Source organism: Cupriavidus sp. 01T418, assembly GCF_056398885.1.
The window spans coordinates 1-57,541 of record NZ_JBFTQG010000023.1 but is presented as its reverse complement, the minus strand read 5'-3'; the positions used below and the strand labels follow the sequence as shown (position 1 = coordinate 57,541).

The 57,541-nt window shown below is 64.4% G+C and carries 53 protein-coding genes and 1 pseudogene (1 of these 54 cut by a window edge); 43 read left to right on the top strand and 11 right to left on the bottom strand.

Annotated features, from left to right (window positions below; translation table 11 throughout):
• Together AC1DQ3_RS21515 and AC1DQ3_RS21510 are read right to left on the bottom strand one after the other, a co-directional pair.
• Positions 1–89, bottom strand: the 5' portion of a protein-coding gene (locus AC1DQ3_RS21515; RefSeq protein ID WP_477122179.1) for an NAD(P)H-dependent flavin oxidoreductase. The gene continues 913 nt to the left of window position 1, outside the view; the window shows 89 of its 1,002 coding nt (coding positions 1–89); the start codon lies at positions 87–89; the stop codon falls past the left edge of the window.
• Between the two features lie 51 nt (positions 90–140).
• On the bottom strand, positions 141–521 hold the full coding sequence (locus AC1DQ3_RS21510) for a nuclear transport factor 2 family protein (protein WP_477122220.1): 381 nt from the start codon (positions 519–521) through the stop codon (positions 141–143).
• A 293-nt stretch (positions 522–814) separates the two neighbouring features.
• On the opposite strand from AC1DQ3_RS21510, the gene AC1DQ3_RS21505 reads away from it, so the two are divergent.
• Together AC1DQ3_RS21505 and galE are read left to right on the top strand one after the other, a co-directional pair.
• On the top strand, positions 815–1,798 hold the full coding sequence (locus tag AC1DQ3_RS21505; protein ID WP_477122219.1) for a tyrosine-type recombinase/integrase: 984 nt from the start codon (positions 815–817) through the stop codon (positions 1,796–1,798).
• Between the two features lie 200 nt (positions 1,799–1,998).
• Positions 1,999–3,018 carry a UDP-glucose 4-epimerase GalE gene (gene galE, locus AC1DQ3_RS21500; protein ID WP_477122178.1) on the top strand — a complete coding sequence of 340 codons (1,020 nt, stop codon included), beginning with the start codon at positions 1,999–2,001 and terminating at the stop codon, positions 3,016–3,018.
• Positions 3,019–3,189: 171 nt separating this feature from the next.
• Here the strand turns inward: galE and AC1DQ3_RS21495 are convergent, their stop codons facing one another.
• Positions 3,190–3,495, bottom strand: coding sequence for an H-NS histone family protein (locus tag AC1DQ3_RS21495; protein ID WP_477122177.1), 306 nt, complete (start codon positions 3,493–3,495; stop codon positions 3,190–3,192).
• A gap of 126 nt (positions 3,496–3,621) precedes the next feature.
• Between AC1DQ3_RS21495 and AC1DQ3_RS21490 the strand changes: the two genes are divergently transcribed.
• The 25 genes from AC1DQ3_RS21490 to AC1DQ3_RS21370 all read left to right on the top strand — a co-directional run bounded on the left by AC1DQ3_RS21490 (position 3,622) and on the right by AC1DQ3_RS21370 (position 31,717).
• Positions 3,622–3,786, top strand: coding sequence for a hypothetical protein (locus AC1DQ3_RS21490; protein WP_477122176.1), 165 nt, complete (start codon positions 3,622–3,624; stop codon positions 3,784–3,786).
• A 238-nt stretch (positions 3,787–4,024) separates the two neighbouring features.
• Entirely contained in the window at positions 4,025–5,782 is a 1,758-nt protein-coding gene (locus tag AC1DQ3_RS21485) for a methyl-accepting chemotaxis protein (RefSeq protein ID WP_477122175.1), read from the top strand.
• Between the two features lie 123 nt (positions 5,783–5,905).
• Positions 5,906–7,855, top strand: a complete 1,950-nt coding sequence (locus AC1DQ3_RS21480) for a putative bifunctional diguanylate cyclase/phosphodiesterase (RefSeq protein ID WP_477122174.1) — start codon at positions 5,906–5,908, stop codon at positions 7,853–7,855.
• A 265-nt stretch (positions 7,856–8,120) separates the two neighbouring features.
• Positions 8,121–8,504 carry a response regulator gene (locus AC1DQ3_RS21475; protein ID WP_477122173.1) on the top strand — a complete coding sequence of 128 codons (384 nt, stop codon included), beginning with the start codon at positions 8,121–8,123 and terminating at the stop codon, positions 8,502–8,504.
• Between the two features lie 169 nt (positions 8,505–8,673).
• Positions 8,674–9,150 (top strand): chemotaxis protein CheW, encoded by a 477-nt coding sequence (locus tag AC1DQ3_RS21470; RefSeq protein WP_477122172.1) that lies wholly within the window; start codon positions 8,674–8,676, stop codon positions 9,148–9,150.
• A gap of 45 nt (positions 9,151–9,195) precedes the next feature.
• The gene (locus AC1DQ3_RS21465) at positions 9,196–10,842 is read left to right on the top strand and encodes a methyl-accepting chemotaxis protein (protein WP_477122171.1); all 1,647 of its coding nucleotides are present in this window, start codon (positions 9,196–9,198) and stop codon (positions 10,840–10,842) included.
• A 111-nt stretch (positions 10,843–10,953) separates the two neighbouring features.
• Positions 10,954–12,783 (top strand): methyl-accepting chemotaxis protein, encoded by a 1,830-nt coding sequence (locus AC1DQ3_RS21460; protein ID WP_477122170.1) that lies wholly within the window; start codon positions 10,954–10,956, stop codon positions 12,781–12,783.
• Between the two features lie 85 nt (positions 12,784–12,868).
• Entirely contained in the window at positions 12,869–13,603 is a 735-nt protein-coding gene (locus AC1DQ3_RS21455) for a DUF4088 family protein (RefSeq protein ID WP_477122169.1), read from the top strand.
• A gap of 412 nt (positions 13,604–14,015) precedes the next feature.
• Complete coding sequence (gene flhD / locus AC1DQ3_RS21450; protein WP_477122168.1) at positions 14,016–14,333, top strand: flagellar transcriptional regulator FlhD; 318 nt, start codon at positions 14,016–14,018, stop codon at positions 14,331–14,333.
• Positions 14,330–14,935 (top strand): flagellar transcriptional regulator FlhC, encoded by a 606-nt coding sequence (flhC, locus tag AC1DQ3_RS21445; RefSeq protein ID WP_477122167.1) that lies wholly within the window; start codon positions 14,330–14,332, stop codon positions 14,933–14,935. The genes flhD and flhC overlap by 4 nt, the downstream gene beginning before the upstream one ends.
• Before the next feature lie 468 nt (positions 14,936–15,403).
• Positions 15,404–16,267 carry a flagellar motor stator protein MotA gene (gene motA / locus AC1DQ3_RS21440; RefSeq protein ID WP_477122166.1) on the top strand — a complete coding sequence of 288 codons (864 nt, stop codon included), beginning with the start codon at positions 15,404–15,406 and terminating at the stop codon, positions 16,265–16,267.
• 18 nt (positions 16,268–16,285) lie between these two features.
• Entirely contained in the window at positions 16,286–17,293 is a 1,008-nt protein-coding gene (gene motB / locus AC1DQ3_RS21435; protein ID WP_477122165.1) for a flagellar motor protein MotB, read from the top strand.
• A gap of 59 nt (positions 17,294–17,352) precedes the next feature.
• Positions 17,353–19,374 (top strand): chemotaxis protein CheA, encoded by a 2,022-nt coding sequence (gene cheA / locus AC1DQ3_RS21430; RefSeq protein WP_477122164.1) that lies wholly within the window; start codon positions 17,353–17,355, stop codon positions 19,372–19,374.
• Between the two features lie 21 nt (positions 19,375–19,395).
• Positions 19,396–19,890, top strand: coding sequence for a chemotaxis protein CheW (locus AC1DQ3_RS21425; protein ID WP_477122163.1), 495 nt, complete (start codon positions 19,396–19,398; stop codon positions 19,888–19,890).
• 70 nt (positions 19,891–19,960) lie between these two features.
• A complete protein-coding gene (locus AC1DQ3_RS21420) occupies positions 19,961–20,863 on the top strand; it encodes a CheR family methyltransferase (RefSeq protein ID WP_477122162.1) in 903 nt (300 codons plus the stop codon).
• A complete protein-coding gene (cheD, locus tag AC1DQ3_RS21415; RefSeq protein WP_477122161.1) occupies positions 20,863–21,519 on the top strand; it encodes a chemoreceptor glutamine deamidase CheD in 657 nt (218 codons plus the stop codon). Before AC1DQ3_RS21420 ends, cheD begins: the two co-directional genes overlap by 1 nt.
• Positions 21,520–21,542: 23 nt before the next feature.
• Entirely contained in the window at positions 21,543–22,619 is a 1,077-nt protein-coding gene (locus AC1DQ3_RS21410) for a protein-glutamate methylesterase/protein-glutamine glutaminase (protein WP_477122160.1), read from the top strand.
• A 124-nt stretch (positions 22,620–22,743) separates the two neighbouring features.
• On the top strand, positions 22,744–23,139 hold the full coding sequence (gene cheY / locus AC1DQ3_RS21405; RefSeq protein ID WP_477122159.1) for a chemotaxis response regulator CheY: 396 nt from the start codon (positions 22,744–22,746) through the stop codon (positions 23,137–23,139).
• 10 nt (positions 23,140–23,149) lie between these two features.
• A complete protein-coding gene (cheZ, locus tag AC1DQ3_RS21400; RefSeq protein ID WP_477122158.1) occupies positions 23,150–23,785 on the top strand; it encodes a protein phosphatase CheZ in 636 nt (211 codons plus the stop codon).
• Between the two features lie 244 nt (positions 23,786–24,029).
• Positions 24,030–25,172 (top strand): flagellar biosynthesis protein FlhB, encoded by a 1,143-nt coding sequence (gene flhB / locus AC1DQ3_RS21395; RefSeq protein ID WP_477122157.1) that lies wholly within the window; start codon positions 24,030–24,032, stop codon positions 25,170–25,172.
• Positions 25,169–27,256 carry a flagellar biosynthesis protein FlhA gene (gene flhA / locus AC1DQ3_RS21390; protein ID WP_477122156.1) on the top strand — a complete coding sequence of 696 codons (2,088 nt, stop codon included), beginning with the start codon at positions 25,169–25,171 and terminating at the stop codon, positions 27,254–27,256. The genes flhB and flhA overlap by 4 nt, the downstream gene beginning before the upstream one ends.
• Positions 27,257–27,269: 13 nt before the next feature.
• Positions 27,270–29,711, top strand: a complete 2,442-nt coding sequence (flhF, locus tag AC1DQ3_RS21385) for a flagellar biosynthesis protein FlhF (protein WP_477122155.1) — start codon at positions 27,270–27,272, stop codon at positions 29,709–29,711.
• Positions 29,712–29,714: 3 nt separating this feature from the next.
• Complete coding sequence (locus AC1DQ3_RS21380; protein ID WP_477122154.1) at positions 29,715–30,533, top strand: MinD/ParA family ATP-binding protein; 819 nt, start codon at positions 29,715–29,717, stop codon at positions 30,531–30,533.
• A gap of 39 nt (positions 30,534–30,572) precedes the next feature.
• Positions 30,573–31,289: an RNA polymerase sigma factor FliA gene (locus tag AC1DQ3_RS21375; RefSeq protein ID WP_477122153.1), complete on the top strand. Its 717-nt coding sequence runs from the start codon at positions 30,573–30,575 to the stop codon at positions 31,287–31,289.
• Positions 31,290–31,318: 29 nt separating this feature from the next.
• Complete coding sequence (locus AC1DQ3_RS21370; RefSeq protein ID WP_477122152.1) at positions 31,319–31,717, top strand: flagellar protein FlhE; 399 nt, start codon at positions 31,319–31,321, stop codon at positions 31,715–31,717.
• Between the two features lie 91 nt (positions 31,718–31,808).
• Here AC1DQ3_RS21370 and AC1DQ3_RS21365 read toward each other — a convergent pair whose 3' ends face one another.
• The 3 genes from AC1DQ3_RS21365 to flgA all read right to left on the bottom strand — a co-directional run bounded on the left by AC1DQ3_RS21365 (position 31,809) and on the right by flgA (position 33,573).
• Positions 31,809–32,267: a flagella synthesis protein FlgN gene (locus AC1DQ3_RS21365; RefSeq protein WP_477122151.1), complete on the bottom strand. Its 459-nt coding sequence runs from the start codon at positions 32,265–32,267 to the stop codon at positions 31,809–31,811.
• An 88-nt stretch (positions 32,268–32,355) separates the two neighbouring features.
• Positions 32,356–32,658 carry a flagellar biosynthesis anti-sigma factor FlgM gene (gene flgM, locus AC1DQ3_RS21360; protein WP_477122150.1) on the bottom strand — a complete coding sequence of 101 codons (303 nt, stop codon included), beginning with the start codon at positions 32,656–32,658 and terminating at the stop codon, positions 32,356–32,358.
• 195 nt (positions 32,659–32,853) lie between these two features.
• Positions 32,854–33,573: a flagellar basal body P-ring formation chaperone FlgA gene (gene flgA, locus AC1DQ3_RS21355; protein WP_477122149.1), complete on the bottom strand. Its 720-nt coding sequence runs from the start codon at positions 33,571–33,573 to the stop codon at positions 32,854–32,856.
• A gap of 221 nt (positions 33,574–33,794) precedes the next feature.
• Here flgA and flgB point away from each other — a divergent pair, with 221 nt between their 5' ends.
• The 11 genes from flgB (at position 33,795) to flgL (ending at position 44,545) form a co-directional block, all read left to right on the top strand.
• Positions 33,795–34,202: a flagellar basal body rod protein FlgB gene (gene flgB, locus AC1DQ3_RS21350; protein WP_477122148.1), complete on the top strand. Its 408-nt coding sequence runs from the start codon at positions 33,795–33,797 to the stop codon at positions 34,200–34,202.
• Between the two features lie 7 nt (positions 34,203–34,209).
• The gene (flgC, locus tag AC1DQ3_RS21345) at positions 34,210–34,617 is read left to right on the top strand and encodes a flagellar basal body rod protein FlgC (protein ID WP_477122147.1); all 408 of its coding nucleotides are present in this window, start codon (positions 34,210–34,212) and stop codon (positions 34,615–34,617) included.
• 14 nt (positions 34,618–34,631) lie between these two features.
• The gene (locus AC1DQ3_RS21340; RefSeq protein WP_477122146.1) at positions 34,632–35,303 is read left to right on the top strand and encodes a flagellar hook assembly protein FlgD; all 672 of its coding nucleotides are present in this window, start codon (positions 34,632–34,634) and stop codon (positions 35,301–35,303) included.
• A 61-nt stretch (positions 35,304–35,364) separates the two neighbouring features.
• Positions 35,365–36,612 (top strand): flagellar hook protein FlgE, encoded by a 1,248-nt coding sequence (gene flgE / locus AC1DQ3_RS21335; protein WP_477122145.1) that lies wholly within the window; start codon positions 35,365–35,367, stop codon positions 36,610–36,612.
• A 53-nt stretch (positions 36,613–36,665) separates the two neighbouring features.
• Positions 36,666–37,409: a flagellar basal-body rod protein FlgF gene (gene flgF, locus AC1DQ3_RS21330; protein ID WP_477122144.1), complete on the top strand. Its 744-nt coding sequence runs from the start codon at positions 36,666–36,668 to the stop codon at positions 37,407–37,409.
• A gap of 50 nt (positions 37,410–37,459) precedes the next feature.
• Positions 37,460–38,248, top strand: coding sequence for a flagellar basal-body rod protein FlgG (gene flgG, locus AC1DQ3_RS21325; protein WP_477122143.1), 789 nt, complete (start codon positions 37,460–37,462; stop codon positions 38,246–38,248).
• On the top strand, positions 38,245–38,928 hold the full coding sequence (gene flgH, locus AC1DQ3_RS21320) for a flagellar basal body L-ring protein FlgH (protein WP_477122142.1): 684 nt from the start codon (positions 38,245–38,247) through the stop codon (positions 38,926–38,928). The genes flgG and flgH overlap by 4 nt, the downstream gene beginning before the upstream one ends.
• A gap of 7 nt (positions 38,929–38,935) precedes the next feature.
• Positions 38,936–40,069, top strand: coding sequence for a flagellar basal body P-ring protein FlgI (locus tag AC1DQ3_RS21315; RefSeq protein WP_477122141.1), 1,134 nt, complete (start codon positions 38,936–38,938; stop codon positions 40,067–40,069).
• A gap of 2 nt (positions 40,070–40,071) precedes the next feature.
• Positions 40,072–41,109 carry a flagellar assembly peptidoglycan hydrolase FlgJ gene (flgJ, locus tag AC1DQ3_RS21310; RefSeq protein ID WP_477122140.1) on the top strand — a complete coding sequence of 346 codons (1,038 nt, stop codon included), beginning with the start codon at positions 40,072–40,074 and terminating at the stop codon, positions 41,107–41,109.
• Positions 41,110–41,358: 249 nt separating this feature from the next.
• Positions 41,359–43,272 (top strand): flagellar hook-associated protein FlgK, encoded by a 1,914-nt coding sequence (gene flgK, locus AC1DQ3_RS21305; RefSeq protein WP_477122139.1) that lies wholly within the window; start codon positions 41,359–41,361, stop codon positions 43,270–43,272.
• Between the two features lie 43 nt (positions 43,273–43,315).
• A complete protein-coding gene (gene flgL / locus AC1DQ3_RS21300) occupies positions 43,316–44,545 on the top strand; it encodes a flagellar hook-associated protein FlgL (protein WP_477122138.1) in 1,230 nt (409 codons plus the stop codon).
• Between the two features lie 256 nt (positions 44,546–44,801).
• Here the strand turns inward: flgL and AC1DQ3_RS21295 are convergent.
• The 3 genes and pseudogenes from AC1DQ3_RS21295 to AC1DQ3_RS21285 form a co-directional block, all read right to left on the bottom strand.
• Positions 44,802–45,908 (bottom strand): annotated as a pseudogene (locus tag AC1DQ3_RS21295) (IS5 family transposase).
• A gap of 88 nt (positions 45,909–45,996) precedes the next feature.
• Positions 45,997–46,317, bottom strand: coding sequence for a hypothetical protein (locus tag AC1DQ3_RS21290; protein ID WP_477122137.1), 321 nt, complete (start codon positions 46,315–46,317; stop codon positions 45,997–45,999).
• 13 nt (positions 46,318–46,330) lie between these two features.
• Positions 46,331–46,795 carry an AAA family ATPase gene (locus AC1DQ3_RS21285; protein WP_477122136.1) on the bottom strand — a complete coding sequence of 155 codons (465 nt, stop codon included), beginning with the start codon at positions 46,793–46,795 and terminating at the stop codon, positions 46,331–46,333.
• 679 nt (positions 46,796–47,474) lie between these two features.
• Here AC1DQ3_RS21285 and AC1DQ3_RS21280 point away from each other — a divergent pair.
• The 5 genes from AC1DQ3_RS21280 to AC1DQ3_RS21260 all read left to right on the top strand — a co-directional run bounded on the left by AC1DQ3_RS21280 (position 47,475) and on the right by AC1DQ3_RS21260 (position 53,040).
• The gene (locus tag AC1DQ3_RS21280) at positions 47,475–47,654 is read left to right on the top strand and encodes a hypothetical protein (RefSeq protein ID WP_477122135.1); all 180 of its coding nucleotides are present in this window, start codon (positions 47,475–47,477) and stop codon (positions 47,652–47,654) included.
• Positions 47,655–47,913: 259 nt separating this feature from the next.
• On the top strand, positions 47,914–48,921 hold the full coding sequence (locus AC1DQ3_RS21275) for a LacI family DNA-binding transcriptional regulator (RefSeq protein ID WP_477122134.1): 1,008 nt from the start codon (positions 47,914–47,916) through the stop codon (positions 48,919–48,921).
• A gap of 105 nt (positions 48,922–49,026) precedes the next feature.
• Complete coding sequence (locus tag AC1DQ3_RS21270; protein ID WP_477122133.1) at positions 49,027–50,361, top strand: FAD-dependent oxidoreductase; 1,335 nt, start codon at positions 49,027–49,029, stop codon at positions 50,359–50,361.
• Positions 50,358–52,043: a dihydroxy-acid dehydratase gene (ilvD, locus tag AC1DQ3_RS21265; protein WP_477122132.1), complete on the top strand. Its 1,686-nt coding sequence runs from the start codon at positions 50,358–50,360 to the stop codon at positions 52,041–52,043. The genes AC1DQ3_RS21270 and ilvD overlap by 4 nt, the downstream gene beginning before the upstream one ends.
• 22 nt (positions 52,044–52,065) lie before the next feature.
• Positions 52,066–53,040 carry a Bug family tripartite tricarboxylate transporter substrate binding protein gene (locus AC1DQ3_RS21260; RefSeq protein ID WP_477122131.1) on the top strand — a complete coding sequence of 325 codons (975 nt, stop codon included), beginning with the start codon at positions 52,066–52,068 and terminating at the stop codon, positions 53,038–53,040.
• Between the two features lie 684 nt (positions 53,041–53,724).
• On the opposite strand, the gene AC1DQ3_RS21255 is transcribed toward AC1DQ3_RS21260, so the two are convergent.
• Complete coding sequence (locus tag AC1DQ3_RS21255; protein ID WP_477122130.1) at positions 53,725–56,427, bottom strand: excinuclease ABC subunit UvrA; 2,703 nt, start codon at positions 56,425–56,427, stop codon at positions 53,725–53,727.
• 767 nt (positions 56,428–57,194) lie between these two features.
• Positions 57,195–57,541 (bottom strand): transposase (locus tag AC1DQ3_RS21250; protein WP_477122129.1); only part of this gene is annotated, 347 nt, incomplete at its 5' end.

The window sequence follows — 57,541 nt, the reverse complement described above, 5'->3', positions numbered from 1 at the left end:
ACCACCAGGTCGGGGTTGGAGATGATGAACAGCGGCGAGCAGACAACCGGCAGCGAAAGGCGATTCTGGAGAATGGCGGGAAGCGACATGGTGTTTTAGCGAAAGGGGAAGCGTTAACAGGAATACGTGGATATCGGATATCAGGCGCCGGCGCCCTGCAATACGGCTTTCTGGCTGGCAAGCCGGGCGCCCATGGCGGCGGCCAGCGCATCCAGGCCGCTCTTCGGACGAACCATGACCTCGAAGTCATCGATCTTGCCGGCATCGTTGAAGCGGATCATGTCGATGGCCTTGACGGCCTTGCCTTCGACAGTCGCACTGAACTCCAGTACCACGCTGCGCGCGTCGTCGCCGACGAAGGTGCGGTGATAGCGGAACTCCTGGAATACCTGGTTGACGGATTCCAGCACCATGCGCAAGGCGACACGCCCTGGGTATGGTGTGTGGGCGACGGGCGAATGAAGCACCACCTCATCGGCCACGATGCTGTCCAGGTCGGCCATGGAATGCGTGGCGATCATGCGGTGCCAGATTGCCAGCGAGGCCTGCGCCGCCGCCGACAAGGTTGCTTGAGTCACGGTGTTTCCTCCGGGATGGATATGCAACCAGTTGCATAGTGATATGGAAAGGTAGCAGCGCGGGATGGCAATTGCAATGGATTTAGTGTTAACGTGGCATTTGCGGCGCATTCATGGATGGGAAGCGCATGATTCGCCTGCGATCCCTCCAGCCGCGGGGCTCGGCCTTTTGTGGCGATTTGTCTACAATACCGGCATTGCCGCCAACCAGCGAAGGAGCGCGAGTGAGTACTGACATGAGCGCCAACGGGCCATCCGCGGCCCTCTTCGATGCGGACCTCGAGTCCTGGCGGGCGCATCCCGAGCGGGCTTTCGACGGCTGGCTGGCCAGCCACGGCTTTCGCCGCGGCACCGCCGTGGTCTATCGCGCGATGTGGGGCAAGTTCTTGCGCTGGTCCGGCGAGCGCGGCGTGGCGCCGCTGGCGTGGTCGGCGGAGCAGATCGGGGCGTTCCTGGACGAGCAGGATCTGCACAAGTCCCATCGCTACCGTTATGCGCGCCTGATCGAGCGAGTCTTCCACCATCTCTCGCTGCTCCAGCAGGGCTTGCACAATCCCGCCAGCCAGGCCGTTCGCGCCCACCTGGCCGAAGGCGAGAACGATCCCACTGCCTTCCTGTTGCCTGCCGAGCGCGATGCCTTGATTGCGCGGGTGCTGGCGCCGGCGGTCCAGGCGCCCGGCCAGGATGGCGCCGCGCTGTCGCCTACCCAATGGAAGCGCGCGCGCGACACCGCGCTGGTGGCGGTGTTGCTGGGGGCCGGCCTGAAGGTGGGCGAAGTTCGTAGCCTGGGCACGGACAGCATCGCGCAGGACGCTGCCAGGCTACGCCTGGTCCGGCCCGACAACGGTCGCGCCTACGAGGCGCCCGTCTTTGCCTTCGCGCGGCCAGCGCTGCTGGCGTGGCTGGAAATCCGCGGCGCCAGCGGCACGCTGGGCAACCTGGTCTTCCCCGCCATGCCCAGTGGCCGGCACTTGCACGCGGCTTCGCTGTACCGACGCGTGGAAATCCTGCTTGATGAAGCCGGCGTGCTGGCGGGCCGCAGCGAGCGGGCGTCTCCGCAGACGCTGCGCAATACCTGCGGCGCGCTGCACTTCGAGGCCGGCGCCGGCCCGGCCGAGGTGGCGCAATGCCTCGGCATGCGCGACCTGGAATCCGGCTGGCGCCTGCGTGCCGCATTCGAGGCCTGGCAGGCTCGCGCCGGGCTGGCGCACGCACCGTAGAATATGGCCGCTGACACCGGCACGGCAGAGGCGCCCTGCTGTCCTCAGTTGACGTTGCCGCCTGATGCCGCAGGCGGTCCCTGATGGCGCTGATGGCGCCCCCGCGTCAGGGCATGCTGAAACCAGCGCTTCACTTGTTCGACCCGGCGTGCTGTCCCGGTGCCGTTCCATTTCTTTTCACAACCGATTGATGAATCGCCATGTCTGAAACTCTGCTGCTCACGGGCGCCACCGGTTATATCGCATCGCACACCTGGGTCGCCTTGCTGGAGGCCGGCTACAACGTGATTGGCCTGGATAATCTCTGCAACAGCAATCGCAGCGTGGTCGAGCGCCTGGCGCGGATTACCGGCCAGCACCCGCATTTTGTCGAGGGCGATGTCCGGGACCGTGCTTTGCTGGACCGTTTGTTTGCCGAACACCGGATCTCCGGGGCGATTCATTTCGCGGCGCTGAAGGCGGTGGGCGAATCGGTCAGCAAACCGCTCGATTATTACGACAATAATCTCAATGGCGTGCTCACCCTGTGCTCGGCGATGAACGCCGCCGGCGTCAGGCAACTGGTGTTCAGTTCCTCCGCCACGGTTTATGGCAATCCGCATCTGGTGCCGATCCTTGAGGACTTTCCCCTGTCGGCCACCAATCCCTACGGCCAGACCAAACTGATGGGCGAGCAGATCCTGCGCGACCTGGAACGGTCCGAACCCGCCTGGCGGATCGCTTACCTGCGCTATTTCAATCCGGTGGGCGCGCATGAAAGCGGCCTGATCGGCGAAGATCCCGCCGGCGTGCCGAACAACCTGATGCCTTACGTTGCGCAGGTCGCCGGCGGGCGCCGCGAGAAGCTGATGGTGCACGGCGGCGACTACCCAACGGTCGACGGCACGGGCGTGCGCGATTACATCCATGTCTGCGATCTTGCGGCTGGTCACCTTGCCGCCCTGGTCTACCTGCGTGACAAGCAACAGTGCCTGACCGTCAATCTCGGCACAGGCCGGGGCTACAGCGTGCTGGAGGTCGTTGCGGCTTACCGGCGTGCCAGCGGCCGCCCGATACCCTACGAGATCGGGGATCGCCGCCCCGGCGATATTGCCTCGTGCTATGCCGACCCGGCACTGGCGCAAGCGCTGATCGGCTGGCGCGCGCAGCACGATCTCGATCGCATGTGCGAGGATTCATGGCGCTGGCAGTCAATGAACCCGCTGGGTTTTGCCGGCTGATTGGACTGGCCGGGCAGGCGCGGCGTACCCGTTTCTGCGTGCCCAGGCAAGCGGCATGGCGAGGACCAAGGCGGCAAAAACGAAAACGGCCGGGCATGTGCCCGGCCGTTTTCATGGGCGCAGCGGGTTCGCGGCAGACTCGGCCGCGACGCCCGTTGCCTGCGCCCGGATTCAGCTGATCAGGAAGTCTTCGATATTCTTGYCGGCGGCCAGGGCCTGGGTCAGCCAGCCCGGACGCTTGCCGCGGCCGGTCCAGGTATTGCCCGCGCTGTCGCGATAGCGCACCGGCACCTTGCGCGTTGCCTTCTTGCCGGCGACAGGCTTGGTGCCGAAACCCAGGTCGTCCGCGGTCAGGCCATATTGGTCGATTTTCTGGCGAATATCGGCGATGACGGAAGCCTGCTCACGAGACTTGATTTCCTCGGCCTGCTTTTGCAGTTCACTGATTTTCTGAACAATTTCCTGATAAGTCGCCATTACGAGCCTCGATTTACTGGGTGAGCATGATGAGTCGGATGAATTATAACGGCACCAAGCGATCCTGCAAACGCTTTTAAACTGCGATGGAGAGAATTCTGATAAATCCTAAGCACGATCCAGTTAATGAACTTTCGTACCGGCCGCCGGTCGGCGGTGGCTTCGTATTTGCCGGCGGTACGGCGGCTTTGGACGGTGCAAAAAAAACACTACGCCGATGTGATCCGGCCGTTTTGCATTCCGAGCCGGGAAATAACCCTGATCTCCGTATTGGCGCATGGCGGAAAGTGATTTTTCTGCAACAAAATCTGTCTTATCGCATGCCAACCGATTGGGGGACGGGCGCTTGGGCATGGCTGGTGAAGCAGGGCAGAAACGCCCATGGGGGCGGGCATGGCTGATACGGCACCCCGCTCAAGGAATCGCGCGACACCGCCGTTATCTGCCCTGAGCGGGTCGCTGGGAGTGTCGATCCGCCGGGCCGGGACCCGAGCAGGTCTCGCGCATTCCTTACCGTATCGGATGCTTCATGCTTTTTCATCACAATATCCAGATCAAGACCTTGCTGCGCGGCGCAATGGCAATATTGTCGCTGCTGCTGATCCTGGTTGGCGCTGCGGGCCTCTATGGCATGTCGCACAGCAACGACGCGCTCCAGCAAACCTATGGCAACCAGCTTGCCTCGTCGCAGGCGCTCAGTGAAACCATGCTTGGCACGACCCGCATGCGCCTGGCACTGGACCGCGGCGTGATGCCGGGCGACGGCGACGATGGCAAAACAGTGGTAGACCGTTCGATGACGTTCGTCGACAGCAGCGAGGCAGCCTGGAAGCGATACTCGGCGCTGCCGCAGAACGCCGAAGAAAAGGCGCTTGCGACGGAATTTGCCCGCAAGCGCCAGGAATTCATGGAAAAGGGCATCCAGCCCTTGCAGAAAGCCCTGCTGGAGAACAACGCGGACGGCGCGCTTGCGCTTGCCAAGAAGGCAATGCCCGACCTGCAGCGCAGCATGGTTTCCGCATACGATGCCTTGCAAGCTTTCCAGTTCCATAGCGGTGAATCCAACTACAACGGCTCGCAAGCCCGCTTCGAGCAGATGCGCATATTGTGCTTTGCACTGATCGCCTTTGGCTTGCTGGTAGCCGCGCTGTGCGCCGCGACCCTGCAAAAGGCAATCGTGCGGCCGGTGGAAGAGGCCCTGGCGGTGTTCGGGCGCATCGCCGCGGGCGACCTGACCTCGCGCATCACCAATGTGTCGCGCAACGAGGTGGGACGCATGATGCAAGCGCTGGTGGTCACGCAGGAAAGCTTGTCGAATATCGTCGCCCAGGTGCGCGGCGGTACGGATTCGATCGCCTCGGCCACGCAGCAGATTGCCACCGGCAACCTCGATCTGTCGCAGCGCACCGAAGAGCAGGCCTCCTCGCTGGAAGAGACCGCGGCCAGCATGGAAGAGCTGACCTCGGCAGTGCGCCAGAACTCCGACAACGCGCGCCAGGCCGGCGTGCTGGCCAGCGAGGCCTCGCAGATCGCACTCAAGGGCGGCGACGTGGTGGGCCGCGTGGTCGATACCATGAACGAGATCAACGGCTCGTCGCGCAAGGTGGTGGAAATCATCAGCGTGATCGAGGGCATTGCCTTCCAGACCAATATCCTGGCGCTGAACGCCGCGGTGGAGGCAGCCCGGGCGGGCGAGCAGGGCCGCGGCTTCGCGGTGGTCGCAGGCGAGGTGCGCACCCTGGCGCAGCGCTCCGCCGCCGCCGCCAAGGAAATCGAGGCGCTCATCAGCGAATCCGGCCAGCGCGTCGAAAGCGGCACCAGGCTGGTCGCCGAGGCCGGCCAGACCATGGGCGAGATCGTCAATGCGGTCAAGCGTGTCACCGATATCATGAACGAGATCAGCGCGGCCACGCAGGAGCAGACCAGCGGCATCGAGCAGGTCAACCAGGCGGTCACGCAGATGGACCAGGTCACCCAGCAGAATGCCGCGCTGGTGGAAGAAGCGGCCGCCGCCGCGGGTGCGCTCGAAGAGCAGGCGCAGAAGCTCAACGGCGTGGTGTCCGTGTTCCGGCTGTCCGGCAGCCACATCGTGGCCAAGCCGGCGCCGGCACCGCGCGTCGCCGCGACGGTCAGGCACCAGCCGGCCAGGCTCCAGCCGGCCAGGCACCAGCCGGCCATGCCGGCACGCGCACGCACGCCGGTCCAGCGCCTGGCACGCCCCGCACGTCCGGTGGCGCCGGCACTGGCGACAACCGCGGCCGGCGGCGACGACTGGAGCGCGTTCTGAATCATGGCGAAGCGCTTGCCGCCGTTTTCATTACCAGGGGAGCGCGCGTGATGCGATGATGCGGGTCTTGTGCCCGCATCATCCGCATCGTCGCCTCCATTTTTGCGCAGGTTCCTAACTGACATGAGTGCTAGTCTTCTGCTGCTCGCTGCCCTCCTCGGCCTCGCGGTCGGGTTGGGGATACGCGCAGCCAAGCCGGACCGGCTGCCGGCGGGCGGACCCGGCCGGACGCTGCAATGGGCCGTCTTGCTGTTGTCGCCAGCGTCCGTCGGCCTGCCGATGTGGGTCGCGCTGGCTTCCGGCAGCCTGCGCGGCACGCGCGAGGTCTCGCAGACCGTGGCCGTGCTTGCCTTGACTGCTGCGCTCACGCTTGCCATCCCCTGGTTGCGCCGGCAGTTCCCCCTGCTGCGCGGCACCGGGTTGGCGGCGGCGCTGGCCGGCGCCGGGGTGCTGGTGGTCGCAGGCGCGCGCCTGAGCACGCTGTGCGGAGACGCCCTGCGCCCGTCCGCGCTATGCGTGGAACCCGGCAATTTCATGCAGCCGGCCTGGCTCGCCGTGGCCGTGCTGCTCCTGGTGTCGCTGGGGTTCTTCCTGTTGCGCCGTGCCAACCTGCGCGCCTGGCAACTGGCCGACACACCCGGCTTCGCCAGCCCGCATGCTAAAGCGCAGGAGGAGATGTTCGACGACCATCGCCACGTCAAGGGCGGCACCACCGCCTTGCCGATACGGCGGCGCGGCCGCATCCCGGGCCGCCTGACCGTGCGCGCGGCCGCGCGCGGACAAGGCACGGTCGGGGAGTACAGCGTCAGTACCGATCTGCCCGACCGCACCGCCTTCGGGCGCTGGCTCGATCAGTCGATCGCGCAGGCACGGCTGGCGGAAACCGGCTGCGCCGTGCTGCTGGTGCATATTGCCGATTTTCGCGAGGTCGACGAAGTCTTCGAGGTGCGCGCGGACGATATCCTGGCCCAGGATGCCGGGGCGCTGGCGCAGGCAGCGCTGGAGCCGCACGATTTCCTGGCGCGCCTGGCGCGCGACGAGTTCGCGGTCGGCGTGCCCGAGATGATCCAGCACAACCGCGCCAGTGAACTGGGCGCGCGCTTGCTGGGCTCGCTCGCGGATTTCGTGTCCGCGCGCGGCCTGCAGATGCAGATCGGGGTGAATATCGGCATCGCCATCTACCCGCGCGACGCGCAAACTTCCGCGGCCCTGATGCAGGCGGCACGAGTGAGCCTGAGCGAAGCGCGCGCGAGCGGTTCCAACCAGGTGCGCGTGTTCAATTCCGCGGCCGGCGAGCGCGCGCGCCGCATGCGGGTCATCCGCCGCGACCTCTGGCTGGCCATCCAGGACGACGGCCTCGCGCTGCAGTACCAGCCGAAGTTCGATGTGCGGCTGCGCACCGTGATCGGCGCCGAGGCGCTATGCCGCTGGCGCCATCCGACGCTGGGGCAGGTCAATCCCGCCGAGTTCATCTCGGTGGCCGAGCAGTCCGGCCAGATCGACAAGCTGGACGACTGGGTGATCGCCACGGTGTGCCGGCAGATCCGGCAATGGCAGGACGAGGGCCTCCCGACCGTGCCGATGGCTATCAATGTCTCTGGTCTGCGCTTTGCCAGCCGCGATTTCCCGCAATACCTGCTCGGGCAGATCCACCTGTACGACATCCCGCCGTCGGCCGTCACGCTGGAGATCACCGAGACCGCGGCGATGAAGGACATCGCGAAATCGCTTGAGACGCTGGCCGAGCTGCAGGCGCTTGGCATTCATGTCGCGCTGGACGATTTTGGCAGCGGATACTCCAGCCTGGGGTATCTCAAGCGTCTGCGCGTCGGCACGCTGAAGATCGACCGGACCCTGATTGGCGGGCTCGATGCCGACCCGCAAGGCCGGGCCATTGTCGGGTCGATGGTGGCGCTGGCGCATGAGCTGCGGATGCGGGTGGTGGCGGAAGGGGTGGAGTCGAATTCGCAGCTGGATATTCTGGCAGCGATGGAGTGCGACGAGGTGCAGGGGTATCTGTTGTCGCATCCGTTGGATCCGGGGGCATTCGCCAGGCTGGTTGCGGGGGATTGAGCCGGGGAGTAGCAAATCCGCCTGATCATCGCAACCGTCCTACGGTTTTTTCCCCCGCTGCCGATATCTCCCGCAGCGGCGCGGTTCGCAACGGCTGCGCGAGTGACGCGCGGCAGCGCGCATCCGCCTCGTCCCCGGCATGGGACCGCACAGGGTAATCGCTCTGGTTTGCCCGCTGCCGCCGTCCCAGGCGAAAACGAATATCGGTCCACCGGGCCAGGACCTGGGCGTGTGGACTCACCATCGTGCTGTCAATGGAGCCGTTATGTTTTTGCCTCATATTCTTGTCGTCGACGATTCTCCCTCCTTGCGCCGCATGATCGGCGCCTGCCTGCGCGCCGGGGGCTACACCGTATCCGAGGCCGCCGATGGCGACGGGGCGCTGGCCCTGGCCATGGATACGGCGTTCGGCATGCTGGTGACCGACCAGGTCATGTCCGGCACGGATGGCCTGACCCTGATCCGCACGCTGCGCAAGACCGCCGCCTATGCGGCCATCCCGATGCTGATGCTGACCACCGAGGCCGACTGCCAGGTGCGCGAGCAAGCCCGCGACGCCGGCGCCTCCGGCTTCCTGGCCAAGCCATTCGACCCGGATCAGCTGATGGAAGCGGTGAGCACGCTGCTGGACCCCCCCAAGGTAGGGTAATGCCTTGTCACTGTTACCCTTCAGGCACGCGACGAACTGCCGTTAAGAGGTAGACGATATTCGTGCCTCGGCGCTCGCCGGGTCACGGCAAGGCTGCCCATTCCCGGGCCGGCCTGCTGTGCCTTTGGTTGCGTGCGATGGCCGGTCATGGCAGCGAGGAGCCAGGAATATGAAAACCGGAAACAAGACAGACGGCGCGGGAGAAGAATTCCTCGCGTTCAGGCTGGGCGGCGAGGAATACGGCGTCGACATCCTCAAGGTGCAGGAGATCCGTGGCTATGAAAACGTCACGCAGATCGCCAATGCGCCCGCCTATCTCAAGGGCGTGGTCAACCTGCGCGGCATCATCGTGCCGATCCTGGACCTGCGCATCAAGTTCCGCCAGGACAAGGTCAACTATGACCAGTACACCGTCGTGATCATCGTCGACCTGCACGAGCGCATCACCGGCATCGTGGTCGACGGCGTGTCCGACGTGCTCACGCTGGCCCCAGGCCAGATCCGGCAGGCCCCCCAATTGTCCGGCGACACCGACTACATCCGTGGCATCGGCTCGGTCGAAGACCGCATGCTGATCCTGGTCGACATCGAGAAACTGCTGGACACCGAAGAACTCGCAGCGCTTGAGGCAGCCGCGGCCTCCTGAGGCGGCAGCAACCAGACAGAGCCCGATCCACGCAGTCCTCCATCCATGCGAAATAATCAACCCGTCACCGCCCGAGAGTACAAGCTCCGCGCAGACGATTACCTGATCTCCAGGACCGACCTGAAGGGTCGCATCACGTTTGCCAATCGCACATTTATCGAGGCAAGCGGCTTCGAGGCCGAGGAACTGCTGGGTGCCCCGCACAACCTGGTGCGCCATCCGGACATGCCGCCGGAGGCGTTCGCCGACCTGTGGAAGACGATCCAGGCCGGCCGCTCCTGGGTCGGCATCGTCAAGAACCGCCGCAAGGATGGCGATTTCTACTGGGTCAGCGCCACGGTGACGCCGACCATCGTCGACGGCCAATTGGTGGGCTACACCTCCGTGCGGGCGATGCCGCAGCGCGCGCAGATCGATGCGGCCGACAAGGCCTACGCACGCCTGCGCGAGGGGGGCCACGGGCTGGCGGTGCGCGACGGCGCGGTCGTGCGGCGTGGCCTGGCGGGTTTGCCGGGGCGCCTGGCCAAGACCACGCTGAAGCAGCGCATCCTGATATCGCAAGTGGCAGGTCTGGCGTGGTTCCTGGCTGCATTGGCCGCCTTCGAGGTGCTGGCGGACGGCGCGGCCACGGGCGCGCTGCGGCCCTGGTTGTGGAGTGGATTCGCACTGGCGGTGGCGTCTTCCTTCGTCACCGGCACCCTGCTGCTGGCACGCGTGAACCGGCCGGTGCAGGCCATGCTCGACTTCGCGCTGCGCATGGGTGCCGGCGACCTCACCACGCGCCTGGACTACCGCGCGAGCGACGAGATCGGCGCGCTGGCGCGTGCCATGCGCACCATGCAGCGCAGCTTGCTGTCGGTGGTCAGCGAGATCCAGGACGGCATGTCCAGCATCTCCACGGCCACGCGCCAGGTCGCCGCGGGCAACAGCGACCTGTCGCAACGCACCGAGCAGCAGGCAGCGTCGCTGGAAGAAACCGCGTCGAGCATGGAACAGCTGACCAGCACGGTACGCCAGAACGCGGACAACGCGCGGCAGGCCAGCGGCCTGGCGGCGAATGCGTCGGAGACCGCCGTCAAGGGTGGCGAAGCGGTTGGCCGCGTGGTGCAGACGATGGACGATATCAACGGGGCTTCGAAGAAGATTGTCGATATCATCGGCGTGATCGAAGGCATTGCCTTCCAGACCAATATCCTGGCGCTGAACGCAGCGGTGGAAGCCGCGCGCGCCGGCGAACAAGGCCGGGGCTTTGCCGTCGTGGCGGGCGAGGTGCGCAGCCTGGCGCAGCGCAGCGCGAACGCGGCCAAGGAAATCAAGGGCCTGATCGGCGATACGGTGGCGCGGGTGGAAAACGGCTCGGCGCTGGTGGGCCAGGCCGGGCAGACCATGGGCGAGATCGTGCAGGCAGTCAAGCGCGTGACGGACATCATGGGCGAGATCAGCGCGGCGTCCGCCGAGCAAAGCTCGGGCATCGAGCAGGTGAACCAGGCCGTAAGCCAGATGGACGAGGCGACGCAGCAGAACGCGGCACTGGTGGAGCAGGCCGCGGCCGCGGCCGGTTCGCTGGAAGACCAGGCCGGGCGCCTGCGCGATGCGGTGGCCACCTTCCGCGTCACCATGCGGCCGGAAGCGCGGCCGGCACGGGTAGGCAAGGCATCAAGTCAAGGCAATACGTTGAAGCAGTCAGCCTGAAGCGCTGCTCTGGCAAAAAGAGGCAGCACCTGTCATCCGCATTCCCGGCAATCCGCCGGCACGGACAAATGGGGCGCCCGGTCAAGTCAATCAGAAAAAGAGGGAGTCTGCATGCAATGGTTCAATCGGCTGCGCGTCACGACCAAGCTGGTCGTTGGCTTTCTGGTCGTGTCGCTTATCGGCGCGGTAATGGGTCTGCTGGGCGTCGTCAATATGGGACGCATGGCTGACTGGACCGGCAAGATCTATAACGATGACTTGCAGGCGCTCAAGGCGGTGCAGTCCGCCAATATCAGCCTGCTCTATGGCAGCCGCGCCCAGATCGCCCTGCTGTCGGCATCGACCATGGGGGAGCGTGCCACCGAGAAGGACCAGATCGAGAAATCGCTGGGCATGGTGGACGAGAGCATGCAGCGCGCACGCCGGGCGTTCACGCAGTCCGAGGGCGTAGTCCTGATCAAGCAATACGATACGTTGCTGCCGGCCTACCGGGACCGCTTGGCCAAGTATGTGGCGCTGGTGGGTAAACAGCCGCTCGATACCTCCCAGTTCGAGAGCCAGGTATTTGCCGAGAGCGCCGAGCTGATCAAGGACAGCCGCGCGCTGGAGGACGTGATGGCCAAGATGGTCAAGCGCCGCGACGATCGCGCGCTGGCCAACATGGAGGAGGCACGCGGCGTCTATACGGCTTCGCGCCTGTGGATGCTGAGCCTGGTGCTGGGCGGCCTGGCCGTCTCGGTGCTGCTCGGCGCCTTCCTCGCTCGTACGCTGGCGCGGCAGTTGGGCGGCGAGCCGGGCTACGCCGCGGCCATCGCTGCGCGCATTGCCGGGGGCGATTTCTCAGGCGAAGTGAATCTGCGCAATGGGGATAAGGGCAGCCTGCTGCACGCCATGAAACAGATGCAGCAGCAACTGTCCACCATGCTGCGCAATTTCAAGGAATCGGCGGAGTCGATCGCCTCCGCTTCGCGGGAGATCGCCGCGGGCAACAGCGACCTGTCGCAACGCACCGAGCAGCAGGCAGCGTCGCTGGAAGAAACCGCGTCGAGCATGGAACAGCTGACCAGCACGGTACGCCAGAACGCGGACAACGCGCGGCAGGCCAGCGGGCTGGCGGCGAACGCGTCGGAGACTGCCGTCAAGGGTGGCGAAGTGGTTGGCCGCGTGGTGCAGACGATGGATGATATCAACGGGGCTTCGAAGAAGATTGTCGACATCATCGGCGTGATCGAAGGCATTGCCTTCCAGACCAATATCCTGGCGCTGAACGCAGCGGTGGAAGCCGCGCGCGCCGGCGAACAGGGCCGGGGCTTTGCCGTCGTGGCGGGCGAGGTGCGCAGCCTGGCGCAGCGCAGCGCGAACGCGGCCAAGGAAATCAAGGGCCTGATCGGCGATACGGTGGCGCGGGTGGACAACGGCTCGGCGCTGGTGGGCCAGGCCGGGCAGACCATGGGGGAGATCGTGCAGGCAGTCAAGCGCGTGACGGACATCATGGGCGAAATCAGCGCGGCGTCCGCCGAGCAAAGCTCGGGCATCGAGCAGGTGAACAAGGCCGTGAGCCAGATGGACGAGGTGACACAGCAGAATGCGGCGCTGGTGGAGCAGGCCGCGGCCGCGGCCGGTTCGCTGGAGGACCAGGCCACGCACCTGCAGAACGCGGTGGCCGGCTTCCGGCTGGCCGAGACCGATGCCTTCGCCGGTTCGCGCGCCGAAGCCGCGCGTCCCAAAGCGATTGCCGCGGCCAGGCCGGCACGGAGCGAACCGTCCACGCGTGCCGCCCGCCCGGAAGCGGCCCAGGCCGCCGAGCCGGCGCTGGTGGACAAGGGTGGGCGCGAGCAGAGCCGCGAGGGGACCCATGAAGCGCGCACGCCCGTCCCCGCCCGCGCTGCCCGTCCCGCTGCGCTTGCCACGTCCGACAGTGGCGACTGGAGCGCCTTCTGACAACAGGGCAGGGTCCACGCCGCCGGCCCCGGCCGGCAGTGGCCCACCCTCGGCATCGCCCAGGCGTTGCTCAGCACCGCACATCATGACTACCGATATCACCCTGGCGCTTCCCGCGGATACCGCGGCCAAGCTGCAAACGGAGTTCGAGCAATTCGTCAAGCTCTCCACCGGGCTGGACAGCGAATTCACGCCGCCCAGCTTTGACGATTTCCTGCGCGCGCGCCTGCTTCAGCATGATGGCCCGCTCACCGAGCGCGCCGTCACGCGGCTGTTGTCGGGCGGGGAATACGCATGGGCCAAGCGTGTGTTCAACAAGCAGTTGCCCAACGCCATGGCGACCCTGATGCGCGACGCGCAGCGCTTTGGCTACGGCCTGGCGACACGTTACGAATGGACGCCCCAGGAACGGCTTGCGCACGCCCGCGAATGGTCCCGGCAGATCCTGGCGGAGGCCGGGGCGGACCCGTCCTTCACGGACAGCCTGGCGTCCCAGTTGGCGACCTCGGCGGTGGACATCCGTGCACTCGAGGAGCAGATGCAGACGCCGGCCTGGCGTGTGGCGGAAAGCCTGCGGCGCCGGGTCTACGACCTGATGTACATGGTGCAGACGGAACGCATCGCGGGCACGGCGCGCTCGCGGCTGGGCGAGCTGCGCGCGACGATGGGGCTGGCCATGGACTACGGCTCCGTGAGTGCCGAAGAGGCTGCACGCGTCCTGGAGCAGGTGGAGCAAACCTCCCCGCATCTGTTTCGAGAGGACCCCGATGACCTCTTCGCAAGGGTCGCCGCATGGCTGCGTCGTGTGCTAGTGCAGTAACGCCACGTCCGTCAATAGTGGAATGCGACTAGTGCGTTGCCCGGGCGGGCGATCCGGGAGGCAGGTTTGGAGCTTTTCCTCTGTTACAGACTAGTAACAGTTTTGATGCGAATCAGATGACAGCAACGTGACTTGCTACAAACTTTGTGTCCCATGTATGTTTCATGCGACATTACTGTACCCCAACGTAAGAGGGGATTGGCAGTGCGGTCCAATTGCCGATATAACTCTCACAGTTGCACTTACACTCTGTAACACCTGTAACGTTTCGGATAAGTCTGACCAAGCGTAGTTCTCTTGTTGTATGCAGTACCCCGTCGCACACGCACTCAAACGATCTGGTCGCCTTCAGCCTTCGGCTACGGGTAAGCGCCGGACAAGCGGTCGAAGGGTTTTTGGTAGCGGGGAAAAATTGGAAAGCAGTGAAGTTCTCCAGGAGATCAGGGAGGTCAATCTCGCCTATCTGCTGCTCGCGCAACGCCTGGTGCGCGAAAACCATCTGGAAGCCATGTTCAGGCTTGGTGTCAGCAAGGAAATTGCCGATATTCTCGCCAAGTTGACACCGGCCCAGCTGGTCAAGCTGGCAGCTTCAAACATGGTCCTGTGCCGTTTTCGGTTCGATGACCATACTTTGCTGTCGACACTCACCCATACGGCCAAGAGCCATGATATGCAGCAGATCCATGCTGCGATCCTGCTCGCACGGCAGCCCGTGGAGTCGCTCAATTGACCGCGCTCCTGCAGGCCCCGTCACCCCGGAGTACCACGGCCGCTCCGGTTCCCAATCGCAAGAGCGTCCTGCAGGATGCCAACCAGACCCAGCTCGCCATCGAGCTGATCGGCCTGGGTGCGCGCCTGCAGGTGCTTGAAGCCGAGACCACGCTCTCGCGCGATCGGTTGATCCGCCTCTACAAGGAGCTGCGCGGCGCCTCGCCGCCCAAGGGCATGCTCCCTTTCTCGACCGACTGGTTCACCACCTGGTTGCCAAACATCCATTCCTCGCTGTTCTTCTCGGCCTATCAGTTCATGGTCCAGCAGGGCGAGACGGCTGGCATCCGCGCCGTGGTGGCGGCCTATCGGCTCTATCTTGAGCACGTATCGCTGCTCGAAAGCGAAATTGTCTTAAGTTTCACCCGCGCCTGGACGTTAGTAAGGTTTTTCGAGAGCAACATGCTGCAGCTTTCCAGCTGTACGTGCTGCGGCGGGCAGTTCGTTGCGCACGCGTACGAGCCGCATGCGAATTTCGTATGCAGCCTGTGCCGACCTCCCTCACGTGCCGGCAAGGCGAAGAAGCTCTCGAAGGACGTCGCTCCCGCGCAAGTGGTTGCCTGACTGAAGCGATTCGGCCAAGACGTTGCCAAGCGGATAGCCCGGGCCCATGCCCGGGCTGCCGGTGGGAATCCTGCCGCCGTGCGCCCGTGGCAATCCGCCAAGCGTACCCGCGTTCAGGCCTGGCCATCGTGGGAATTCGGGAGGAAACCCAAGCTTGTTCGCCGGATTGCCGATCCCCGCACTGGAAGATCATCCATGCTGGGTCAATAAGTCTTCAAGTCTTGCCGTCTGGCGTCGTTAAGTCATAAGTCACAGGACTGCATGGCTCCGGGGCTCCGGGTCCCGGAGTCGCAAGGTCTCAAGGTCTTATGGCCTCCAGGTCTCCGTGTCCCTGAATTTCCAGGTCTCGGGTCCGAGGGCAGATTGCGTGGTTGGTGAGTCTTGCCGGGGCAGGCGGTGAAGCCGCCTTTCCCGCCAAGGCGACCCTTGTGCGTGCCTGACGCGTGTTTTTCTGACGGGGAATCAATCGTGCTAGTTGTAATTGGCTTTGTTGTCGTATTGGCGTCGGTGCTTGGTGGATATGCCATGACCGGCGGCCATATGGGCGCGCTTTATCAACCGGCAGAGCTTGTCATCATCGGTGGTGCGGCAGTTGGCGCTTTTCTCAGCGCCAACAATGGCAAGGCGATCAAGGCCACCCTGCGGGTGCTGCCGACGCTGTTCCGCAGCAGCAAGTACAGCAAGGCGCTGTACATGGAAGTGATGGCGCTGCTCTATGTCCTGCTGTCCAAGGCGCGCCGCGAAGGCATCCTGTTCCTGGAAAAGGAAATCGCGGATCCCGCTGCCAGCAGCGTGTTCAGCCAGTATCCGCGCATCCTCGCCGACCCGGGGATGATGGAGTTCCTGACCGACTACCTGCGCATGATGGTCAACGGCAATATGAACGCCTTCGAGATCGAGACCCTGATGGATCACGAGATCGAGACCTTCCGCCACGAGGCCGAGGTGCCGGCGCACGCGCTGAACCGCGTCGGCGACGGCCTGCCCGCCTTCGGCATCGTCGCCGCGGTGATGGGCGTGGTGCATGCGCTGGCTTCGGCGGACCTGCCACCGGCCGAGCTGGGCGCGCTGATCGCGCACGCCATGGTCGGTACCTTCCTCGGCATCTTGCTGGCCTATGGCTTCGTCTCGCCGCTGGCGTCGCGCGTCGAGCATCAGGTGAACGAGACCGTGAAGATGTACGAGTGCATCAAGGTCACGCTGCTCGCCTCGCTCAATGGGTATGCGCCGCTGGTTGCCGTTGAATTCGGCCGCAAGGTGCTGTACTCGACGGAGCGGCCTTCCTTCCTCGAGCTGGACGACCACGTCCGCGAAGTCAAGAGCATTACCTGACGAAGAGGAGCGACAGCGATGAGCAGTGAGCACGGTTCGCATCCCATAGTCGTCAGGCGCATCAAGCGAAGCGTCGGCGCGCATCATGGCGGTTCGTGGAAGATCGCGTACGCGGACTTCATGACCGCGATGATGGCGCTGTTCCTGGTGCTCTGGCTGATCAAGGCCCAGCCCCCCAAGGATCTGCAACAGCTGGCGGAGTACTTTCGCACGCCGCTGAAGGTGGCGATTGCGGGCGGCAACAAGAGCAGCCTGTCCTCCAGCGTGATCCCGGGGGGCGGTCTCGATATCACCCGCCAGGACGCGGAAGTCAGGAAGACGCCTGACGACGCCGTGCAGAAGGCCAAGGAACGCCAGGAAGCCGAGCGCCTGCGCGCGCTCAAGAAGCGGCTCGAGCAGATCATCGAAAACAACCCGGTGCTGCGCCAGTTCCGCCCGCAATTGCTGCTCGATATCACCAGCGAAGGCTTGCGCATCCAGATCCTGGATACGCAGAACCGCCCGATGTTCCGCACCGGCAGCGCTGCGGTCGAGCCATATATGCGCACCATCCTGCGCGAGATCGGCCCGGTGCTCAACGAGTTGCCCAACAAGGTCAGCCTGTCGGGGCATACCGATGCCGCCAACTATTCCAATGGCGAGCGCACGTACAGCAACTGGGAACTGTCCTCGGACCGTTCCAATGCTTCGCGGCGCGAGCTGATTGCCGGCGGCATGAATGAAGGCAAGGTGCTGCGGGTGATCGGCCTGGCCGCGACCATGCCGCTGGACAAGAACGATGAGCTGGCCCCGGTCAACCGCCGCATCAGCATCGTGGTGCTGAACCAGCGCGCGCAGGCCAGGATCGAGGCCGAGAATGCCAGTGCCGCCGAGGTGACGGTGGCGGCAAAGGCCGGCGAAGCCGGCAAGGAAATGCAGGCAGGCCTGGCGGCCGCCTCCGCCCCCGCAACCGCACCGTCGGCTTCGGCCGCGGCTGCGCAGGGCAACGCCGTCGCCGCCCCGGCCAGGCCGGGCAGCGTTCAATGAAGACCGCCTGCCATGCCGGCAGCGGGCTTCGCAGCAAATCTCAGTGAGCCAGGACGGTTATGTCTGTCGATATCGATATCACACAGTTCTACCAGACCTTCTTTGAAGAAGCTGAAGAGCTCCTCGTGGAAATGGAGCAGCTGCTGCTCGGGCTGGATCTCGAATCCCCCGATGCGGAAGAGCTGAATGCGATTTTTCGCGCAGCCCACTCTATCAAGGGCGGCGCCGCCACCTTCGGCTTCGCCGCCCTGACCGAAACCACGCACCTGCTGGAGAACCTGCTCGACCGTACGCGGCGGCGGGAACTGGCATTGTCCCGGACCATCATCGACACTTTTCTGGAAACCAAGGACGTGTTGCAAGATCAGCTCAACGCCTACCGTAACGGTACTGAACCCGATCCGGAAACGCTGGCGCGTATCTGCGCCGTTCTTCAGCAACTGGCGCTGGAGGCTGCGGACGGTGCGCCAGCGGCGGCGCCTGCGCCGGCTCCGGCGGCAGCCGCCGTGCCGGCCCCCACGCCTGCCGCGGGCGGTGCGTTGAAGGTGACGCTGCTCAAGGTGTCGCCGTCGGACCAGGCGCTGTTGCGCGAGGAACTCGCCAACCTGGGCGAGATCACCGGCCAGCAGGAAGAGGGCGGCGATCTCACCGTGTGGCTGCAGAGCCAGTGCAGTGCCGACGACATCATCGCCGTGTGCTGCTTCGTCGTCGACGGCGACCAGATCGTGGTGGAAGCGGCGGACGCGCCGGCTGCGGCGGCTGCCCCGGCACCCGCCCCGGCAGCGGTTGCAGCACCGGCTCCGGCTCCCGTAGCCGCCGCGGCGGCAGCGCCCGCGGCGCCGGCCCCCGCCAAGGAAAAAGCCAAGGCGCAGCCCGCTGCCGCCGTGCACGCGCAGGAGTCCGGCTCCATCCGCGTGCCGACCGAGAAGGTCGACCAGATCATCAACCTGGTGGGCGAACTGGTCATTACGCAATCGATGCTGGCGCAGACGGCCTCGGCGCTCGATCCGGTGCTGTTCGACCGCCTGTTCTCCGGCATGGGCCAGCTCGAGCGCAATGCGCGCGACCTGCAGGAAGCCGTGATGTCGATCCGCATGATGCCGATGGACTATGTGTTCTCGCGCTTCCCGCGCCTGGTGCGCGACCTGGCGGCCAAGCTGGGCAAGCAGATCGATCTGGTCACCTTCGGCAAGGCCACCGAGCTGGACAAAAGCCTGATCGAGCGCATCATCGACCCGCTGACCCACCTGGTGCGCAACAGCCTGGACCACGGCATCGAAACGCCGGACAAGCGCGTTGCCGCGGGCAAGGAGCCCACCGGGCAGCTGATCCTGTCGGCACAGCATCATGGCGGCAACATCGTCATTGAAGTCAGCGACGATGGCGGCGGCTTGCGTCGCGACAAGATCCTCGCCAAGGCGCTGCAGAATGGCCTGCCGGTGTCGGAGAACATCAGTGACGAGGAAGTCTGGCAACTGATCTTCGCGCCGGGCTTCTCCACCGCCGAAGCGGTGACCGACCTGTCCGGCCGCGGCGTGGGCATGGACGTGGTCAAGCGGAATATCCAGGAGATGGGCGGCCACGTCGAGGTTACCTCGCGTCCGGGCCAGGGCACCACCACCCGCATCGTGCTGCCGCTGACGCTGGCGATCCTGGACGGCATGTCCGTCAAGGTGGGCGCCGAAACCTTCATCCTGCCGCTGAACTGCGTGATGGAATCGCTGCAGCCCAAGCCGGAAGACGTGCACACGGCGGCCAACAACGACCGCGTCATGCATGTGCGCGGCGAGTACCTGCCTTTGCTGGAGCTGCACCGCGTGTTCAACGTGGCCGATGCCGTGCATGAACCGACCCAAGGCATCGCCGTGATCCTGCAGGCCGAAGGCAAGCGCTTCGCCATGCTGGTGGACCAGCTGATCGGCCAGCACCAGGTCGTGCTGAAGAATCTCGAAACCAACTACCGCAAGGTGCCCTGCATTTCCGCCGCCACCATCCTCGGCGACGGCAGCGTGGCACTGATCGTGGACGTCGGTGCGCTGCAGCGCACCGGAGTGCGCCGCCAAGACCCGGCGCTTGCTTAACGCTCAGGAGAACAAGACATCATGGCCGGCATCGGACACATCGATACCCCCGGGAGCGAAGCCTCGGGGCAGGAATTCCTGGTTTTTACGCTGGGGAGCGAAGAATACGGCATCGACATTCTCAAGGTGCAGGAGATCCGCGGCTACGACGCGGTGACCCGCCTGGCGAATGCGCCCGACTTCATCAAGGGCGTGACCAATCTGCGCGGTGTGATCGTACCGATCGTCGACCTGCGCTTGAAGTTCCGGCTCGGCAACGTGCGCTATGACCACCAGACCGTGGTCATCATCCTCAATATCGCCGGACGCGTCGTCGGCATCGTGGTGGATGGCGTTTCGGATGTGCTGACCCTGACCGGTGAAGCCATCAAGCCGGCGCCCGAGTTCGGCGTCTCGGTCTCGAACGATCACCTGACCGGCCTCGGCACCGTCGACGGGCGCATGCTGATCCTGATCGACATCGAGAAGCTGATGACCAGCCCCGGGATGGAACTGGTCGAAGCAGAGCTCGCCTGATCCCGCTCCACAGCACGCCATAGCACGCCAGCAAGCAATAGCATCACCACGGCCACCGCCCTTGCAACACATGACGCAGCCTCGCCCAACCGCCTTCGCCGCCGGCCCGCAATCAGCGCGGCCTGCTTCCATGCGGCGCGACGAGCCGCGTGACTTCCTGCTGACCGAGCGCGACTTCGAGAAGATCCGCGCCATGATCCATCGCCGCGCGGGCATCTCGCTCGGCAGCCACAAGCGGGAGATGGTGTACAGCCGGCTGACGCGGCGCCTGCGCATGCTGCAACTCGTCGATTTCGGCAGCTACCTGGCCATGCTCGATGCCGATGAGTGCTCCGACGAGTGGGAGTTCTTTACCAATGCGCTCACCACCAACCTGACATCGTTCTTCCGCGAGGCGCATCATTTCCCCTTGCTGGCGGAGCATGCCAGGAAGACCGGGCGGCCGTACTCCGTGTGGTGCTCGGCCGCGTCGACCGGCGAGGAGCCTTACTCCATCGCCATCACGCTGGCCGAAGCGCTGGGCGAGCACGCCGCCACCGTGCTGGCCACCGATATCGACACGCAGGTGCTGGCCAAGGCCCGCACCGGTGTCTATACGGCCGAGCAGGTGGGCAAACTCTCGCCCGAGCGGCTCAAGCGCTTCTTCCTCAAGGGTACCGGCCAGCGCGCCGGCGCGGTCAAGGTCAAGCCGGACCTGGCAAGTACCATCAGTTTCGAGCCACTCAACCTGCTGGCGCCGGACTGGGGTATCCGCGAGAAGTTCGACGCGATCTTCTGCCGCAACGTGATGATCTATTTCGACAAGCCCACCCAGGGCCGCATCCTGGAGCGCTTCGTGCCGCTGCTCAAGCCGCACGGGCTGCTGTTCGCGGGCCACTCGGAGAATTTCTCCTACGTGACGCGCGCATTCCAGTTGCGCGGGCAGACGGTCTATGAGCTGGCGCCGCAGTCGGCCAGGCTGGGGGGCTCCTGATGCGCACCCCCCATCTGCCCGAAGCGATCGCCACGCGCAGCTACTTCGACCGCGAGTTTGGCAAGCAGGCCATCAAGCTGTTGCCCAACGAGTATTACGTGACGCGCGAGGACGTGGTGCTCACGACCGTGCTGGGCTCGTGCGTGGCGGCCTGCATTCGCGACGAGACGGCCGGGGTCGGGGGCATGAACCACTTCATGCTGCCGGACGACGATGGCGTGGGCGCGGACCGGCTGCTGTCCGCATCGATGCGCTACGGCTGCTACGCGCTGGAAGTCCTCATCAACGAATTGCTGAAGATGGGTGCGCGCCGCGAGCGGCTCGAAGCCAAGGTGTTCGGCGGCGGCGCGGTGCTGGCCAACATGACCACGCTCAATATCGGCGATCGCAACGCCGAGTTCGTGCTCAGGTACCTGAAGACCGAGGAAATCCACCTGGCGGCCCAGGACCTGCGCGGCCCGCATGCGCGCCGCGTCAGCTATTTCCCTCTTACCGGGCTGGCGCTGGTGCGCCGGCTCACGCGCCAGGATGATCAGGTGGTGGTCGAGCGCAACGAACGCGCCCTGGCGCGCGCCATCGCCAGCTCCGGGACCGCGCCTGAGAAGGGCAGCGCTGAACTGTTTCCACGGCGCACGCCATCGGCTGCCGCCTCCTGAACCGACAAGGATCTACTCAATACATGACAGCGGCCAAGATCAAGGTATTGTGCGTGGACGATTCCGCGCTGATACGCAGCCTGATGACGGAGATCATCAATAGCCAGAGCGATATGGAGGTGGTGGGTACCGCCCCCGATCCGCTGGTGGCGCGCGACCTGATCAAGCGCCTGAACCCCGATGTGCTCACGCTCGACGTGGAAATGCCGCGCATGGACGGGCTGGATTTCCTTGAGCGGCTGATGCGGCTGCGGCCGATGYCGGTGCTGATGGTGTCATCGCTGACCGAGCGCGGCTCGGAAATCACGATGCGCGCGCTGGAGCTTGGTGCGGTGGATTTCGTCACCAAGCCCAAGCTCGGCATCCGCGACGGCCTGATGGATTACACGGATACCATCGCCGACAAGATTCGCGCCGCTTCGCGCGCGCGCATCCGCAGCGCCGCGCCGGCCGGCAGCGAAGCCGCGGCACCGGCGGCGCCGATGCTGCGCAGCCCGCTGCTGTCCACGGAGAAACTGATCATTGTCGGCGCCTCCACAGGCGGCACCGAGGCCATCAAGGAATTCCTGATGCCGATGCCACCGGATTGTCCGGCGGTGCTGGTCGTCCAGCATATGCCCGCTGGCTTCACGCGTTCGTTCGCGCAGCGCCTGGACGGCCTGTGCCGGATCACCGTCAAGGAGGCGGAGCACGGCGAGCGCGTGCTGCCTGGCTACGCCTACATCGCGCCGGGAGACTCGCATCTGCTGCTCGCGCGCAGCGGGGCCAACTATGTGGCCCACCTGTCGCAGGAGCCGGCGGTGAACCGCCACCGGCCGTCGGTAGAAGTGCTGTTCGACTCCGCGGCCAAGCATGGCGGCAAGAACGCCATCGGCGTGATGCTGACCGGCATGGGCAAGGACGGGGCGCAAGGCATGCTGCGCATGCGCGAGGCCGGCGCCTACAACCTGGCCCAGGACGAAAGCAGTTGCATCGTGTTCGGCATGCCCAAGGAAGCGATTGCCGCCGGCGGGGTGCATGAGGTAGTGCCGCTGCACGCAATGAGCCAGCGCGTGATGGCGCGCCTGGCCACCTTCGGGGCGCGGGCGCAGCGGGTTTGACGGGGCACAAGCGCTTGCCCGGCTGCAGGGCGCAGGGGCGGGCGCACGTTTCGCTTGCATCGTTTGTATCGCTTGTATTGCAAGTGTTGAAGCAACTTTCCACAACTGTATTGGAGCCGTTAGAGTGGACAAGAACATGAAGATCCTGGTGGTCGATGACTTCCCCACCATGCGTCGAATCATCCGCAACCTGCTTAAGGAACTGGGCTTTGCCAACGTCGAGGAAGCCGAGGACGGCGCCGCCGGCCTGGAGAAGGCCAAGGGCGGTGGCTTCCAGTTCATCATTTCCGACTGGAACATGCCGAACATGGATGGCCTGAGCATGCTGCAGGCGATCCGCGCCGAAGGCGCGCTGGCCAAGTTGCCGGTATTGATGGTGACGGCCGAGGCCAAGAAGGAAAACATCATCGCCGCGGCACAAGCCGGCGCGAACGGCTATGTGGTCAAGCCGTTCACGGCAGCGACGCTCGACGAGAAGATCACCAAGATCTTCGAGAAGCTGGCGAAGGAAGGGGCATAAGGTGGGCGATATGTCGACGACTCCGACTCTCAGCAACGAATCTGCCGAGCAGCTGTTCCAGCGCATCGGCGCCCTGACACGGATGCTGCGCGACAATATGCGCGAATTGGGGCTCGACAAGGAAATCGAGCGCGCCGCACAGGCCATTCCCGATGCGCGCGACCGGCTCAGCTATATCGCCTCCATGACCGAGCAGGCTGCCGAGCGCACGCTGACCGCGGTGGAACTGGCGCAGCCGATCCAGGCCGGCATGGAGAAGCAGGCCGAGGCGCTCGACAAGCGCTGGGAAGCCTGGTTCGACAAGCCGGTGGAGCTTGGCGATGCACGCGAGCTGGTACTTGACACCCGTGCCTTCCTGACGGATGTGCCGCAGCAGGCCCGCGCCACCGGCAGCCACCTGCTCGACATCATGATGGCGCAGGACTTCCAGGACCTGACCGGCCAGGTCATCAAGAAGATGATGGACATGATCCATTCCCTGGAGCAGGAACTGCTGCAGGTGCTGATTGATAACGTGCCTGCCGACCGCCGGGTGGAAGCGCCGGGTGCGTTGATGAACGGCCCGCAGGTCAACCCGGAAGGCAAGGCCGATGTGGTCTCCGACCAGTCGCAGGTGGACGATCTCCTGGCCAGCCTGGGGTTCTGACCGTCCTGCCCAGGCTGCCGCGGCGCCCCTTTCGCGGCGCCGCGGCAGCCTGCCTGCTGTTGCCGTCGCATGACCGGCAACCTCCGCCGCCATGGCGCAGGGTAGCGCTGCGCCCCCGGCCGCGCGGCGCCATCCCGCAAACAGCGCCAGAATCCCCGCCCTATTCCACCTTATGCGCGCAAGGCCCGGCTCCGATAATCATCCCTGACGAACGGCCCGCATGCCGCTTCGTAACGGAGCGGCCATGTCCGAAGAAAGCGATCTCGAGAAAACCGAACCTGCCTCATCGCGGCGCCTGGAGAAGGCGCGCGAGGAAGGGCAGGTCGTGCGCTCGCGCGAGCTCGCCACGCTGATCATGCTGATGAGCGGCGTGGTGGGCCTGTGGACGCTGGGGGGCGGGCTCGCCAACAAGCTCGATACCTTGTTGCATGCCGGCCTGGCTTTCGAGCCGGCCGTCGCCTTCGATACCTCGCGCATGATGTCGCACTTCGGCTTGTCGGTCTGGGAAGGCCTGCTGGCCTTCCTGCCGCTGCTGCTGTTCTTTGGCGTGGCGGCACTGGCCGCTCCCATGCTGCTGGGCGGCTGGCTGTTCTCCGCCAAGTCATTCGCTCCCGATTTTTCCCGTCTCTCGCCGCTCAAGGGGCTGGGCCGGCTGTTCTCCTCGCACTCGCTGGTGGAACTGACCAAGGCCATTGCCAAGGCGTTGCTGGTTGGCAGCGTGGCCGCCTGGGTGCTGTGGCGCCGGGTGCCCGAGGCTGTCGCGCTGATGAGCGCGCCGATCCACGAAGCGTTGCTGCGCATGCTGGAGATGGTGCTGAGCGGCTGCGCGATGGTGGCAGGTTCGCTGGTGCTGGTGGCGGCGCTCGACGTGCCCTGGCAGTACTGGACCTTCTACAAGAAGCTGCGCATGACCAAGGAAGAGGTCAAGCAGGAGAACAAGGACAGCGATGGCGACCCGCATATCAAGGCGCGCATCCGTCAGCAGCAGCGTGCCATGGCCAAGCGCCGCATGATGTCCGAGGTGCCCAAGGCGGACGTGGTGGTCACCAACCCCACGCACTTCGCGGTGGCGCTGCGCTATGAAGAAGGCCGCATGAATGCGCCGCGCGTGGTGGCCAAGGGCAGCGAGGCGATCGCCGCGCGCATCCGCGAAATCGCTGTCGAGAACGGCGTGCCGTTGCTGTCCGCGCCGCCGCTGGCGCGCGCGCTGCACCGTCACGTAGAGCTGGGCCAGGAAATTCCTGCCGGCCTGTACACCTCCGTGGCCGAAGTCCTGGCCTGGGTCTATCAACTGAAGCACTGGCACCACAGCAGCGGCCCGCACCCGGAGGCACCCTCCGAGCTGCTGGTGCCTGACGAGTTTGCCGTACCGGAAAGCCAAGCATGAACGCATTGACCTCGCTGTTCAACCTGCCCGGGGGGCAGGGAGGCGCCCAGATGAAGGCCCTGGCGGGCCCGCTGCTGATCATCATGATCCTCGGCATGATGATCCTGCCGCTGCCGCCCTTTATCCTGGACCTGCTGTTCACCTTCAATATCGCCCTGTCGATCATGGTGCTGCTGGTGGGCATGTACACGCGCAAGGCGCTGGATTTCGCCGCGTTTCCGGCCGTGCTGCTGTTCACCACGCTGCTGCGCCTGTCGCTCAACGTGGCCTCGAGCCGCGTGGTGCTGTTGGAAGGGCACACCGGGCCGGATGCCGCTGGCAAGGTGATCGAGGCCTTCGGCCACTTCCTGGTGGGCGGGAACTTCGCCGTGGGCATCGTGGTGTTCGCCATCCTGGTGGTGATCAACTTCATGGTCATCACCAAGGGCGCGGGGCGTATCGCCGAAGTTGGCGCGCGCTTCATGCTCGATGCCATGCCCGGCAAGCAGATGGCGATCGACGCCGACCTCAACGCGGGCCTGATCAACGAAGACGGCGCCAAGAAGCGCCGCGCCGAAGTTTCGCAGGAATCGGATTTCTACGGCGCCATGGACGGTGCCAGCAAGTTCGTACGCGGCGATGCGGTGGCCGGCCTGCTGATCATGTTCATCAATGTCGGCGCCGGGATGGTGGTGGGCATGCTGCAGCATGACCTGGACTTTTCCACCGCCGTGCGCAACTACACGCTGCTGACCATCGGCGACGGCCTGGTGGCGCAGATTCCGGCGCTGGTGATCTCCACCGCCGCCGGTGTGATCGTGTCGCGGGTCTCCAACGAGCAGGACGTGGGCCAGCAGCTGACCGGCCAGCTGTTCTCCAACCCGCGCGTGCTCTATCTGACCGGTGCCATCATCGGCTTGATGGGCATCATCCCGGGCATGCCGCACTTCGCCTTCCTGGCGTTTGCCGGCGCGCTGGTGTGGTTCGGCCGCTACGTGTCACGGCGCGACCTGGCGCAGGCGCAGGAGAAGAAGCGCGAAGACCGCGCCCCTGCGGTGGCCCCCGAGTCGACCGAAGCCAGCTGGGACGACGTCACCCTCGTGGATCCGCTCGGCATGGAAGTGGGCTATCGCCTGATCCCGCTGGTGGACCGCGCGCAGAACGGCGAACTGCTCGGCCGCATCAAGAGCATCCGCAAGAAGGTGGCGCAGGAGATCGGCTTCCTGGTGCCGGTGGTGCATATCCGCGACAACCTGGAGCTCAAGCCCAACGCCTATCGCATCACGCTCAAGGGCGTGGAGATCGGCCGCGGCGAAGCGGCGCCCGGGCAGTGGATGGCGATCAACCCCGGGCAGGTCTCCGGCTCGCTGCCAGGCACGCCCAGCCAGGACCCGGCCTTCGGCCTGCCGGCGGTGTGGATCGAGGGCGGCCTCAAGGAGCAGGCGCAGATCTACGGCTACACCGTGGTGGACGCCAGCACGGTAGTGGCCACGCATCTCAACCACCTGATCCACATGCACGCGGCCGAACTGCTTGGCCGCCAGGAAGTGCAGGCGCTGCTGGACCGCATCGCCAAGGAATCGCCCAAGCTGACCGAAGACCTGGTGCCCAAGGTCATCACGCTCACCGCACTGCAAAAGATCCTGCAAAACCTGCTGGACGAAAGCGTGCCGATCCGCGACATGCGCACCGTGCTGGATGTGGTGGCCGAGTACGCACCGAAGGTCAGCGATCCCAACGAACTCACGTCGCTGGTGCGCGTGGCGCTGGGGCGTGCCATTACCCAGCAATGGTTCCCCAACGGCGCTGACCTCCAGGTCATCGGCCTCGACGCCGGGCTGGAACGCGTGCTGTCGCAAGCGCTCTCCAACGGCGGCGGCATCGAGCCCGGCCTGGCCGACGCCCTGCTGCAGCAGACGCAGGGCGCGGTGACCAGGCAGGAGCACCTGGGGCTGGATCCAGTGCTGCTGGTGCCGCACCCGCTGCGCCCGCTGCTGGCGCGCTTCCTGCGCCGGACCATGCCCCAGCTCAAGGTGCTCTCGCATGCCGAGGTGCCGGACAACAGAAATATCAGGATCACCGCCATGATCGGTGGCGCAGCGTGAGGGGTTTCGCAAGATGAGCGTAGCTAAATTCGTGGCGGCCAATGGCCGCGAGGCCCTGCGCCAGGTGCGCGAGGCGATGGGACCGGATGCCGTGGTGCTGTCCAACCGCACCGTCGAAGGCGGCGTCGAGATCGTCGCCATGCGCGACACCGATCTCGGCGCCATCTCCAGCCGCGCGCCGGTATTCACGCCACAGCCCGCCGTGGTGGCCGTCGACGGCGCCCTTGGCGACCTGCGCGGCGAGCTGCGGACCATGCGCGCCATGATGGAGCGGCAGTTCTCCAGCGAGGGCACCCACGGCCTGCCGTCGATGGGCAGCGATCCGCTGCGCGACTCGCTGTTCACCTGGCTGGTGACGGCTGGCTTCTCCGGACAACTCGCGCGATCGCTGCTTTGCCACCTGCCGCCGGGCCATGACCGCCCCGCCGCCATGAGCTGGATCCGCCAGGAACTGGCGCGCAAGGTGCCGGTACTGAACGACGAAGATGCGCTGTTTGCCCAAGGCGGCGTGCTGGCGCTGGTCGGCCCCACCGGCGTGGGCAAGACCACCACCACGGCCAAGCTGGCCGCGCGCTTCGTGCTCCAGCACGGCCCGGAACGACTGGCCCTGCTGACCACCGACACCTTCCGTATCGGCGCGCACGAACAACTGCGCATCTACGGCGACATCCTCGGCGTGCCCGTGCACGCGGTGAAGGACGCGGCCGACCTGCGTTTCGCGCTGGCGGCACTGACCGAAAAGCACCTGGTCATCATCGACACCGTCGGCATGAGCCAGCGCGACCGCAACCTGTCCGGGCAGATCGCCATGCTGGCTGGCGTGCAGGCGCCGGTGCAGCGCATCCTGCTGCTCAACGGCGCCAGCCACGGCGACACGCTCAACGAAGTCGTGCACGCCTACCGCCACGACGCCACGCCCGACGGCGGTATCGACGGCTGCATCGTCAGCAAGCTGGACGAAGCCACGCACCTGGGCTCCGTGCTTGACGTGGTGATCCGGCACCGCCTGCCGGTGTACTACGCCTCTACCGGCCAGCGGGTGCCAGAGCACCTGGAGTTCGCCAACGGCGCGGCCCTGGTCGAGCGCGCGTTCCAGACGCCGCGCCGCGGCTCCGTATTCGCCGACGCGGAAGCCGCGCGGCGCGCCATGCCGGCGCAGGAAGACAGCGATGCCACCCGCGTGGCCGGCCCCGGCGGGGCCGACGGCATGCTGCGCTCGCTGACCGACAGCGCCAACGCAGTGGGCGACTGCGTCGACCAGCTGAATGCCGGCAGCTACGGTTTCGAACTGGTCCGCTCGCTGTGGCAGCAACGCGCCGAGAGCGCGCCTTCGCCGCGCCTGATGGCGCAGCAGGTGCGCGAGGCCGCCTGCCGCGACCTGAGCCGTCATTGCGATCGCTTCGTGCTGTCGCTGAGTGCGACGGTTGCCGCGCCGGCGGCAGGGCGCCGCGCCCCGCGCCCCTGGCAGCACACGCTATGGCTGGCGGACCGCGATGGCCTGCCGCTCGCGGCGGGCACCGCACCGGCCGGCCGCACCGGCCCAGCGCAGCAGGGCGGGCAGGGCGGATGGGAGGCCGACGCGGCCACCCTGTGCGCTGCCATTGCCGCCGCCCGTACCGTGGTCAATCTGCTGGACGCCATGCCCGCCGCCGCCACGCTGGCGCGCTGGCAGCAGGCCGGCGAGCGCTGGCTTGCCGCTGCGCGCAAGACCACGCGCGTGGTCAGCGGTGGCGCGGCCATGAAGCTCGATGCGCTGGCGGAAACGCTGACCTTCCACGTCGTGGAAGACATGGATTACCGCGGCCGCGATGCCGTGCAGTGGATCGCGCAAGCGCCGGTGCGTGTGCTCGAGGGCCAGGCACGCGGCGCACGCGGCGCCGAGAGCGGCATCGAGGCCGGCCTGCTGGTATCGCGCGTGGTCGATCGCGAGAACGGCCAGACGCTTGCCGTGCACTACCTGCTGTGCGACCCGGCGCTGTCTGCCGAGGGTGCGCAACTGGCCCGCTGGGCGCGCTGGGCCGAGGCCGGCGAAGCGCAACTGCGCACGCTGCGCCATGCACTGGATCACCTGGGCCAGGGCGGGCAGGACGGCGGCAATGCATCCTCGCTGGCCGAGGTGCAAGCCTGCGCACGGCTGCTCGCCTTGCAGATGGCTGTCGCCGCGCTGCGGCTGGAGCACGGGTGCGATGACACCGTCGCGCCGTTCCTGGCAAGGCTGACCGGCCGCGCGCCTGCGCGCCAGACGCCCGGCTCCGTCGTGCTGGTGGAAGGCATCGGCCGTCTGCTGGCGCTGCTCGACGTGCTGGAAAACTACCCCGCCCGCAGCGGCCGCGCCATGCTATCCGATACCACCGAGGCCGCTGCCGAGACGTTCCACATGGGCGAAGCCGGCGACATGCTCGAAGCGAGCCTGCATGGCAGCCGCGTGTTGCAGACGCTGGCACAGGGAGAATAAGACGTGACTTCACTCGCCTCCGACCAGGCAGAAAGCCTGCGGCGCATGCTGGCGCCCCGCGCCACGCGCCGCATCGCGGTGGTCGCGAGCGATGCCGGTGCCGGCGCCACCACGGTGGCCCTGGGGCTGGCCAACGCACTCGCCATGCAAGGCGAGCGCGTGCTGCTCATCGATGAAGACCGCTTCGGCGCGCGCGCCACCCGCCTTGCCGGCGCCATGCCGGAAGGCACCCTGGCCGCCGTGCTGGGCGGCGCGGTGACGCTGGAAGCCGCGCTGGGCAAGCGCCCGGCCGGCGCCATCGCGGTACTGCCCGGCAGTCCACAGGCCAGTGGCGGGCTGCAGGCGCTGAATGGTTTCCGTACCGTGCTCAACGATGCCCGCAGCGACGCGGACGGCGGCCTGTCGCAGGTGGCCGGCACGGCGCACAACCTCATTGTGGTGCTGCGCGCGGAGCCGGCCTCGATCAAGGCCGCCTATGCCTGCATCAAGCGGCTCAATCACCTGTACGCATGCCGGCGCTTCCACCTGGTGATCAACGCTGCCGCCACGGACGCCGCCGCCAGTGCCGTGCTGGGCAACCTGGCACGCACCGCCAGCCAGTATCTCGGCGTCGAGGCGAGCCCCGCGGGCAGCCTGCCGTACGACCCGCTGGTGGAACGCAGCGCGGCGCTGGGCCGCTGCGTGGTCGAGTCCTTTCCCGCCGCGCCCGCCACCGCAGCGCTACGCCGCATTGCCACAGGCATTGCCAACTGGCCATTGCCCACCGATCCCCGTTCAACCCCGACGGCTCCGCTGACGCCGTCAGCCACGGCCCTGGCTTAAACGCCGGGGCCCGCAGCCAGGACTCACGAGAATTCCACCATGTACACGATTCAGGGAAAGCTCGAACAGACCGACACCGTGACGGCGCATGCGTCCCTGGTGCGTCGCATCGCCTTGCAACTGGCAGCCAAGCTGCCCGCCAGCGTGCAGCTCGGTGACTTGATCCAGGCTGGCATGATTGGCCTGCTCGACGCCGCCAAGCGCTACGAAGACACCCACGGGGCGCGTTTCGAGACCTATGCCAGCCAGCGCATCCGCGGCGCCATGCTCGACGAGGTGCGCGCCAACGACTGGCAGTCGCGCAGCCTTCGCCAGTACACCCGGCGCATCGAACGCACGGTGCGCGGCCTGGAGCAAACGCTGGGCCGCGCGCCGCTGGACTCCGAAGTGGCCCAGGCGCTTGAGCTGCCGCTGGACGAATACCAGACGCTGCTCAATGAAGTCTATGGCTGCCAGCTGCTGCACTACGAGGACTTCGAGCGCTCCGGCGAAGAAGACTTCCTGGACCGGCATCTGAGCGTCAGCGACGAAGGCAACCCCCTCACCCTGCTGATGGAAAGCGGCATGCGCGAGGCGCTGATCCGTGCCATCGAGCGCTTGCCTGAGCGCGAAAAGCTGGTGCTGTCGCTGTGCTATGACCAGGAGCTCAACCTGCGCGAGATCGGCGCGGTGCTGGAGGTGACGGAGTCGCGGGTTTGCCAGATTCGCAGCCAGGCGATTACGCGGCTTCGTTCGCAGTTGCGCGGCTTGCTATGAGCGGTTGGCGCCAGCGAGTTGCTGCCGCGATGATTGCCGCGGCCTGCTGTCCGGCCTGGGCGGCGCCCGGCGGTACGGCGCTGCATTCCTGGACGGCCTCGGTGAACGGGCCTGCGCTGTATGGCAGAGGGTTGCGCACGGTCTCTGCGCCGATTACGCCTGGCGGCTATTTGCAGCAGGCGGAGGGCGCGATTACCACCGTGCGGTGGCGCTATAGCTTTGCGAGTACGCCGCCGAACGGGTTGCAGGCCTATTTGTGCAATGCCCAGCGGTGTGTGTTGTTGCCGGGGACGGAAGGGCTTACCGAGGCGTTCAGCGGGGATGATGCGGCCAAGGGCTTTGTGTTTGCGTTTCAAGTGCCTGGCAGAGGGGCATTGGCGCCGGTCTTGATCGGGCAGTCGAATCAGGTTACGGTCAGCTTCAGGTGACCCGCGAGGTGACCCGCGAGAGCTGACCAACCGTCGGTTGGCTCCCCTCTCCCGCCCGCTGGGGCCACATCCGCAAACCATGCAAACCAGTTCAGCCGCTGGCCAGGCTGACGCCCTGCGGGCCGGTCTGGGTGCGTCCGTCGCGCCCGTACACCGTGGCCGTGTCGCCGCGCTGGCGCAGGACCTGGATGGCTTCGTCGGTATAGCCGCGCAGGGCTTCCACCACGGCTCCATTGAATTCATTGGCGTCGCGCGCTGTGCGCGCCGCGAGCACCAGGGACCTCCATGCGGCTTCGGTGCCCGGGTCGACATGCCTGCCGACCAGTTGCCCGCCGGCAGCGATGCGGATCCCGAGTGCACCCATCTGCGCTTCACGCGCGGTGGTGAGCGCGCCGAGCAAGCCAGCCAGTTCGACCTTGCGCTCGAGCGCAGCGGCAAGGGCCTGGTAGTCTCCCGTCTTGAGCAGCTTTCTTTCCTCGCCGAGCACAGCGGAGAATTCCCGCACCAGCTCGGTTTCCCGGCCCAGGTTCTGAATCAGGGACTGGCTCATGGTTTTTGCCTATCGTCTGTGGTCTGTGGCTGGCCTTGCGGCCCGGTTATCGCTGGCGGCGGCCGGAAGGCAGTCTGCCACCAGCGGGTTACGCCCCGCCGTTCAGCTCGCGCAGCGATGCGAGCAGCCCGTCGGCTATCTTGCTGGGGTCAATCTTGATGCGGCCTTCGGTGATTGCCTGGCGGATTTCGTCGACCTTGGCGGCATCGATGTCATTGTCCTGATCCTGGACCAGGCGCGAGCCGATGTCACGCACCTGGGTAGCCAGGGGGCTCATGAGCACGTCGGCCGTGACCGGGGCTGCGGCCGCTTGGGGAGCACCGGCGGCGGTACGGACGGCGCCGTCGGTGGCATCGCTTGGCCTCGACGAGGTGGTCTGATTGATCTTCACGGTGATTCCTTGCTGGGTTCCTCTGGCTTATCGGATGATTCAGGCAAAACTTTAGGGAGAACAAGTCTGGCGTTCGGGCCGGCATTGTCTCACGGGCCGTATGGCCGCCCCAGGCCGCCCCGGGCCGCCCCGGTCCTGGGCGCACCTGCCAGCGGTCTTGCCGCATGCGCATCTCGCCTGCCGTCCCCATCCTGCCTATTGTTGCAGCACCACCGTATCACCGCTGCGCACCAGCGCACTGACCACCTGTCCGTTCTTGAGCCGTACCTGCACGTTGCTGCCGACGGCGGCATCGGCCATTACCTTGCCCTCGCTGCTGAGCTGGAAGGAATCGCCTTCCACCGTCACCGTCACATTCTGCCCCTGCCGCACCGCGATCGATTTCTTCAGCAGGTCCGTCCGGATCGGCGAACCCGCCGCGATGCGGTTGGCCGCGACCGCGCCATTGACCTGGGCCGGGTCCGTCACCACGGCGCGCGGCAGGGTGGACAGGTCGCCCTGGCGCACCTCAAGCGCGGAAGCGTCGATCGATTCGCCGGGCATGAGGGCACGCGCCGCCACATAGTAGTCGGCTACGACGGACACGCGCGCCTGCAAATAGCGGGTCCATGGGCGTTCACCGCCGCAACGCACGCCCACCGACACGCGGCCCCAGGCCGAACTGCCAGGCGGCAGGAACGGTTCGGGGGAGGGGCAGTCCGGCGCCCGGCCGCCTGAGGGCGGCACGATCTGGATGCTTGCCTTGCCGGGCAGTCCGGCCGTCTGTTGTGCAAGAAACTGCTCAACCGCTACCCGCACCGGGTCTTCGGGAAAGGGCGCGGGCTGCGCCGCCAGGGCGCTGCCGGCCAGCATGCCGCCGGCGGTGAGCGCGCAAAGCAGGACGCGCGCCGCAGCGGCCCGGAAACGAGAATTCATTTGGGCATCCAGCAAGGAAGCTACGCGGTTCGCGCCGCGAATGCGCCAGCCACGTGTGTGAGAACGGATCCCATTGTAGGCAAGTACGCGTTCCCGCTCGGGGCGAAATGCGCGGGTTTTTTTGCTCTATTCATGCGATTGGCATGACGGCAGCGACCCTAAGATGGCACACCTGAAGAAGGTCGACCTTCGTTGTTCTCTCCTTCCAGCGAGACACAGACATGATTGACAGACTCGATGCGGCATTGCGCTTCCAGCAGGAAGCACTGAGCTTGCGGACCCAGCGGCAATCGGTGATTGCCTCCAATATCGCGCACGCAGACACTCCGGGCTACAAGGCACGTGACTTTGATTTCTCCAGCACGCTGGCGCAGACCGTGGATCGCGGCAAGCAGGCCGAGGGGGTGACGCTGACGACTACCTCCACGCGCCACCTGCCGGGCCAGGCGCCTTCCGCCGACAACCTGGATCTCGCCTATCGCATCCCGATGCAGTCGAGCATGGATGGCAATACCGTGGAAATGGACACCGAGCGCATCGCTTTTGCCGACAACGCGGTGCACTTCGAATCTGGCCTCACCATCATGAGCGCAAAGATCAAGACCATGCTGTCGGCCGTCCAGCAATGAGCACACCATGTCATCACTGAATATCTTCGAGGTTGCCGGCTCGGCCATGGCCGCGCAATCGCAGCGCATGAACGTGACGGCCTCCAACCTGGCCAATGCGGACAGCGCGGTGACGCCGAACGGCCAGCCGTACCGTGCCAAGCAAGTCGTATTCGGACTCGCGCCAACACCGGGCCAGAGCGATGTCGGCGGCGTGCAGGTGGAGGGGGTGGTGGAAGACGCATCGCCGCCGCGCATGGTCTACAACCCTACGCATCCGCTTGCCAATGCAAATGGCTACGTAACGATGCCCAACGTCAACCCGGTGGAGGAGATGGTCAACATGATCTCGGCCTCGCGCTCCTACCAGGCCAACGTGGAAGTGCTGAACACAGCCAAGAACATGATGCTCAAGACGCTGACCATCGGTCAGTAACCCGGAATACGAAAATGACCACGACTTCTTCCGTCAACGGCAACACCACCCCGGCAGGGATCAACGATGCGCTGAAGGGCGGCAGCGCCAGCGCGTCCGATCTACAGAACAGCTTCCTGACGATGCTGGTGACGCAGATGAACAACCAGGATCCGCTCAACCCCATGGATAACTCGCAACTGACCTCGCAGCTCGCGCAGATCAGCCAGGTGAGCTCCATGCAGACCATGAACGCCACGCTGAACTCGCTGCTGAGCCAGGTCAGCGCGGGGCGCGCGATGGATTCGGCGGCACTGATCGGCCGCACGGTGATGGTGCCGGGCAGCAGCGTGAGCGTTGCGAGCGGTGTTCCCTCGAAGATCGGCGTCGACCTGCCTTCGGCCGCGGATTCCGTATCCGTGAGCGTGCTCGACCAGGCCGGCAACACGGTACGCACGATCAACCTGCAAGGCCAGTCCGCCGGCGTGCAGGACATCACCTGGGACGGCAGGAACGATGCCGGTGCCGCGGTGGCCGACGGCACCTACACCTTCAAGGTGACGGCTACCGCCAATGGCACGGACGTCAAGCCCGTGGCCCTCGTCTACGGCGTGGTGCAGAGCATCAGCGGCGATTCGACCGGTGTGCTGGTGGGGTTGGGCAGTGGGTCCACAGCGAACGTCAATGATGTTCGCCGCATCCTTTAATCACCCGGGCTGACGCAAGGCTCGCCGGCTCTTCACGAACCAAAGTAACAAGGGGAAAATCATGGGTTTCGGTCAAGGGGTAAGCGGCATTAACGCCGCAGCCGCCAATCTGGATGTGATTGGCAACAATATCGCCAACGCCAACACCGTTGGCTACAAGCAATCCACCGCGCAGTTCGCCGACGTCTACGCCGGGACCAAGATCGGCCTGGGTACCAGCGTGAACTCGGTGGTGCAGTCGTTCAGCCAGGGCAATATCGAGGCGAGCGGCAGCTCGCTCGATGTGGCGATTACCAATGGCATGGGCTTCTACCGCATGGTCAGCGCCGACGGCTCGGTCTTCTACTCGCGCAATGGCCAGTTCCAGAAGCAGGCCGATGGCAGCCTGACCAACGCGCAGGGCCTGAAGCTGACCGGCTACCCGGCAGGCGTGGTCGGCGGTGGCGGCGTGAGGCCGCAGCCGCTGGTGATTTCCAATGCCCAGATGCAGCCCAGGGCGACCACCACAACCAGCGCGCAGTTCAACCTGGACTCGGGCAGCACCGTACCGGCCACCGCCTTCGCGAGCGCCCCGGGCGCCTTGCCGACGGCGAGCATGTTCAACTACAGCACCGGTATCACGGTCTACGACTCGCTGGGCAACGCGCAGCAGTTGACCGCCTACTTCAGCAAGCAGGCTGCCGGCCCCGGCACCGCTGCCGGTGGCTCCGACTGGCATTTGAACATTACCGATGCAGCGGGCAACGTGGTTAGCGGCCCGGCCGGCGCGCCCGCCCCGATCGCCATGCAATTCAGCTCCAGCGGCCTGCTGACTTCGCCGACGCCCGCCGCGCTGGCCAGCTTCACCCTGCCGGCGGCCAATGGCGCGGCGGCAGTGACCTCCACGCTCGACCTGTCCGGCACGACCCAGTTCGGCGCCGCCAACGATACCAAGTCGCTCGTCCAGAACGGTTATACGTCGGGCAGCCTGCTGGGCTTCGCCATGCAACCGGACGGCACCATCCTCGGCAGCTATTCGAACCAGCAGACGCAGAGCCTGGGCCAGGTCGTGCTGGCTGGCTTCGGCAACGTGCAGGGCCTGCAGCCCGAGGGCAACAACGTATGGGCCGCGACCGGCGCGTCGGGCCAGGAACTGATTGCCGCACCCGGTGGCAGCCTCGGCCAGCTCAAGTCCAACGCGGTGGAGGGCTCCAACGTGGACCTGTCGGGCCAGCTGGTCAACCTGATCGTGGCACAGCGCAACTACCAGGCCAACGCGCAGACCATCAAGGCGCAGGATACGGTCATGCAGACCCTGGTTAACCTATGACCGGCGCTGTGACCGGCGCCGTCGGCACGATGCGCTGCAACTGAGGGCCCGCCATGGACCGCATGATCTACACCGCCCTGTCGGGCGCCAAGCAGACACTCGACCAGCAGGCCGCGGTGTCAAACAACCTGGCCAACGCGTCCACGCCGGCCTTTCGCGCGCAGATCAATCTGTTTCGCGCGGTGCCGGTGGTGGGGCAGGAGTCGCCAACGCGAGCATTCGCGCTGGCGTCCACGCCGGGCGCGGACTTCAAGGCTGGCCCGCTGACCTACACCGAGCGCCCGCTCGATGTGGCCATGCAGGGCAACGGCTGGCTCGCGGTGCAGGCGCCCGATGGCTCCGAGGCCTATACGCGCGCAGGCTCCCTTCAGGTCTCGGCCGACGGCCAGTTGCAGACCTCGGGCGGCTTGCCGGTGATGGGTGACGGCGGGCCGATCGGCGTGCCGCCGGGCTCCAGCGTGACCATCGGCAGCGACGGCACCATCACTGCGCGCGGGCCGGGCGAGGCAGCCGCCGGCCTGGCGCAGGTCGGCAAGCTCAAGCTGGTGAACCCGACGCCCGAGTCCATCGTGCGCGGCGACGACGGACTCTTCCACCCGCGCTCGGGGGCGCAGCCGCTACCGGCAGACACCACCATGCGGGTTGTCTCCGGTGCGCTCGAAGGCAGCAACGTGAACCCGGTGGAGGCCATGGTGGACATGATCGCCAATGCCCGTCGCTTCGAGATGCAGATGAAGATGATCCAGGGCGCCGATACCAACGACCAGCGCGCCAATGCGCTGCTGTCGACCAACTGAACCTGATTTGATGTGCTGCCGCGTAGCGCGGCGGCCTTGCAAGGACAACCATGATCCGCTCACTCTGGATTGCCAAGACCGGCCTCGATGCGCAGCAGACGCAGATGGACGTGATCTCGAACAACCTGGCCAACGTTTCCACCAACGGCTTCAAGCGCAGCCGCGCCGTGTTCGAGGAACTGATGTACCAGACCGTGCGCCAGCCGGGCGCGCTGTCGTCCGACCAGACCACCCTGCCCTCGGGCATGCAGCTAGGCACCGGCGTGCGCCCCGTAGCCACCGAGCGTCTGCATATCCAGGGCAATCTGCAGCAGACCGGCAACGCCAAGGATGTGGCCATCAACGGCCAGGGCTTCTTCCAGGTGACGATGCCGGACGGCACCACTGCCTACACCCGTGACGGCTCCTTCCAGATGGACCAGAACGGCCAGCTGGTGACGTCCAGCGGTTTCGTGATCCAGCCTGTCATCACGATTCCGCCCAATTCCACCTCGCTGACCGTTGGGCGTGACGGCACGGTCTCCGTGACCCAGCCCGGCGCCAGCACCAACGTGCAGGTTGGCCAGCTGCAACTGGCGACCTTCATGAACCCGACCGGGCTGGAGAGCATGGGTGAGAACCTGTACGCGCAGACGGATGCGTCGGGCGCGCCCAACACCACCGTGCCGGGACTGAACGGCTCCGGCACGCTGCAGCAGAACTACGTTGAAACGTCGAATGTCAACGTGGTGGAAGAACTGGTCAGCATGATCCAGACGCAACGTGCCTACGAAATCAACAGCAAGGCGGTGCAGACGTCCGACCAGATGCTGCAGCGCCTGGCCCAGCTCGGCGGATGATCATGGTTGCCTCGCCGACTCGCCTGGGCGCGCTCGCCCTGTGCTGCCTCGCGACCGGCTGTGCGCTGGCGCCGCGCGAGCCGCTGGTCCAGCTCCCGACCACCGCGCGTGCCGAACCGCGCGCGCCAGGGCGGGCCAGCGGATCCATCTACCAGTCCTCGTACGCGGGCAATCCGCTGTTCGAGGACCGCCGGCCGCGCAATGTGGGCGACATCCTCACCATCGTGATCAGCGAGAATGTCAACGCCAGCAAGAACTCCGGCACCAATGCCTCGCGCACTTCAAACAGTGCGCTGGCGTTCGATACCGTGCCCAAGGCGCTGGCTGGCCTGTTCAGCAGCAGCCAGAACGCCACCATGAGCGGCGCCAATGCCCTCAAGGCCAGCGGTGGCGCATCGGCGGCCAATACCTTCAACGGCACCATCACCGTGACCGTGCTGGAAGTGCTGCCCAACGGCAACCTGGTGGTGTCGGGCGAGAAGCAGCTGGCGATCAACCAGGGTGCCGAATTCATCCGCTTCTCCGGCGTGGTCAACCCGCGCACGATCACCGGGGACAACGGCGTTTCCTCCACGCAGGTGGCCGATGCCCGCATCGAATACACCGCCAAGGGCTATATCGACGAGACGCAGAACATGGGCTGGCTCCAGCGTTTCTTCCTCAATGTCTCACCGTACTGATCGCAACATGCTCCAGTCCTCGCTTCCCGTCTTGCGCTGCCGCTTTGTCCGCGCCTTCATTCTTGCGCTGACGCTGGGCTTGCTGGCGGGCGCGGCCCATGCTGAGCGGCTGAAGAATCTCGCCAGCTTCCAGGGGGTGCGGGACAATCCCCTGGTGGGCTACGGCCTCGTGGTCGGGCTGGACAATACCGGCGACCAGACCACGCAGACGCCGTTCACCATCCAGAGTCTGACCAATATGCTGTCGCAGCTGGGAATCACGCTGCCCGCCGGCAAGAACATGCAGCTCAAGAACGTGGCGGCGGTGATGGTTACCGCCACCTTGCCGCCGTTCGCCCAGCCCGGCAGCCCGCTCGACGTGGTGGTTTCGTCGATGGGCAATGCCAAGAGCCTGCGCGGCGGCACCTTGCTAATGACGCCGCTCAAGGGCGCGGACGGCCAGGTCTATGCGCTGGCGCAGGGCAATATGCTGGTGGGCGGCGCGGGCGCGTCGGCCAACGGCAGCAAGGTGCAGGTCAACCAGCTGGCGGTGGGGCGCATTGCCAACGGCGCCATCGTCGAGCGCGCGGTGCCGTCGTTCCAGCCCGAAGGCGGCGTGCTGAATATCGAACTGCGCGATACCGACTACGGCACCATGGAACGGGTGGTCGAAGCCATCAACCGCAACATGGGCGGCGGCGTTGCCACCGCGCTCGACGGCCGCGTGGTGCAGGTACGCACTCCGGCTGCGCCGGGCGCGCGAGTGGGCTTCATGGCGCGCCTGGAGAATATCGATGTCACGCGCGCCAGGGCGGCCGCCAAGGTCATCCTCAATGCGCGTACCGGCTCCATCGTGATGAACCAGGCCGTCACCGTCGATGACTGTGCCATCGCGCACGGCAATCTGTCGGTGGTGATCAATACCCAGCCGGTGATCAGCCAGCCTGCGCCCTTCAGCGGCGGCCAGACCGTGGTGGCGCCCGTGTCGCAGATCAATCTGAAGCAGGAAGGCGGCGCGCTGCAGATGGTCAAGGCCGGCGCTTCGCTGGCGGCGGTGGTCAAGGGCCTGAATGCCCTCGGCGCCACCCCGGCGGACCTGCAGACCATCCTGGAAGCCATGCGCGCGGCTGGGGCGCTGCGGGCTGAACTGGAGATCATCTGATCATGTCCTCCAGTCAAATGGCGGCCCAGGCCGACCTGTCGCAACGCTTCGCGCTCGACACCCAGGGCTTCGAGGCGCTCAAGCAGAACGCGCGCACCGGCGCCAGCGATAGTACGTTGCGCACCGCCGCGCGCCAGTTCGAAGCCGTGTTCACGCAGATGATGCTCAAGAGCATGCGCGATGCGACCCCGCAGGATGGCATGTTCGACAACGAGCAGACCAAGCTGTACATGTCCATGATGGACCAGCAGTTGTCGCAGCAGCTGTCGTCACGCGGGATCGGGCTGGCCGACGTCATGATGCGCCAGCTCGCGCGCGCCAACGGCAGCGGGCTTCCGCCAGAGCTGGCCGGCGGCGCGGGTTCGGCCGCGGCCAGGGCTGCCTCCGGACTGCAGGCCGGCATGGACGAAGCCGCGCCCGGCCTGGCGCGCGTACTCGATATGCGCAACGGCGACGCGGATACGCCGCGCGCCGGCAGCGTGGTGGCCGGCGCCAACTGGAACCCCACCGCGGGCCTGCGCCAGTACCAGGCGCAGGATCCGGGTGCCTGGCAGGGCGGCAACGGCGCCTTGCCCGAGGATACGCCGGCCCATATCAGCGCCTTCATCTCGCGCATGTCGGGCCCGGCGCAGTCCGCGGCGCGCGCCACCGGCGTTCCCGCGCGGCTGATCCTGGGCCAGGCGGCGCTCGAATCCGGCTGGGGCCGGCGCGAGATCGCCAATCCGGATGGCGGCACCACTTTCAACGTCTTCGGCATCAAGGCCGGGCCCGGCTGGAAGGGCCAGGTCGCGGAAGTCACCACCACCGAATACGTCGACGGCCAGCCACAGAAGGTGCGCGCACGCTTTCGTGCCTACGGCTCCTATGACGAAGCCTTCGCCGACTACGGCCGCCTGCTGAGCAACAACCCGCGCTATGCCCCGGTCCTGACGGCAGCGACGCCGGACGAAGCGGCGCGCGGCCTTCAGCGCGCGGGCTATGCCACCGATCCCGCCTACGGCGAGAAGCTGGTGCGCATCATGCGCAAGGTTCCCGTCTGAACCCATTGCAGTGAGGTGCCTGGCGGCCGAGCGCCGGGCAGTGTCTGTGCCGCGCCCTGGCAATACCGGCCCGGCCAGTACGAAAATACTCGGCAGCGCACTAAAGTCGTGTGGCAAATCTGCCGTTATCTAACTTATTCACCGCCGTCGAATCCGGCAGCGGCGAACCGGCATCGGCAGCCTTTGGACAGCCAGATGTGCGATTCGCCGGGCCTGGTCTGTGGCAGCCAACAGTTGCGAGGTTCGAGCATGTCTCTCTTCTCTATCGGTCTTTCTGGTCTGAACACGGCGCAGAACGCGCTGACGACCGTTAGTCACAATATCAGCAACGCTGCCACAACGGGGTATTCGCGGCAGAACACGCTGATTGCGTCGGCGGCCGGCCAGCTTGGCGCCGGCGGGTACTATGGCCAGGGCTCGAACGCGACCTCGGTGGTGCGTGTCTTTAGCGACTTCCTGAACACCCAGTTGCGCAATGCCCTGGGCACCAATGCGCAACTGTCGACCTACTCCGACCAGATCAGCCAGATCGACAATCTGCTGGCCGACCAGAAGGGTGGCATTGCGCCGGTGATGCAGAGCTTCTTCGCCGCGGTGCAGGGCATGTCCAATACCCCGGCAGATCCGTCCGCACGGCAGGCACTGCTGAACGCGGGTCAGACACTGGCCGGTCAGATGCGCTCGGTCAACAACTACTTCCAGCAACTGCAACAGGGCGTCAACAGCCAGCTGCAGAGCTCGGTGACCGAAGTTAACGCTTACGCGCAGCAGCTCGCCCAGCTCAACAGCCAGATCACCCAGGCCACGGCGGCGTCGGGTGGGCTGCCGCCCAATGACCTGCTTGACCAGCGTGACCAGGTGGCATCTCAGCTGACCCAGCTGACCGGCGCGAAGGTCGTGGTGCAGGATGGCGGCATCTACAACGTGACGTTCGGCAACGGCCAGGCGCTGGTGATGGGCAGCAATGCCTTCGCCCTGAAGGCAGTGCCGTCTGCGGCAGACCCCTCCAGAACATCAATCGCATACACCCTGGCCAACGGCAACACTGTCGAGATGTCCGACAGCACGATCACGGGCGGCTCCATTGGCGGCCTGCTGCAATATCGATCGCAGACGCTCGACAGCGCGCAGAATGCGATCGGCCGTCTGTCTCTGGCGTTGGGCCAGGCGTACAACACGCAGCAGGGCCTGGGGGTCGACCTGACCGGCCAGATCGGCGGCGACCTGTTCAAGCTCGGCTCTCCCGTCGCGATCGCCAACACCAACAATACCGGCGCTGCGCAGGTGACGGCGACCATCAGCAATACAGGGGCCCTGACCACCAGCGACTACGCGCTGAGCTACGACGGTACCAACTACAACCTCGTGCGCAAGTCGGACAACCAGACGGTAGCGACCGCGCCGGGCGCTGCCGCCACCTATCCGATGACGCTGTCGGCGGATGGCCTGGACATCCAGGTCAGTGCGCCGATGGCGGCCAACGACTCCTTCCAGATCCAGCCGACCCGCAATGTGGCGGCCTCGATGGACATGGCGATCACCGATCCGGCCAAGATCGCCGCTGCCGGTCCGATGCTTACCACCCCGGCGCCGGCCAATACCGGTACCGGCACCGCCAAGGTCACCAACGTGGCAAGTGGCTTCAGCATGCCGGCGTCGGCAATTACCGCGACGTACAACGGCACCACTTACGTGTTCACCGATGCCGCCGGCAACCCGGTGACGCCGACCGCCGCCCCGAATCCCGGCGGTAGCGGAACCGACTACACCTTCAATGGCATCACCGTAACCCTGGCCGGCACCCCGAATGCCGGCGACTCCTTCACGCTGACGCCGAATCTGGCGGGCGTGTCGGACAATAGCAACGCGCTGGCCATGGCGAAGCTGCAGACCGCCAAGACCATCGGCGGCATCTCCAACTTCAACGACGCCTATTCACAGCTGGTCAATGACGTAGGCAGCAAGGCCCAGTCGATCAGCATCGCGTCGACGTCCCAGGATGCCATTTCCACCCAGGCCATGAACGCGCAGCAAGCCGTTTCCGGGGTGAACATGGATGAGGAGACCGTTTCGATGCTGCGTTTCCAGCAGCTCTACCAGGCCAATGCCCGGGTGCTCCAGACCGCTTCGACGCTGTTTGACTCCATCATTGGCATCAACTGAACGAACTGACTGAACTGACGAAACGGAATCCAAAGGAACAGACATGCGCGTTTCAAGCTCGATGCTGTATCAGCAAGGCCTGGCCTCGATGAACAACCAGCAAGGCTCGCTGCTGCATGTGCAGCAGCAGCTTGGCACCGGCCGTCGCATCCTGACCCCGTCCGACGACCCCGTTGCCGCCACCCGGGCGCTGCAGGTGGCGCAGGCCGGCGCGGTCAATGACCAGTACGCCACGTCGCGCAAGCAGGCCAATATCAATCTGTCGATGGAGTCCAGCACGCTAACGAGCGTGGTCACCGCCATCCAGAATATCCAGACATTGGTAGTGCAGGCAGGCGGCGGATCGTTGAGCGACGCCGACCGCGCCTCCATCGCGACAGAGCTGCAGGACAACTATCACCAGTTGCTGGGCCTGGCCAACGCCAACGACGGCAATGGCGTCTACCTGTTCGCCGGCTACCAGTCCGCGACGCCACCGTTCGCCACGAATGCCGGCGGTGCGGTCCAGTACAACGGCGATACCAGCCAGCAACTGCTGCAGGTCGACGCGGCACGGCAGATGGCTGCCGGCGACGATGGCCGCTCGGTGTTCCAGAGCGTGCAGGGTACGGCCACCTATGTGGCTTCGGCGCCCGCCGCGAATACCGGAACGGCGATATACAGCGCGGTCACGGTCACGGACCCTACCAATCCGCTGTATGGCCACAACCTTTCGATCGATTTCAGCAACGCCACGGGCACGATGCAGTACCAGGTGATGGACCAGAGCGCCGTCCCCCCGGCCGCTGTCGGGGCGCCGGTGAACTATGTGGACGGCGCCGGGATCCAGATTGGCGGGATCTCGATCAGCGTCAGCGGCACGCCGCAGAACGGGGACAGCATCAGCCTTCAACCTGCCCAGCAGGCGGGCACAGACATCTTTGCCAACCTGCAGAACGTGATCACTGCGCTGAAGAGGCCCGTGGCGACCGACGCCGACCGGGCCGCGCTGGCCAACTCCCTCGCCACGGCCAACCGCAAGATGAGCAACTCGCTGGACAACGTCAGCACGGTGCAATCCTCGGTTGGCTCCCGTATGCAGGAGCTTGACGCGCTCGATACCATTGGTTCGAACCGCGGCCTGAACTACACGCAGACGCTCTCCGGCTTGCAGGACCTGGACTATGCATCGGCCATCACCCAGTACTACCAGAAGCAGACCGCGCTGCAGGCGGCACAACAGTCGTTCATGCAAATCCAGGGGATGAATTTGTTCAAGTATCTGCAGGGGTAGGAGACGTGGGCGGTGTTGTTGGTGTTTGTCAGGAAACAATAAAGGCGCTAACGCTAGAACAATAAAGTGTATTAGCTAGGACTCGATCTGACAGATAGTCGGGCTGTTGAAAAGCACTCCGCCACGAAGGGCGCAGCGCAGTTAAACACGACTCGACATGCAAATGGCCGCTGAATTCCTACCATGCCATGCAATTGGGTGCCCCAATTCCGGGGCGCGCCAGCATGGCGCCGTGCGGCGGCCCCGCTTTGGCGGCTCATTGCACCGCTCCTCGCGGCACCGCACCCAGTAATCGTGCAATTCGGGTTAGATTGCTGGCGATCATCGTCAGCTTGAAGTGTTGGTCCACGCGTTCGAGGCCACGATATACAGTTTGTCGAAGCCGTCCGACCGTCTTTCCCCAGCCAAAGTGCTCTTCGATGCGTTTGCGGATGACCTGGCTCACTCGGTATCCCTCGTGCCGCGAGGTACGGCCATCGATTGCGCTGCCGCCAGCTCGCGCGTCATTGCGTGCCACATGGGGCGTCACCCTGCGAGCTCGGCAGTCTTGAACAAAGTCGTGCGTGTCGTAAGCCTTGTCCGCACCGACCGTCTTGGCATGATTGCCAGGCATGCAGTCGAGCAAGCGCAATGCGCTGGCACGTTCGGCAAAGCCATCAGCGTGGCTCACAACCGCGCCGACCACCAGGCCGGAGCGGTTCTCCATCAGAATGTGCCCCTGATAGCTGAGCATGGCCGGGCTCTGGGCACTCTTCTTGTACAGCCGCGCATCCGGGTCGGTGCTCGATTCGTGGGTTGCATTGCTGCGCCGCTTACCCTTTCAGTCGGCCTCGGCATTGCGGCCGCCGCCTGCGGGCGGGGTGTCATCCGTGTCGTCCTTGGGGCGAAAGCTCTTGTGGCTGGCCCATGCCTGAATTAACGTGCCGTCGACCGAGAAATGGTCCTTGGACAGGAGGTTATGCCGGTCGGCCACCCGCATCACCTTCGTGAAGAAGCTCTCGATTACCTTGTGTTCAAGCAAACGGTCACGGTTCTTCGAAAAGACCGAGCGGTTCCACACGTCGTCTTCCATCGCCAGGCCAACGAACCAACGAAACAGCATGTTGTAGCGCATTTGCTCCATCAACATGCGCTCGCTGCGCACCGAGTAGAACACTTGCAACAGCAGTGCACGCAGCAACTTCTCCGGCGCGATCGAGGCACGTCCGCTATCGGCATAGATGGTGCTAAACAGCCCGTTGAGGTTCTTCAGCGCATCATTGACTAGCAGCCGGATTGCCCGCAATGGATGATCGGCGGGGACGAAGTCTTCCAACTTGACCGTTGTGAACAACGTCTCTTGCATCTCATCCATTCCACGCATCGCTTCCGCCGCCCGAGTTTATGAACACGATATCCATAACGTCTGGCGTCAAATCCCCGTTTACTCGGGGGCCAAATTCAACAGCCTGCTAGGCAACAGGGACGGGGCCAGCAGCGGCAACGTGTGCTTTGATCGCAGCGATCTTGTCGCGAAGAGGAGCATGAACGAGCGCTGGAGACACGGTACCCGTAAGATGCATCGGGTTATGTCCTGCCTGTTGAATAGCGCCTAGGACGAGTGACAGGAGTCGCTTGCCTTTGACGTGCTCGGACTTTACTCCCTCAGCCAGCATATCGGTGGCAGATCGAACACCATCCATCTTTTTCAACGCAGTATCTTTTAGGCTGCTTCTCTTCTGCGCAAATTCAGCCGCAAATACAGCACTATTCGCAGCAAGAACGTTATTCAATATTCCTTCGGCATCAGCTTGAGGAATGCCATAGACGGCAGCAATATGCTCGGCTTTTAGAAATGTTAGCAGCGCGAATGAAAAAAGTGCTTTCATCCTCAAATGTGATGGCGATGTTTGCGTTCTTTCCTCGACGCAGCTTTAACTTGAACTCTTGATGCTCATTCGCACCAGCATCGGTATAGGTGAATGTAAACTCCGGCCCGGTTTTCGAGGTAATCGGACCACCATAATGAAGTTTGATTAGGTCACCAGTTGGCTTGTAGATGAACTGATCAAAGCCGAGGGTATTCATCGGCTTTCCTCCATCGGCAGAAAGGCGCGCCGATTGCAGAACTGTAATGGCGAAATGGATAGCCTGAAGAAGCGAAGATTTACCGGAATTGTTTCCTCCGACCAAAACGGTCATCGAAGGCGTGAGCAGTTCAATTTTCTCCAGGCGTTTGAATCCTAGAACTTCTACAGCTTGTAGTTCCATCTCTACCGACCCCTTCCGGCGTGCCTTGTAGTGTGATGGGCCAGATTGTACCGGCGGACTCGTGGAAAGCCTTAATACCTTACCTAGCAGTTCCGAACTATGAACTCCGCATGTCGGACCGGGCCTTCACCGGTGTGCCGATGGACTGGCGACGCGCCCCTCGTCGAAGAGACTGTCGCTCGGAAGAAGAGAGAGAGCCTTCGGAACGAATATGTGCGGAAGCCTGTGACAAGATCTGTCAATTGCGGGCCAGGTGCCTGTGCCCCTACCTCCCGAACGGCGCTTGACACATTCTGAAAGCATCGATCGGCAGTGGAGGGGTTCGAATGTCATCTCAACGGGAACGGTCGCTCGAATGGCCGCATGGCATGGAATGCCGATGACGGAAACTGGCCGAGAAGCGCCAATGGCGATTGCCAGCTTCCCGGCTACATGCGCTGTCTAGTAATCGCTTGGCAGGCTGCACTGCACCGAGCGCCTGCTGCGGAACCGTACCGCTGTGCGCGGCGAAGAACTGGCAGCATCGCTCGCACTGTCCGTCGGGGGGCACACTAGCGGATCTTCGTGCCGCAGATTTCGACATCCTGGCCAACGCCACTGCGGCAGGCTTTCGTGCACCCCATGTCAATCCTATCGCTGGACAGCTTGCGCTCATCTGATCGTGATGGATGCGGCGTTCATGCCGGTACGCAGCAAGCTGATCTGTGATGCGGCCGAACTCGGCTGCCGCACTATCGATGGCACACGCATGATGCTGCATCAAGCCTGTGCCCAGATCGAGTTGTACACGGGGTGCGCCACAGTGCCGATCGAGGCAATGGAAACGGCGCTGCTCGAGGAAATCACGCGGATGTCATGAGGACTGCCGCAATGGCTAAAGGCGATATGAACTTGCCCCCGCCAAACGGAGTACACGCTCGAATTCAAACTAGAAGCGGTACGGCGGGTCACGACGGGGCAGTTTATGGCGTTGGTGAGTATGTCCCGCTGCACTTCCAGGATGCTTACGTAGATGTCGTGTACGGGTAGGCGCGTGTGGCGTCGGAGTCATGGCGCCTTCGGAGTGTTCGTTTAGAATCCGGGGCATATACCGTAACGCGCGCAATTCCGACCTTACCATGAGCAAAAGACTTACCAGCATCGACATTGCCAACCTGGCAGGGGTTTCTCAGACCACTGTTTCCCGTGTGCTCCAAGATTTGCCGTCGGTGAAGCCAGAGACGAAGGCGCGAGTCTTGAAGGTCATACAGGAGCACGAATATTCGCCCAGCGCCGCAGCGCGACAGATGAAGACGCGTCGCAGCGGCACGGTTGCCGTCGTCATCGCGAGCCTGTCGAATCCGTTGTACCCGCTGCTGCTCCAACTCCTTGTTGAGCGGCTCGCTAGTCGGGGCTTCCGGACAACGGTCTGGGAGCTTGAAGGGAAGATGGATGAGGCAACGGTGCGTGCGTTAGCTGAAAGCGCGACCGACGGGGTCATCTTCGCCGCTGCCCTGGACGAATCCAGGGAGATGCTGAGCCGGGTCGCGGCCGAGAAGCCGATCATCCTGATTAATCGCTCTGTCGGAACAGACTTGTTCGACACTATCGTGAGCGACAACTATGCCGGAGGACGGCGGGTTGCAGACTATTTTGTGTCCGCGGGCAGAAAATGCATCGGTCTGATTTCCGCCTCGTCAAGCAAAAGCTCCAAAGCGAGCACGATTCGAGAACGAGAGCGGGGCTTTTTGGAAGGCCTCGGCGAGTTGAGTCATGGCAACGCCTTTGTACGGGCTGATGCTGCGGACTTTGGCTATGAGTTCGGCTTTCGGGCGATGCAAACATTGCTTGTAGATCGCCAGGACGTTGATGCCGTTTTCTGCACTAATGACATCGTTGCGATTGGAGTTCTGGATGCCGCAAGACGCAGTGGCAAGCGGGTTCCGAACGACATTTGGATCGTCGGCTATGACGACATTCCCATGGCGCGATGGGAGTGCATCAGCCTGAGTACAGTCCAGCAGCCCTTGCCCGCTATGGTCGAACAGGTGGTAGATCGCCTACAACGTCGTATGACTTCGCCGGAGTTGGCGCCGCATACATTTGTGCTCCCTAATGATCTTATATTGCGACGCACAACATCGTGAGCTTGGCATTTTCCCGTTTCTACATATAATGACTACGTAACCATGAGAACGTCAGCGTGGGCCGAGTCCATATGGATCCGACACCGCGCTTTTTTCGGAGACAGAATGACTACGTATTCATTCGGTACGGTATCCGAGCCGGCTCGGTCCACATCTGTGTTTCGCGCCGCCGACGTCTGTATCGTTGGTGGCGGGGCTGCCGGGGTGGCGGCCGCCGTCGCGGCGGCGCGGGCGGGTGCCAAAGTGCTGCTTCTGGAGCGCGAGGGCTTCTTGGGCGGCACACTGACTTCGGTGAGCCTGGGTAGCATCTGCGGCCTATACGCGGTTACCGACACAAAGATTCAGCAGATCGTGGGCGGCTTTTGCAACGAAGTTATGGAACGACTGCGGTCACTCGAGGGGCTCGGAGAGCCGACCCGGTGGCTGGAGACGGCATCGTTGCCTTACGACCTGTTCGCCATGAAGGTCGCCCTCGACCAGCTCGTCCAGGAAGCAAAGGTCGAGGTCCTGTTCCATGCGATGGTGGTCGGCGTCGCCATGAACGATCGCGAGATCGACGCCGTGCTCATCGAGACCAAGGAAGGACGACTTGCCATCCGTGCAAAGGCGTTCGTGGACTGCTCTGGCGATGCCGACCTAGTGAACTTCGCCGGCGCCCCCTGCGAAATCTCGGAAGGCGATCTTCAGTTTCCGACCACCATGGTGCGGTTCGGTGGGGTAGACACCGACGCGCTGGCCAGGTTGAGCCGTCCCGCGCTTCGTGAACGGCTCGAACAGGCCGTCGCCGACGGCTACGAGCTTCCTCGCACCGCGGGCGGTGTGTTCGCGGAGCGCCCCGGGCTCGCGCATCTGAACATCACGAAAGTAGCGGTGGACGGGAAATCGCCCAATCCATTCGACCTCAGCGTCATGTCACGGGCGGAGATTGCAGGGCGGGAGCAAGTCTGCACGTACCTGAACGCATTCCGGAAATATGTGCCGGGATTCGAATCTGCCTTCGTCATGGATACGGGAGCGGTTATCGGTATCCGTGAAAGTCGGCGAACCGTCGGCAGCTATGTCCTCACCGATCAGGATGTCCTGGAGGGAGCGCGCTTTGACGACGCGATCGCATGCTGCGCATGGCCGATGGAGGATCATGCCGCGGGTAGGGCCACCAAATGGATTTGGCTGTCACCGGGCAAGTACTTCCAGATTCCCCTGCGTTCGCTTTTGCTGGAAGGCTTTGACAACCTGATGGTGGCTGGCCGGTGCGCATCTGCCACCCACGGGGCGCAAGCTTCGATTCGCGTGACCGCGCAATGCTTCGCCATGGGTGAGGCGGCCGGCCACACCGCTGCAACGGCGGTGGCGCGCGGTAACAGCGTCCATCGTGTGCCGGTTTCCGATATCCAGCAGGTGCTGGAAAACAATGGTGCCTTTCTTGGAGCCTTGCAATGAATTCCCCGGAATACCGTAGCAATTTCGCCCCAGGGACCACCCGATGGGCTCTGCGCAAGGCCCAATGGCAAGCCCTGGGACTGAGCGACGCAGACCTGGACAAGCCGAAGATTGCGGTGGTCAACACCTCGTCGGAACTGTCGAGCTGTTTCAGCCATCTTGACGGCGTTTCCGCTTACGTGAAGGCTGCCATTCGCGCGGCAGGGGGAGTGCCCTTCGAGGTTCGTACTGCGGCACCCAGCGACTTCATCACCAGCGCGGGCAAGCAGGGCCGCTACATCCTCCCGTCACGCGACTTGATCGTGAACGACATTGAAGTTCAGGTCGAGGGCGCACAACTCGACGGCATGGTCTGCCTGGCTTCCTGCGACAAGACAACGCCAGGACAGATGATGGCCGCAGCACGGCTGAACATTCCGACACTCGTGGTGATCTGCGGCTACCAGGCAAGCGGTCAGTACAAGGGTGAGCATGTCGATATCGAAGACGTCTTCGAGAAGGTTGGCATGCACGTGACGGGGCAGCTTTCCTTTGAAGACCTGGATGGCATGTGCAAGCGTGCCGTACGCAGTCCCGGGGTTTGCGCTGGTCTTGGAACGGCGAACTCCATGCACATTGTCTGCGAGGCATTGGGCCTGACGCTACCGGGGGCCAGCCCGGTGCTGGCAAACTCGCCCGCGATGGTCGACCAGGCGCGGGCTGCCGGTGCACGCATCGTCGAGATGGTCAATGAAGGATTGACCCCGCGCAGCATCCTGACCCCTGCTGCCTTCCGCAACGCGGTGCGGGTCGCGTTGGCGCTGTCGACATCGATCAATGTGCTGCGCCACCTGCAAGCCGTTGCCGAAGAGGCCGGAACGCAAGTGGATCTCTACGATCTGTTCGATCGGCTCGGGCGCGAAGTGCCACTGCTGGCGACGGTCAAGCCCAACGGTCCGCACCGCACAGAGGAGCTTGAGGCGGCAGGAGGCACCCTTGCGACGATCAAGCGGCTAACGTCCAAGATTGAACAGGAGTGTCTGACGGTTTCGGGTAAGACGTGGAAGGCAATTCTCGATGAGTACGAGGCGCCATCGCCATCCATCCTTCGCACGTTGGATAACCCCATCTCCACGAAGCCATCGTTGGTGATCCTGAAGGGTTCGCTTGCCCCCGAGGGGAGTATTCTCAAGCTGGGAAATGCCGCCGAGAAGGCGGAAAGCTTCCGTGGCAGAGCTATGGTGTTTCATTCGCAGGAAGAAGCTATCACCGCGCTGGCAGACGGGCGGATCACGGAAGGCACAGTAGCCTGCCTGCGTGGCATGGGGCCGATTGGCGGCCCCGGCGTGGCCTTGGCATCGTCGTTTGTCGCGGCGGTCGAAGGTGCGGGCTTCAACGGCAAAGTCGCCGTAGTGACGGATGGTCAGCTATCAGGCCTGAATCGGGGCGTCGCGGTCGGTCAAGTTTGTCCTGAAGCTGCTGCGGGCGGTCCCTTGGCGCTCGTCAAGGATGGCGACGACATCGAGATCGATATTCCCGGTCGGCAGATCAATCTGCTCATCGATGAGAACGAGATGGCATCACGCCGTGCCGAGGCAACACCAATCCAGGGAGCTTCGGAGCAAGGCTGGCTGAGCATCTATAGCAAGACGGTAAAGCCGCTCGCGAGAGGCGCGGTACTGATTCCCATCCATCCTCGATAAACAAGACCAGGAGGAGACATTCATGAAAACACTGATTAAAACTGCTTGGCGTGTCGCCATTGCCGCATCGGTGCTGGCCTCAGGCGTAGCCGTGGCGGCTTACCCGGACAAGCCTGTACGTATCGTCGTGCCATACCCGCCGGGGGGCGCGTCCGATACGACTGCACGCGTGTTGAGTGAAAAGCTGAAGGAAGTCACCGGCGGCACATTTATTGTGGAAAACCGGCCGGGCGCAAACGGCAATATCGCGGCTGAGCTCGTGGCCAAGTCGCCGGCGGATGGTTATACGCTCTTGATGGCCAACGTCGGGCCCAATGCCATCAGCCAGACCATCTACCCGCATCTCAACTACGACGTCAACAAGAGCTTCGCGCCAATTGGGCAGACCACCACCGTGCCCATCGTCCTGGTGGCGGGGCCTAAGGTCAAAGCGACGGATATCAAGGGGCTGGTTGCAGAAGTCAAGGCTAATCCGGGGAAGTACACATTTGCCTCGGCCGGCAATGGGTCCTCCAACCACCTGGTCGGAGAGATGTTTAAGTCTGGTTTGAAGCTGGACGTGATGCACGTGCCCTATAAGGGCGACGGCCCGGCAATGACCGATGTGATGGCCGGCCAGGTTTCCATGATGTTCACCACGGCCGTCGCTGCACGCCCGTACGTGACTGGGGGCAAGCTCAAGTTGATTGCCGTGGCAAGCAAGAAGCGCGTGCCGGCGTTTCCGAATGCGCCAACAATTGATGAATCGGTGCTTAAGGGATTCGATGCTTCCTCATGGGGTGGTCTTGTGGCGCCTGCCGGAACGTCGCCAGATATCGTCAAGCAACTGAACGTAGCGCTGATGAAGGTACTTGCCATGCCGGAGGTGAAGAGCAAGCTGGCGACGCTGGGTGCCGAAGTGGTGGCGACAAGGCCTGAGGAATTTGCAGGTTATATCAAGAGCGAAACCGACAAGTGGGGAGCTGTCGCGAAGGCGGCAGACGTCGTCGCCGAATAGACAGACTCGGCATATGATCGGCCATTGAGACATCGCTTTTACTCAGTGGCCGTTCGTGAATTGCCGCCCATTGTGATTCTCGGAAAGCCTGAAGGCGTTGCGGCAAAAGGTGGGGCAACTAGTTTGCCCCATTCTGCTTGGTACCGTGGCATGGATAAAGAAGCCATGCCCCCTCATGCCTTCGACATCCCCCTGCGTGTTGTCACGCGACGGCTCCTCGGAATCGCCGGGGCTTCGGCTGGACGAGGTGGAGTAGGCGCTGGCTCTACGACGAACTGAAGCTGTTCAACGGCTACCGTGTTCGCCGTGGGCCACCGACGAAAGCGTCGCCGGCATGATAGGTCCCATAAACCTGATATGAAGCAAACAGGAAAGCGTAGTGCGGGAAAACCGCATGCTGCGTTTGACGTGGCGGGAGCTGGAAACGTGATCATGGTTGCCGGATTGCGGGCCATTGCGAAAGCGGTGGAATCACCACCGGCGCCTACCGGTGCGCGCGCCAGTTCTCGACCCTACCGATGAGCGGGGTGTGGAAACGGAGCTACGGAGAGGCTACTAGGGCACCGCCAAACGAAAAGGGGCGGAAACATCGATGCCTGGACCTACCGTCACAGCGCCACATCTCTACTCTACCGAACGCGGTCCCATCAAAGCGTTCTCGGCGTGCCCCGCCGACCCACCAGATCAACGAAATATCACGGCCCGCAGATAGCTCGCGGTACGACTGTCCACGGCGAGCGCCACCGTCTCCGGCACGCCACTCACAACGATCCTCCCGCCGCTTTCTCCCGCACCCGGGCCGATGTCGAGGATCCAGTCGCTTTGCGCCGCGACACGCATGTCGTGCTCGACCAGCACCACAGTATTGCCGGCATCGACGAGCCCATGCAGATGCACCATCAGGCGATCGGTGTCGGCTGGATGCAGACCGGTCGTCGGCTCGTCGAGGATGTAGAGCATATCCCCGCGTTGCGCACGCTGCAGCTCGGTCGCAAGTTTGATGCGTTGCGCTTCGCCTCCGGAGAGCTCGGTGGCCGGCTGACCAAGCCGTAGATAGCCGAGGCCGATATCACGGAGCACAGTCAGTGAGCGCATCACCTGCGCCTCGTCGACGAAGAAGTCGCATGCGGTGTCCACGGTCATCGCCAGCACCTCGGCAATATTGCGCTCGCGCCAGCGAATCTCGAGCGTCTGCGGGTTGTAGCGGCTCCCGTGACAGGTCGAGCAGGGCGCGTAGACGCTGGGTAAAAACAGCAGCTCGACCATCACGAAGCCTTCGCCCTCGCACGTCGGACAGCGCCCCTGCGCGACGTTGAACGAGAACCGGCCGGCGCTGTAGCGATGCTTGCGTGCAGCGGGAGTCGCGGCGAACAGCTTGCGCACAGCGTCGAACAAACCGCAATAGGTCGCGAGATTCGAGCGCGGCGTACGACCAATCGGCTTCTGGTCGACGCGCACGAGACGTTTGATTTTGTCCATGCCGGCTGTGATCCGCCCGTCGGTCGTGACGGGCGGGGCGGCAAAGAGCGGGTCGACTTCGTCGTCTTCGGCAAGATCGGCTGCGCGCCCGAGATGTTCCGCCACAAGCTCCGTCAGCGCCTGGCTCACAAGGCTGGACTTGCCGGATCCCGAGATGCCCGTTACCGTGGTCAGGCAACCCAGTGGAAAATCCGCAGCAAGATTGTGCAGATTGTTGCGCGTCACGTCTTCGAGCCGCAGCCAGCCGCGGGACTCGCGGCGCGGACGGGTCGCAGCCTCGCTCGCCTGCGCCTCTAACTCGCCCTGCGCAAACAGGTAGCGGCGTGTGCGCGAGCTTTCGACATCTGCAAGGCCAGCGGGTGGTCCGCTGTAGATCACATGTCCGCCCGCCTCGCCGGCATCCGGGCCCACGTCGACGAGCCAGTCGGCGCGCCGCATCACGCCAATGTCGTGCTCGACCACGAACAGCGAATTGCCCGCAGCCTTCAGGCGCTGTAACGCTTCGAGCAACGCATCGCCGTCCGCGGGATGCAGTCCGGCAGACGGCTCGTCGAGCACGTAAACAACGCCGAATAGTTGTGACGACAACTGCGTCGCGAGCCGCAGCCGTTGCAGTTCTCCGGAGGACAGCGTTGGCGTCGCACGGTCCAGCGCAAGATAGCCGAGACCGAGGTCGATCAAGGTTTTCAGACGTTCGAGCAGTTCGATCGCGAGCCGCTGCGCTGCCACACGCTTCTCGTCGGACAGGTTAGGCGTACGGCGCACGTCAGGCGCCGCCTGGTGAGCCTGTCCGCCGGCCGCGACGCGTCTGGCGGTCGCCTTGCGCCGCCTGTTCCTGTCGAGAATCGCGCCGTCGGGAGATGTGCTGGAAGACGGCCACTGGCCGCGCGAGACGGGTTCGAGCAACGCGGCGAGCCGAGCGATGGGGAGTTGTGACAGCTCGCCGATATCCATACCGGCGAATGTCACCGAGAGTGCTTCCGCCTTCAGACGCTTACCGTGACACGACGGACATTCGCCGCCGATCATGAACTGCGACACGCGTTTCTTCATCAACGCGCTCTGCGTATTTGCGAAGGTATGTAGCACGTACCGGCGCGCGCCGGTGAACGTGCCCTGGTAGCTGGGCTCTGCCTTGCGCCTGAGGGCGGCGCGCGTCTCCTTCGGCGTGAAGCCGGCATAGACCGGCACCGTGGGCTGTTCGTCGGTGAACAGAATCCAGTCGCGGTCTTTCTTCGGCAGATCGCGCCACGGCGTGTCGACGTCGTAACCGAGCGTGACGAGGATGTCGCGCAGATTCTGGCCGTGCCAAGCGGGCGGCCATGCCGCGATCGCGCGCTCGCGAATCGTGAGCGAGTCGTCGGGCACCAGCGAGCGTTCGGTCACGCTATATACGCGGCCGAGCCCGTGGCAGGTCGGGCAGGCGCCCTGTACCGTATTCGGCGAGAAGTCCTCCGCATACAGCATTGGCTGCTTCGGCGGGTAGCTGCCGGTTCGCGAGTACATCATCCGGACGAGGCTCGACAGCGTCGTCACGCTGCCCACTGACGAACGCGCGCTCGGCGTGCCGCGCTGCTGCTGCAAGGCGACCGCCGGCGGCAGGCCTTCGATCGCATCGATGTCGGGCGCGCCGACCTGCTCGATCAGCCGCCGCGCGTAGGGCGCGACCGACTCGAAATAACGCCGCTGCGCTTCCGCGTACAGCGTGCCGAACGCGAGCGACGACTTGCCGGAACCGGACACGCCGGTAAACACCACCAATGCATCGCGGGGAATGTCGACGTCGACATTCTTCAGGTTGTGCTCCCGTGCGCCGCGAACCTGGACGAAGCCGCGTGGCGCGAGCGTGGGCGACTCAGGGTGATCAACAGAATGCTTGACAGTCGAGGACCGTGAGGGCTTGGTCATGGCAGCAGGGATAGGTGCGGGGGTGACGGTCTTAAACGTGGTCGCAAGCGGCGTGCCGCTGGGTCCCACCGTACGAGGCGAGCTTGCGATCAGACTCCTTACTCTACTGGATTTTCATGCGTAGGCTCTTGGGCCAGCGAAATGGTTCGCTGGTTATTTCGACCACGCTACCGTGAAGTTACTTCCTGCGATTGTGAATGTCAGTCTTCGTCCTGAGGTGGCTTGCCAGGAAGCACCCAGATTTCGCCTCAGCCCAACCAATCCATTAGAGTTCCCATTGCCTTTGCCCTGCTCTTGCTTACAAACATTGTCCTGATATCTGGTGTGATCGCCGCAGCGGCACGAAGCCGCTTCTCCTGGCTGGTTGGATGCCCACGTCAGGCAGCCACATTTGGTGTAGTCGCTTCGCGCCGAATCCTGCATCGCCTACGCACGGTGTCCCCAGCAGACTCCACATCCGGCAGAAAATTGGATCTCCGGTTCCGCTCAGGCCACTGATATGTATTGACCTGTCAAATGCTGAATTCTTTTGTTCTTGGTTGGTTACGTCCAGTGTGTTTGGGCCAGGCCCGGCGGTTCTTCGACGGTTGATCATTCTGATATGCGCGGGTTGGTTACCGCATGACAAACGATTCGTCGAGGAGCTGCCTCCGTCTAGCGTGTCTAGCGTCGAGGGTTGTGCTGTTTCCAGTTGCCTCCTAGTGGCCGCGAGGGTTCTCCACCGCTGCCGGACCTGGCCCAAACACACTGGTGCTGTGTCGGCTCGGTTAAGCCCGCCCAACCTCTGCCTGCTGGCCGATCGCCCAAATAAATCCCGTCAGTTCGCGTGCAATCGCCGTACAAACCTGCACTGGCAGTTTCCCGCGCGTAGTCAGATGACGAAAGCGCTGGCACAAGCGTTTCTGCGCACTCCATGCAATCTCCTGGACCTGTGCGCTGGTGCGTTCTGCGCGCCGTTGGAGAACGGCCGTCTTACGCGCCGGATGACGATAAGTCCAGGCCGCCTCGACCAACACCCGCCGCACATGGCTGTTGCCGGCCTTGGTGATGCCGCCTCGTCGTTCGCGCTTGCCGCTGGAATGCTCGCTTGGCACCAGGCCCAGATACGCCATCA

Bases quoted from the DNA above. Each gene is read 5' to 3' on its own strand.
- AC1DQ3_RS21425 (WP_477122163.1), top strand. From the start codon at position 19,396: ATGGCCGGCATCGGACACATCGATACCCCCGGGAGCGAAGCCTCGGGG.
- cheZ (WP_477122158.1), top strand. From the start codon at position 23,150: ATGTCGACGACTCCGACTCTCAGCAACGAATCTGCCGAGCAGCTGTTC.
- flgG (WP_477122143.1), top strand. From the start codon at position 37,460: ATGATCCGCTCACTCTGGATTGCCAAGACCGGCCTCGATGCGCAGCAG.
- cheA (WP_477122164.1), top strand. From the start codon at position 17,353: ATGTCTGTCGATATCGATATCACACAGTTCTACCAGACCTTCTTTGAA.
- flhB (WP_477122157.1), top strand. From the start codon at position 24,030: ATGTCCGAAGAAAGCGATCTCGAGAAAACCGAACCTGCCTCATCGCGG.
- AC1DQ3_RS21480 (WP_477122174.1), top strand. From the start codon at position 5,906: ATGAGTGCTAGTCTTCTGCTGCTCGCTGCCCTCCTCGGCCTCGCGGTC.
- AC1DQ3_RS21475 (WP_477122173.1), top strand. From the start codon at position 8,121: ATGTTTTTGCCTCATATTCTTGTCGTCGACGATTCTCCCTCCTTGCGC.
- AC1DQ3_RS21420 (WP_477122162.1), top strand. From the start codon at position 19,961: ATGACGCAGCCTCGCCCAACCGCCTTCGCCGCCGGCCCGCAATCAGCG.
- AC1DQ3_RS21315 (WP_477122141.1), top strand. From the start codon at position 38,936: ATGCTCCAGTCCTCGCTTCCCGTCTTGCGCTGCCGCTTTGTCCGCGCC.
- AC1DQ3_RS21470 (WP_477122172.1), top strand. From the start codon at position 8,674: ATGAAAACCGGAAACAAGACAGACGGCGCGGGAGAAGAATTCCTCGCG.
- flgL (WP_477122138.1), top strand. From the start codon at position 43,316: ATGCGCGTTTCAAGCTCGATGCTGTATCAGCAAGGCCTGGCCTCGATG.
- AC1DQ3_RS21340 (WP_477122146.1), top strand. From the start codon at position 34,632: ATGACCACGACTTCTTCCGTCAACGGCAACACCACCCCGGCAGGGATC.
- AC1DQ3_RS21510 (WP_477122220.1), bottom strand. From the start codon at position 521: ATGATCGCCACGCATTCCATGGCCGACCTGGACAGCATCGTGGCCGAT.
- AC1DQ3_RS21260 (WP_477122131.1), top strand. From the start codon at position 52,066: ATGAAAACACTGATTAAAACTGCTTGGCGTGTCGCCATTGCCGCATCG.
- AC1DQ3_RS21280 (WP_477122135.1), top strand. From the start codon at position 47,475: ATGCCGGTACGCAGCAAGCTGATCTGTGATGCGGCCGAACTCGGCTGC.
- AC1DQ3_RS21375 (WP_477122153.1), top strand. From the start codon at position 30,573: ATGTACACGATTCAGGGAAAGCTCGAACAGACCGACACCGTGACGGCG.
- flgF (WP_477122144.1), top strand. From the start codon at position 36,666: ATGGACCGCATGATCTACACCGCCCTGTCGGGCGCCAAGCAGACACTC.
- AC1DQ3_RS21490 (WP_477122176.1), top strand. From the start codon at position 3,622: ATGAACTTTCGTACCGGCCGCCGGTCGGCGGTGGCTTCGTATTTGCCG.
- flgH (WP_477122142.1), top strand. From the start codon at position 38,245: ATGATCATGGTTGCCTCGCCGACTCGCCTGGGCGCGCTCGCCCTGTGC.
- AC1DQ3_RS21270 (WP_477122133.1), top strand. From the start codon at position 49,027: ATGACTACGTATTCATTCGGTACGGTATCCGAGCCGGCTCGGTCCACA.
- flgJ (WP_477122140.1), top strand. From the start codon at position 40,072: ATGTCCTCCAGTCAAATGGCGGCCCAGGCCGACCTGTCGCAACGCTTC.
- cheD (WP_477122161.1), top strand. From the start codon at position 20,863: ATGCGCACCCCCCATCTGCCCGAAGCGATCGCCACGCGCAGCTACTTC.
- AC1DQ3_RS21485 (WP_477122175.1), top strand. From the start codon at position 4,025: ATGCTTTTTCATCACAATATCCAGATCAAGACCTTGCTGCGCGGCGCA.
- flgC (WP_477122147.1), top strand. From the start codon at position 34,210: ATGTCATCACTGAATATCTTCGAGGTTGCCGGCTCGGCCATGGCCGCG.
- flgB (WP_477122148.1), top strand. From the start codon at position 33,795: ATGATTGACAGACTCGATGCGGCATTGCGCTTCCAGCAGGAAGCACTG.
- motB (WP_477122165.1), top strand. From the start codon at position 16,286: ATGAGCAGTGAGCACGGTTCGCATCCCATAGTCGTCAGGCGCATCAAG.
- AC1DQ3_RS21370 (WP_477122152.1), top strand. From the start codon at position 31,319: ATGATTGCCGCGGCCTGCTGTCCGGCCTGGGCGGCGCCCGGCGGTACG.
- ilvD (WP_477122132.1), top strand. From the start codon at position 50,358: ATGAATTCCCCGGAATACCGTAGCAATTTCGCCCCAGGGACCACCCGA.
- flhF (WP_477122155.1), top strand. From the start codon at position 27,270: ATGAGCGTAGCTAAATTCGTGGCGGCCAATGGCCGCGAGGCCCTGCGC.
- AC1DQ3_RS21465 (WP_477122171.1), top strand. From the start codon at position 9,196: ATGCGAAATAATCAACCCGTCACCGCCCGAGAGTACAAGCTCCGCGCA.
- flgK (WP_477122139.1), top strand. From the start codon at position 41,359: ATGTCTCTCTTCTCTATCGGTCTTTCTGGTCTGAACACGGCGCAGAAC.
- AC1DQ3_RS21455 (WP_477122169.1), top strand. From the start codon at position 12,869: ATGACTACCGATATCACCCTGGCGCTTCCCGCGGATACCGCGGCCAAG.
- galE (WP_477122178.1), top strand. From the start codon at position 1,999: ATGTCTGAAACTCTGCTGCTCACGGGCGCCACCGGTTATATCGCATCG.
- AC1DQ3_RS21365 (WP_477122151.1), bottom strand. From the start codon at position 32,267: ATGAGCCAGTCCCTGATTCAGAACCTGGGCCGGGAAACCGAGCTGGTG.
- AC1DQ3_RS21505 (WP_477122219.1), top strand. From the start codon at position 815: ATGAGCGCCAACGGGCCATCCGCGGCCCTCTTCGATGCGGACCTCGAG.
- flgE (WP_477122145.1), top strand. From the start codon at position 35,365: ATGGGTTTCGGTCAAGGGGTAAGCGGCATTAACGCCGCAGCCGCCAAT.
- AC1DQ3_RS21255 (WP_477122130.1), bottom strand. From the start codon at position 56,427: ATGACCAAGCCCTCACGGTCCTCGACTGTCAAGCATTCTGTTGATCAC.
- AC1DQ3_RS21275 (WP_477122134.1), top strand. From the start codon at position 47,914: ATGAGCAAAAGACTTACCAGCATCGACATTGCCAACCTGGCAGGGGTT.
- flgA (WP_477122149.1), bottom strand. From the start codon at position 33,573: ATGAATTCTCGTTTCCGGGCCGCTGCGGCGCGCGTCCTGCTTTGCGCG.
- flhA (WP_477122156.1), top strand. From the start codon at position 25,169: ATGAACGCATTGACCTCGCTGTTCAACCTGCCCGGGGGGCAGGGAGGC.
- AC1DQ3_RS21460 (WP_477122170.1), top strand. From the start codon at position 10,954: ATGCAATGGTTCAATCGGCTGCGCGTCACGACCAAGCTGGTCGTTGGC.
- AC1DQ3_RS21285 (WP_477122136.1), bottom strand. From the start codon at position 46,795: ATGGAACTACAAGCTGTAGAAGTTCTAGGATTCAAACGCCTGGAGAAA.